This window comes from Streptomyces sp. Inha503 (genome assembly GCF_047215865.1).
Taxonomy (GTDB): Bacteria; Actinomycetota; Actinomycetes; order Streptomycetales; family Streptomycetaceae; genus Streptomyces; species Streptomyces lycopersici.
In genome coordinates, this window is record NZ_CP178360.1 from 5,206,223 (window position 1) to 5,259,576 (window position 53,354).

Consider the following 53,354-nt stretch of genomic DNA (forward strand, 5'->3'; position numbering starts at 1 on the left):
GGGCCGAGGCCACCGAGCCGTTCCAGGCGTACGTCGACGGCAAGCCGGACATCGGCGCCGGCGGCTTCGCCTTCCGGCCGGAGGAGACCAAGCTCCGGGACGCGTTCAACGTGGAGCTGCACAAGATGAAGAAGAGCGGCGAGCTGCTGCGCATCGTGCGGCCCTTCGGCTTCACCAAGGAAGAGATGACCGATCTGACCGCCAAGGAGCTGTGCTCATGACGGCCGGGCTATGGGAAAACTGGCTACTTCCGGGCGTCTGGATCACCATCCAGCTGACCCTGTACAGCGCGGTCTTCGCGGCCGTCGTGGCGTTCGGCATCGGGATCGCGCGCACCTCCCCGCTGTGGATCGTCCGCTTCCTGACCGGCTTCTATGTGGAGGTCTTCCGCGGCACCTCGGCCCTGGTGCTGATGTTCTGGCTGTTCTTCGTGATGCCACTGGCCTTCCAGTTCCAGCTGGTGCCGATGTGGGCCGCGGTACTGGCGCTGGGGCTCACCTACGGGGCGTACGGTTCGGAGATCGTGCGTGGCGCGATCGCCGCGGTGGCCCCGGCGCAGCGTGAGGCGGCCATCGCGCTCAGCTTCACGCCCGCGCAGCGGATGCGCCGGGTGATCCTGCCGCAGGCGATCCCGGAGATGATCCCGCCCTTCAACAATCTGCTGATCGAGCTGTTGAAGGCGACCGCCCTGGTCTCCGCGGTGAGCGTCGCCGACATCACCTTCGCCGCCCAGCTCTCGCGGCTGGCGACCGGTGACAGCCTGGAGATCTACGCGATCATCCTGGTCCTCTACTTCGTGCTGGCCTTCGTCCTCACCCGGCTGATGCGGCTGCTGGAGCGGCGCGCCAAGGCGGGCATCGGCCAGGCCCCCGTGAAGTCCGGCAAGGGCCCGCTGATCACCCGGAAGCTGTCCTCGCGCCAGGAGGCCGAGCAGTCGTCCAACATCATCACGGCGGGAGGTGCCCAGTGAGCTGGAACTGGGATGTGGCGAAGGACTTCCTCCCCGAGCTGGGCAACGGACTGCTGATCACCCTGGAGGCGACCGCCCTGGGCTCGGTCCTGGCGTTCGCGCTCGGCCTGGTGTGGGCGATGGCCTTCCGCTCGCCGACCCGCTTCGTCCGCTGGCCGGTGGCGGCGGTCGTGGAGTTCATCCGCAACACGCCGCTGCTGGTGCAGCTGTTCTTCTTCTACTACGTGCTGCCGACCTGGGACATCAAGTTCTCGGCGCTCACCACCGGAGTGATCGCGCTCGGTCTGCACTACTCGACGTACACCGCCGAGGTCTACCGGGCCGGTATCGACGGTGTGCCCAAGGGCCAGTGGGAGGCGGCGACCGCGCTCAGCCTCTCCCGCGGCCGTACCTGGACCGCGGTGATCCTGCCGCAGGCCATTCGCCGGGTGGTGCCCGCACTGGGCAACTACGTCATCGCGATGCTGAAGGACTCCCCGATGCTCGCGCTGATCGGCGTCGTCGACATGCTTCAGAAGGCACGCGCGGAGGGCGCGTCGTCCTTCCAGTACATCGAGCCCTACACGATGGTCGGCATCGCCTTCATCCTCATCGCCTATCCGGCTTCCCTTCTGATGCGAGCCCTGGAGCGTCGTCTTGGCCACTGAAACCGACCACACGAACCCTGCCGTGGACGGCAGTGAACTGATCCGCTTCGACCAGGTGACCAAGCGCTTCGGCAGCAATACGGTCCTGGACAACCTCGACTTCTCGGTCTCCTCCGGTAAGCACGTCACCCTGATCGGCCCCTCGGGTTCGGGCAAGACCACGATCCTGCGGCTGCTGATGACGCTGATCAAGCCGGACGAGGGCACGATCAAGGTCGACGGCGACTACCTGACCCATGAGGACAAGGGCGGCAAGCTGGTCCCGGCGGGCGAGAAGCACACCAGAGAGGTGCGCAAGAAGATCGGAATGGTCTTCCAGCAGTTCAACCTCTTCCCCAATATGCGGGTGCTGCGGAACATCACCGAGGCCCCGGTGAACGTGCTGGGCCTCGGCAAGGACGAGGCCGAGACCCGCGCCCGGGAACTGCTCGACCTGGTCGGGCTCGGCGACAAGTGCGACGCGTACCCGACGCAGCTGTCCGGCGGGCAGCAGCAGCGGGTGGCGATCGCCCGGGCGCTGGCGATGCGGCCGCAGGTGATGCTGCTGGACGAGGTGACGTCGGCGCTGGACCCGGAGCTGGTGGCCGGGGTACTGGATGTGCTGCGTGACATCGCTCACACAACGGACATCACCATGCTCTGCGTCACCCATGAGATGAACTTCGCGCGGGACATCTCCGACGATGTACTGATGTTCGACTCCGGCCGGGTGATCGAGTCCGGACCGCCGGAGAAGATCTTCACCGAGCCGGAGCACGAGCGGACGAGGGAGTTCCTGAGCGCGGTTCTCTAGTCCTTCGGTGCTGCCCCCGCGACCCTCCCGCGGGGGCACGCCATTGTCATATGCCGAGGACATACGCCCCAGCTGACCGGGGCGGATACGCCTCGGCAATATCCTCAACAGCCGATCCGGATAAGCCCCTTGGCGGTTATCGTGATACAAAGCCACGCCAACCTGCGAGGGGGGAAATCGTGGCGCTCAGGCCCGAGCCGACCGCGCCGTTCCACTCGGTGCAGCACGCCCTCCGCATCCTGGAGGTCGTCGCCAAACACTCGTCCGGCGTCAGCGACATCATGCTCGCCAGGGAGACCCGGCTACCGGCCCACCAGCTCGCCGATCTGCTGCGGATGCTGCGCCGCGAGGGCTATGTGGAGCAGATCGCCGACGGCGCCTACGTGGGTGGCAACGCCCTGACCCTGCTGGGCTCCGCCGCCCCCGACCGCGGCCACGCCGTCCGGGACAAGCTCCAGCAGTCGCTCATCGCCCTGCGCGACTCGGTGGGCGCGGCGGTCTACCTCAGCCGCTATGTGGACGGCGAAATCAAGATCACGCAATACGCGGACGGGCCGCGCGCCCCCAAGGTCAACGAGTGGGTGGACTTCCGCTCCGCCGCCCACGCCATGGCGCTCGGCAAATGCCTGCTCACCCAGCTCGACCACGACAGCCGCCGCGATCACCTCGCCCGCCACAAGACGGTGCGGCTCACCTCCCGGACCACCACCAACGAGAAGGTGCTGTTCCGCAAGCTGGACAGCCAGCCCGCCACTGTGCCCGTCCTTGACCTGCAAGAATACGCGGTCGGCACGGTCTGCGCGGCGGTGCCGATCAGCGCCGGGCGCTCGGTGGGCTGTCTGGCCCTCTCCCTCCCCCTGGCCCATGCCCACCGGCTCCGCCAGGCCGCCGACACCCTCAACCGCGAGGCGGCCCCGATGCTGCTCTCCCTGTCCATCTGAGCCCGGCCGCGCGTGGTCAGAACCACCCCTCCGGACCAGGTAGTATTTATGTCGTCAGCAGGCGCCGCTAGCTCAGTTGGTTAGAGCAGCTGACTCTTAATCAGCGGGTCCGGGGTTCGAGTCCCTGGCGGCGCACAACTGATCAAGCGAATGGCCCGGGTGCTCTCGACAGCCCCGGGCCATTCAGCGTGCCGCCCCGCCGCGCACCTCGAGCGAGTCCAGCAGCTCGGCCGTGGCGGCGGCGATGGCCTCGACGGCCTTGTCGAACGCCTCCGCGTTGTGGGCGGCCGGCTGGCGGAAGCCGGAGATCTTGCGGACGTACTGGAGGGCCGCGGCGCGCGTATCGGCGTCGGTGACGGAGTCGGCGTAGGGCGGGCGGAGTGTCTTGATGGATCTGCACATACTGACGACGGTACGCCGGGGGTACGACAGCCCGTAGGTCGTGGCGTACCTTTCCCCTACCCGCCCCTTCCCGAACCAGGGGCTCCGCCCCTGGACCCCCGGGCCGACGAGCCGACCGTCGGCGCGAACAGCTCGTCGGCGCGAACAGCTCGTCGGCCAGAGCGCCGACCGCGCCACTTGCGACCCGGTGGTCAGCAGCTGACCGGTGAGCAGGGGGCCAGGGCATCCGCGGGACGGGGTGATGCTCGCGGCGAGCGGCGAGGGCCTGAGCCCCTGCACGTGCGAGCTGGTCGCGGTCGGCACGCCAACGCAGCTCCCGGCCGGGGTCTGGGGCGGAGCCCCCACGCGGCGGAGCCGCATATCGATACTGCTGGGAAGGGGCGGGGAGGGGAAGAGCCCGCCGCAGGCGGTGGGGGCCGTGGCTAGGCCGTTTCGGGGCCGTCCAGGACGAAGGCGCGGATCAGGGCGGCCAGTGGGGCCGGCTGGTCCTGGGGGATCAGGGTGTAGCTGTCGGGGATCTCCACCAGGCTGCCCCGGGGCAGCAGGCCGGCCAGGCGCAGGCCGTGCTCGGGCGGCATGACGCGGTCCTCGGACGCCCAGGCCACCAGGGCGGGGCGGTCGAAGGTGCGCAGGGCGTCGGCCCAGTGGAGCAGTTCGTTCACCGGTGGCACGCCGAGGGCGTACTTCCGCAGGTCGCGGCGGATCTCCGGGGAGGTCCACAGCGGCTGGAACCAGGCGTCCATCACCTCGCGGTCCACCGGGCGCTTGGTCATCCAGCCCCAGGTCATCGGCAACCGGCGCAGGGGTGCGAGCTTCAGCAGCTTGAAGGCGGCGTTGAGCCCGCCCGGCAGCTTCGCGGCCAGCCGCAGATTCTTGCCGGGCAGCCCGGGCGGATAGTTCTCGAACGCCTCGCAGGAGGTGATCACCAGTCGGCCGATCCGCTGGTCGCGGCCGTCGGCGATCAGTGCCTGCGCGCCGCCCCAGTCGTTCATGGCCAGCGTGACATCCGTAAGGTCGAGCCGGTCCAGGAACTCGGCGACCAGCCGGGCCACTCCGAGCACCGACAGATCCGCGTCGGGCCGCATCGGGCGGCGGTGCCCGCCCAGGGGGAGGGTGGGGACGACACAGCGGACGTCGGGGGCCAGCGCGGCGACCACCTCGCGCCACAGGGAGCCGTCCATGGCGACTCCGTGCAGCAGGACCGCGACCGGGCCCTCGCCTCCCGTGTCCTCGTACTCGATGGTGCCCGCCGAGAGTTCCACCTCGAGATGCGGCATGGCGCCGACTGTACCCGGGGTGATCACCCCAGAGGCAGACCGGCCAGCGTGACCAGGGGACGCGTCGCGCCGCCGGACCCGGTCTCCTCCCGTACGCCCTCGCCCCGTACGCCCTCGTCCCTTACGGCCATGTCCCGCGCGGCCTCGTCCCTTACGGCGACCGCCGCGTGGTAGCCGGGCGGGGCGTCCAGGTCGGCGAAGGCCCAGCCGCGCGGGCCGGGCGGGGCACCGGCGGGGGCCAGGCCCTCGGCCAGCCCGACGTGGTGGGCGCCGATCCCGCCCGGCAGCCCGGTGCCGATGCCCTTGAGGTACGCCTCCTTACGGACCCAGCAGCCCAGGAACGCCTCCTCCCGCAGCTCCTCCGGAAGCGCCTCGATCGCCGCCCGCTCCTCGGGATGCAGCTGCCCGACCAGCCCCGTCAGCCGGGCCCCGACGCGCCCGGGGTCCCGCTCCTCGACATCGGCGCCGACGGTCACTCCGGCGACGGCGCACAGGGCCGCGTCGCCGGAGTGGGAGAGGGAGAAGTGCAGCGCGTCCTCGCCCGCCAGGGCAGGGCGGCCGTGCGGCTTCTCGCAGTCCGGCATGCCGCAGGTCTCCCGGGTGAACGCGACCTCGGCCGGGTCGATGCCGAGATAGCCGCCGAGCAGCGTCCGCAGCCCCACATGGGAGGTCACATAGCGCTCGCGCGCCACGTCCGACCGCAGCCGCGCCGCGCGCTCACGCTCCCGCCCGTCCAGCATGCCCTCCGCGACGGCGGCGGCAGCGGCGGCGTACGGCGGGATCCGCAGCAGCCATACGGCCACCTCGCCGGGGCCCGGGCGGTCCCCGGGGCCGGGCAGGGCGCGGACCGGGGCCCATCGCCTGGGCTCGGGTGCGGGCTGAACCGGGCTGGTGAAGGACACTGTTCGGTTCCCCCCGTGCTATCGGCCGATGACGCGCTCGCTGTTGGACGTACTGACGGTACAGCGGCGCGCGCGGCGCGCCGTGGGCGCCCCGCCGTCGGAACGCGCCGCCACGGCCGCTTCACACGCCCCCAACACCCTTGCCACAAGGCGGCGTTGCCGATCGCGAACACCCGGTGACTTAGGCCACGTTCGCCTTCCGGCCGACGCGGTCGCCGGTCCGTCCGCACTACGATCGCGCACGTCCGGGCACGATCGGTGGGTGATGGGGGTTTGACGACCATGGCGACGGGATTCCTGGCCAAGGCGGCCTCGGCGGTGACCCTCCCGGTGGCACCGCTGTACGGCGCCTTCCTCTCGTACATGATCTTCCACCCGCCCCGCAGACCGCATCACAAAACCCCCGCCGACCTCGGGCTGACCAGCACGGACGTCAACGTTCCGCTGAACGGGCAGCAGGGCCGCGGGCTGCATGTCTGGCTCATCCCCGGCGACGCCGAGCGGGTCGTGGTGCTCGGACACGGCCTGGGGCTCAGCAAGTCCGCGAGCCTGGCGCACGCGCGGCTGCTCAGCGAGGCGGGCTATACGGTCGCCATGTTCGACCACCGCAACCACGGTAAGAGCGTCGCGGACCGGGCGGGCTGGGGCATGAGTGACCGTCACACCGACGATGTGGTCGCCGTGGTGCGACACATGCGGTCGATGGACGAGTACGCCGCGGCGCGCATCGCGATCTACGGCTTCTCGATCTCGACCTTCCCCTCCTTCTACATGCTCAAGAGGGAGGACTGCCCGGTCGACGCGGTGGTCTTCGACAGCGGCCCCGCGCTTGAGCTGGCCCCGCTGTTCCGGAACTTCGTCGCGGCCGGCGGGGTGCCCATCCCCGGCCCGCTGGGCGCCGGTCCCTCCCGCCCGGTCGTGGAGTCGGTCGCCTCGTCGGCCGCCGTGGCGATGCTGCGGGTGCAGTGGCCGCCGCCGCTCGGGGGCGCGTACGAGCGCACCCCGATGCTCTTCCTGGCCGGTGAGCACGACACCATGATCCCCGCCTCTGGGGTACGGGCGCTGGCCGAGCGCTATCCGCTGGCAGAGGTGCACACCCTGCCCGACACCGAGCACCTTCAGGGCATCAAGACCCAGCCGGAGACGTACGCGGAGACCGTCCTGGGCTTCCTGGAGCGGACACTCAAGGACTGAGCCTTACGGTGGGCCCGGCCAGGCCCGGCCAGACCCGGCCAGGCTCGGCCGAGCCCGGCCCACCGTAAGGACGCCATGGCGACGGATCAGTCCTTCAGTTCGCAGATGACCGCGCCCGCGCTGACCGAGGCGCCGACGTCCGCGTTCAGGTTCTTGACGATGCCACCGCGGTGGGCGTTGAGGGGCTGCTCCATCTTCATGGCCTCCAGGACCACGATGAGATCGCCCTCGGCCACCGTGTCACCCTCGTTGACGGCCACCTTGACGATGGTGCCCTGCATGGGCGAGGCCAGGGCGTCGCCGGAGGCGGTGGAGCCGGACCTCTTGACCGCCTTGCGCTTCGGCTTCTTCGAGCCGCCCGCGGCGCCCGCGGCCTCCCCGGGCGACACCGCCAGGCCGAGGACCGCCGGGAGGGAGATCTCAAGACGCTTGCCGCCGACCTCGACCACGACCGTCTCACGGGCGGTCGGTTCCTCGGTCTCCTCCGTCCCGGTGGGGGTGAACGGGGCGATGGTGTTGTTGAACTCGGTCTCGATCCAGCGGGTGTGGATGGTGAACGGCTCGCTGGTGAACGCGGGGTCCTTGACCACCGCCTGGTGGAACGGGATCGCGGTGGCCATGCCCTCGACCTGGAACTCCGCCAGGGCGCGCGCCGCGCGCTGGAGGGCCTGTGCGCGGGTGGCGCCGGTGACGATGAGCTTGGCCAGCAGGGAGTCCCAGGCGGGGCCGATGACGCTGCCGGACTCCACGCCCGCGTCCAGCCGGACACCCGGCCCGGTCGGCGGGGCGAAGGAGGTCACGGTGCCGGGGGCGGGCAGGAAGTTGCGGCCCGGGTCCTCGCCGTTGATGCGGAACTCGAAGGAGTGGCCGCGCACCTGCGGGTCGCCGTAGCCGATGGCCTCACCGTCGGCGATGCGGAACATCTCGCGGACCAGGTCGATGCCGGTGACCTCCTCGGTGACCGGGTGCTCCACCTGGAGCCGGGTGTTGACCTCCAGGAAGGAGATCGTGCCGTCGTTGCCGACCAGGAACTCCACCGTCCCGGCGCCGACGTATCCGGCCTCTTTGAGGATGGCCTTGGAGGCGGCGTAGAGCTGGGCGTTCTGCTCTTTGGTGAGGAAGGGGGCGGGGGCCTCTTCGACGAGTTTTTGGTGGCGGCGCTGGAGGGAGCAGTCGCGGGTGGAGACCACGACCACGTTGCCGTGGGTGTCGGCCAGGCACTGGGTCTCCACGTGGCGGGGCTTGTCCAGATAGCGCTCGACGAAGCACTCCCCACGCCCGAACGCGGCCACCGCCTCGCGTACCGCCGACTCGTAGAGCTCGGGGACCTCTTCCATCGTGCGGGCGACCTTCAGGCCGCGGCCGCCGCCGCCGAAGGCCGCCTTGATGGCGATCGGCAGGCCGTGCTGCTGGGCGAAGGCCACGACTTCCTCGGCCCCGGAGACGGGGTCGGGGGTCCCGGCGACGAGGGGGGCACCCGCGCGCTGGGCGATGTGGCGGGCGGCGACCTTGTCGCCCAGGTCGCGGATGGCGTGTGGCGGGGGGCCGATCCAGGTCAGGCCCGCATCCAGGACGGCCTGGGCGAAGTCGGCGTTCTCGGAGAGGAATCCGTAGCCGGGGTGGACGGCGTCGGCGCCGGATTCGGCGGCCGCGGCCAGGACCTTGGCCTGGTCGAGATAGCTGGCTGCCGGGGTGTCACCGCCCAGCGCATAGGCCTCGTCGGCCGCGCGCACATGCACAGCGTCCCGGTCCGGATCGGCGTAGACGGCTACGCTCGCGATCCCGGCATCCCGGCAGGCACGGGCAACACGGACAGCGATCTCGCCACGGTTGGCGATGAGCACCTTTTGCATGCTCTCTCTTCCCTCTTCCGAAAAGTTCCGTCCCGTCGGGGACGGTCAAGGTGGCTACCCCAGGGCCCGCTCGAGGAAATCCAGCACCACGCTCGCGTAGCCTTCGGGATCGGTCTCCAGCCCGAGCAGATGCTCGGCTCCCGGCAGGACGTGCGTCTCGGCTTGGGCATAGCGCTCGGCCAGCGCGTCCACCGAGGAGGGCGGCACGATCGCATCGTGCTCGCCCGACATGAACAACAGGGGGATCTTGGCGAACTTGCCCGTCGCGGGCGGCGGCCATTGGGCCCGGAGCATGGCCGGTCCCACCGCGCACAGCGTCCGCGCCACCACCGAACGGGCCGGTTCGCCCTTCAGCACGGCGGGCAGCGGCAGCGCCTCCGCCTCCAGGAACTTGCGCAGCAGCGGCGGAACGTCGTGTCCCGGCCCGCTGTCGCACACCAGCGCGTCAAGTTCGAACCCGTCGTGGGTCAGCGCCCACATGGACGAGAAGCACGAGAACGAGAAGCCGTAGAAGGCTATCCGCGCCGTGCCGTACCCGCGCCGGCCGCGCAGATGGGACACCACGGCGGTGACATCGCTCGCGAACCGGTCGCCGAGCCCGAACAGCGCCCGGTCGTCGCTGCTGGCCCCGTGGTTGCGGTGGTCGAACAGACAGACGGTGTACCCGGCGTCGTGCAGGAACTTGGCGTGGCGCAGGCTGTGGTCCTTCGCCGTCGCCATGCTGTGCCCGAGCACCACCACCTTCTCGGGGGACCCCGGACACAGCCAGGTGTCGAGGTGCTTCCGCGCCGCGAAGGGGACCTTCAGCTCGGTGCAGGGCAGCCCGTGGTCCCGGGGGTGCTCCCGCGGCTCCCGGCGCCGCGGATGGAAGGCCAGATACGCCAGCGAGGCCCCGAACAGCGGGGCGACCGGCAGGGCCGCGGCCGAGAGGACGCGGGCTCCCAGGGAAGGAGGCCGCGCCGACGTCTGGCGTGGCTCGGGCATCTGCGTCCTCCAGGAGGGGGAGTGGCCGTCGGCGGTCAGGGCGTTCTCGTCTCGGTCTGAGCGGGCGGCTGGACGGGCGGGTATACGGGCGCCAACGTGTGAACGAGCGGGCGGGCGAAGAGTCAGCCACAGCCTCCGGCATGGCCCGGATCGGCCGACCGGGCGGCGGCGAAGTCCGCGTCCAACAGCTCGGCGACGTCCGCGCCCGGCGCCCCGGCGAGGGGCGTATCCCGGGACCGGGAGCCGGACCCGGGCCCCGAGCCGGACCCGGACCCCGAGCCGGACCCGGACCCCGAGCGGACCGAGGCGACGAAGGCCGCCAGCCGGTCCACGCCCCAGAACTTGTCGTAGCCGTGGGTGAAGAACGGCACGCCGAACGCCCCGGCGTCGCTGAGCGCGAGCAGGGCCTGGAGCCCCCGGCCGGCACGCAGCTCCTCGTCATCGGCGGCCGCCGCCGCCCGTTCGGCGGGCAGCCCCAGCTCTCCGGCGATGTCCGCGATGGTCGTACGGTCGCAGATGTCGCGGCCCTCCTGCCAGCGCGCTCGGTAGACGCGCTCGATCCAGGCGGGGCCGAGCCCCGCGTCGAGCGCGAGGAAGTACGGCAGATGCGGCACCTCCCAGACCGGGTCGTGATCCACCGGCCAGCTGACCGCGAGTCCGCGGTCGGTCGTCAGCCGGCGCACATCCTGGAGGATATAGAGATGCTTCTCCCGGGACATCGCCGAATAGGGGAAGTGATGGCCGTGTTCGGCCATACGGCGCTCCCCTTCCGCGTCCGGCTCCCACCACAGGTGCCATTCCACCGCCTGTGCGACATCCGGATAGCGGTCCATCAGATCACGGTAGGCGATCCAGCTGTACGGGCTGCGGAAATTGAAATAGAACCGCGGTACTTTGCCGCGCTTGGCTGCCACGTCCGTATCCCCTCGCTCGTCCGTCTCCTGCGTAACGCTCGTTCAGCGAGCGATCACTCGTGCGCACCGCCCGCTCAGCGGTGCGGCGGTGCCCGTCAGAGGACGATGCCGCCGTCCACCTGGAACACCGCACCGGTCACATACTCCGCTCCGACCAGGTACGCGACCATGTCGGCGACCTCCTCGGGACGGCCGAAGCGGCGCAGCGGGATGCTCTGCTCCGCCTCCTTGCGCACCCGGTCGGAGAGCTCGGCCGTCATATCGGTCTCGACGAAGCCTGGTGCCACCACATTGGCTCGGATGCCGTACCGGCCGACCTCCTTGGCGAGCGACTTGGTGAAGCCGATGATCCCCGCTTTGGAGGCCGCGTAATTGCTCTGGGTCGCATTGCCGTGGACACCGGCCACGGACGAGATGTTGATGACGCATCCGGACTTGCGTTTCATCATTCCGAACACCACGGAACGGCACAGGTGATAGGTGCCGTCCAGGTTGACCTCCAGGACGCCGCGCCACTCCTCGTCCGTCATCAGCAGCAGCGGATTGTCCCGGGTGATCCCGGCCGAGGTGACCGCGACCTCGACCGGGCCGAGCGACTCCTCGGTGAAGGCGACCAGCTCGCGCACCGCGCCCGGGTCGCGGACGTCCGTCTGTCTGCCGAGCACCCGCCCGCCGCCGAGCCGCGCCGCCTCCTCCTCCAGTTCACGGGCGGCGTCGGGGCTGGAGCGATGGCAGAACGCCACATCGAAACCGTCCCGGGCCAGCCGGAGCACGGTGGCCCGGCCTATGCCGCGGGAGCCGCCGGAGACCAGCGCGACGCGCGGCGTCGGCTCCTCGTCAGGCGTCGGCTCCTCGTCACCGGATGCGCGGTCCGTGTCGTCGGATATTCGGTCGGACATACGGTGAGGTCCTTCTCCCGGGGGTGGTGTGCGGTCAGAACGGGTCGGGCACGGGCGGATCGGGCAGGGACGGGCCGGGCACATGGGGCTCGGCCACGGGCTGGTCGGGCACGGGCGGATCGGCCAGGTCGGAGGCCGGGCGCATGGTCATCGTCAGCCGCCCTATGGTGAGAGCGGTCTCCTTGCCGACCAGGCTCTCGCCCTCGAAGACATAGGTCTCACCGACCTGGCGGGCCAGCCGCACATGATGCTCCACCACATCGCCGGGCACCACCGGCCGGTGGAACTCGGCGTCCGAGATGCCGCCCAGCAGCATCGCCTTGCCCGAGCGCACATCGGGGTTGGGCCGGTCCCAGGTGACCAGCACCCCGGCCACATGGCACCAGGACTCGATGAGCACCGTCCACGGATAGTGGTAGTCCTCCTCGGTCGCGGTGTCCGGCATCCCCTCGTACCAGGGCTCGTTGCAGGTGACCGCCTTCAGCCCGCTCGCCCGCTCGCCAGGCACCAGTTCGGTGACCCGGTCGACCAGCAGCATGGGGTAGCGGTGCGGCAGCATCCGCTTGATCTCATCGACGGTGATCATCCGGCGTCCGCTCCTCGGTCCTGGTCGCCCCGCTCCCCCGCCCCGGCCGCCGCGCCCGGAGCGTCCCGGTTCTCGAAGCGCAGCCTTATCTGCGCGGCGGGCCCGCGCCCGGTGGCCGCCGAGGCCCGGCAGCGCCAGCCACCGTCCTTCCGCGACCAGACGTATTCGCTGGTCAGCTCGTCACCGGGGTAGACCGGGCTGAGGAAGCGGGAGGACTCGACGGCCGCCAGGACCCAGCGTCCGCCCGGTTCGCGCTCCGGCATGGTGGCGAGGGCGCCGCGCTGGACGTACTCCACGACACACACCCCGGGGAAGATGGCGAACCCCGGGAAGTGCCCGGCGAAGACCCTCTCCGACGCGGCGACCACGGCCACGCACCGGGCGGGCCGCTCACCGGGGAGGCCAGGGTCCACGACCTCCACGGCGCCGTCCACCGGCCCGCACGCCGCCGCCGTCATCTCACTTCCCCATCTTCGAGGCGAGCAGGTCGTGCACCTTCCGGAGCGTGGTGATGTCCTTCATCTCCCGCTCCTCCAGCTTCACCGAGTACTTCTTCTCCAGGACGACCATGACCTCGAGGGCCATCAGGGAGTCCACGCCGAGGGTCTTGACGAAGTCGGCGTCGTCGGTGACGTCCTCCTCGTCCACGTCGAGCACATCCGCGACGAAGGTGCGCAGCTCGTCCATGTCCAGGGCGGCGGTGGCGTCGGCCATGCGGGGTCTCCTTCCGCTCTCAGAGCGTGGGCTCAGCGTTCGGGGGTGGTGAGCTTGGCGAGGGCGGCGGCCGACTCGACCGGGACGGTGAGCGCGCCGTCCGCGATCCGGCGGATCATGCCGGTCAGCTGGCGCCCGGGGCCCAGCTCCACGAACCGGACACAGCCCAGCTCGCCGGCGAGCGTGCGGACGCTCTCCTCCCAGCGCACCGGGCTGGTGAGCTGGGCCAGTTCGAGGTCCCGCCAGTGCTCGCCGCTCGCGTACGACCGGGCGTCCACGTTGGCGACGACCGGGGTGTGCCCGGGGGCGAAGTCCACGGCGGCCAGTGCCTCGCGCAGCTCGTCGGCGGCGGCGGCCATCAGCGGGCTGTGGAAGGCGCCGCCGACGGCGAGCCGGATCACCTTGCCCTCGCTCTCCACGGCCAGTTCGGCGAGCCGGTCCACGGCCTCGGCGGTGCCGGAGAGCACGATGGCGCCGGGCGCGTTCACATTGGCGATCCAGACCTGGCCGCCGTCCTCCTGCACCCGGGCGACCAGCGCCTCCACGGTCTCCGGGCCGAGCCGCACCACGGCGGCCATGGTGCCGGGCGACCGCTCGGCGCACGCGCGCATGGCCCGGCCGCGGGCGGCCACGAGGCGGGCGGTGTCGGCGAGCGGCACGGCCCCGGCGGCGTACAGCGCGGTGTACTCGCCCAGGCTGTGCCCGGCACAGGCCACCGCTCCGCCCAGCAGCCCGGCGGCCTCCGCCTCGCGGTGGGCGATCACCTCGGTGGTGAAGACGGCGATCTGGGCGAGGTCGGTGCGGCGCAGCGTCTCGTCGTCGGCCTTCAGCAGGAGTTCCTCGACGTCGATACCGGTGTACTCGGAGATCTCCGCCACCAGCGCCCAGGACGCGGTGTCCCGCCACGCCTCGCCCATGCCCGCCTTCTGGGCGCCCTGCCCGGGGAAGACCAGCGCCGTACGGGGCACCGCCTCTTCACGGGCTCCGCCCATCGTCTCTCGGTCCGTCATCTCAACCAGCTCCTTCAGTTCAGGGGGCGGCGGCCCGTCACCGGATCCGCAGCAGGGCCGCGCCGACCACGCCGTCCCTGTCCACTGTGGTGACCAGGGCGGTTCCGCCGGAGGGGATCTCCTTGCGCTCGGCCATCGCGAGCACGGCGGCGATCTGGAAGGCCGCCGCGGCGGCGCAGGTGTCCCCGATGGTGTCCGCGGCCGTGATCCGCGGCGGCTCCTTGCCGCCGAGGGCGTCGGCGAGGGCGGCCAGCTCGGCCTCCCCCTCGGCGCCGGGGGCACCGGAGTCGGCGACGGCGCTCAGCTCGCCGGGGGCCACCCCGGTACGGTCCAGCAGCCGGCCGATCGCCTCGGCGAGCACCGGACGGGCGGCCTTCGCGTCCGCGGCGCAGCCGAACTCCAGGCCCACCACCTCGGCCAGCCCCTCGCGGCCGTGCTCGCGCGCCGAGGCGTCCGGCTCCAGCAGCCATACGGCCGCGCCCTCGCCGAGCACGGCGGCGCTGTTCTCGTCCGCGCGGGCGTGCCACTCCAGCCAGGCGCGGGCGGAGGAGAACTCCTCGACCGCCCCGCACAGCACGGCCCTGGCCCGTCCGGCCCGCTGGAGCCGCACCGCGTACCGCAGGGCGAGCAGCCCGGTGGCGCGGCCGCCCGCGATGGTGGTGTTGGGGCCCCTGAGCCCGTGCCAGATGGCGGACTGGCCGGCCGCGCAGTTCATCACGGTGTTGGGGAACCGGGCCGGGTCCACGTAGAAGGGCTTCTCGCCGACCAGCGAGTCCCGGGTGAAGTCCATGATGCTCTGGGCGGAGCCGGTGCTGGTGCCGAGCGCGAGACCGGTCTCCTCGCCCACCCCCGGCAGCCGTTCGCCCTCGCCGTACTCCCGTTCCCCGGTCAGCAGATGGCGTATCGCGGTGACGGCGAGGCCGGTGGCCCGGTCCATGGAGCGGGTGCCCTTGCGGCCGAGGATCTGCCGGATGTGGAAGTCGGGCACGAGACTCGCCTCGCGGAACGGCGCCGACCACTCCTCGGGGTCCAGCGGCCGGGCGGCCGAGCGGCCGGACCGCAGGGCCGCGGTGAAGTCGGCCCCGCGCAGTCCCAGGGGCGATACGGCCGTCCAGGCCGAGATGACCGGGGCTGCCCCGGAGGGGGCGTTGACCATGGGTACGGGTACTCCTTCGGTTGAGGCCAAGGGGCCGTGGGCGGGGCGGGTCACAGGAACCACACCTGTTCGTAGGAGGGCCAGCGGGCCGCGAGGTCGTCGCCCCCGATGACGCGTACGCCGGGCAGCAGCCGCTCGGCGGCGGTACGGCCGAGCGCGGCCAGACCGTCCTCCTCGACCAGCACGGTCACCCCGGCGGCCAGCAGCTTCGCCACGGAGGTGGGCGGATGGGGCAGGGTGTCCAGGGTGCGGCCGCCGAGGCGCAGCGAGGGCCGGGGGCCGGTGTCGAGGGCGTAGCCGGCGGCGGGGCCGCGCAGCGCCAGATCGCAGCCGCCGCTCTGCCGGTGCAGATCGGGCACGCAGTACAGCACGTCGGCGTACTGGGTCTCGATCGAGCCCCGGTACGCCTTCTCCACGATCAGCAGCCAGCGCGCCTGGTCGCCCATGGCTCAGCACACCCCCATGAGCAGGCTCTTGTCCGCCGCGTTCACATGCTCGGCGAAGACGAACGGCGCCCGCGTGCGGACCTGCGGGATCTGGTCCGCGGCGCCGCGCTCCCCGGCGCAGAAGCGGCACACGTACCAGTACAGCCGGTCGGGGTGGTCCTCGATCAGCTCGCGGACGACGCGGGCGGTGGAGGGGTGCTCGCGCCCCAGGTCGGTGTAGTCGCGCGGTTTGGTGTCACCGAGGGCCGCGCCGGTCAGCCGGGTGGCGTCGCCGCAGGTCCAGATCTGCACCCGGGCGCCCCGGGCGAGCAGCGCGGCCGCCAGTCGCAGCGCCGAGGTGACCAGGTCGGTCTGGTGGGGCGCGCCGAAGAGGTTGAGCAGCACATCGGTACGGGGGACGGGCCTGGGCATCAGTGCCACACCGCCCTGAGCCGCGGCTCCAGCAGCTTGGCGGCCACGTCGTCCATCTCCACCAGCCGCGCCCGGGGCGTCAGATCGGCGGCGGGCAGGGCGCGCTGGGCGGCGGAGAAGGTGTCCACCCACAGTTCGCCGCCGTCGCTCAGGAACGTCTCGATGCCCGGTGCGGTGCCGGGGACGGCGGCGGTCACGCCGTTCTCCACGAGGAACAGCACCACCTGGTGGCCGTCCCTGGCCAGCCGCGCGGCATCGCCGAGGAACCGCTCGCAGGCGGGTCCGGTCTGCGGCCCGCCGCTCTCGATCAGCAGATGGGCCGTCATGTCAGCAGCTCACCGCCGTCCACGCCGATCACATTGCCGGTGATCCAGGAGGAGTCGGTGCGCGAGAGCAGCGAGACCGCCTCGGCGACGTCCTCGGGCCGGGTCAGCCGCCGGTGCGGATTGAGGTCCCGGGCGTACGCGGCGAGCCGGTCGCTGCCGGGGATGCGCTCCATGGACGGGGTCGGGGTGACCCCGGCACGCAGCGCGTTGACGGCGATGCCGGAAGGGGCGAGCTCCAGGGCGAGCTGGCGCACATGCGACTCCAGGGCGGCCTTGGCGGCGGAGACCGCGCCGTAGTGGGGCATCACCCTGACGCCCCCGGCGCTGGTCATCGCGTACACCTTGGCGCCCTGGCGCAGCAGCCCCGCGGTGAACAGGTCCTGGGTCCAGTAGACGAGCGAATGCGCCATCACATCGAGCGTCATGTTCATCTGGCGGGCGGTCAGGCTGTCCTCGCCCTCGGCGCCGACGTACGGCAGCAGGGTGCCGAAGGCGAGGGAGTGCACCACGATCCGGATGCCGGTGCCGCCGGTCAGCTCCTCGAACCGGGGCAGCAGCTCCTCTCGGGTGCGGGCGGAGGCGGCGTTGGCGTTGAAGAAGTGGGCCTCGACGCCGTGGCCGCGCATCTTCTCCCGGGCGGCGGCGGCCTTCTCCTGGCCGTCGGTGGTGTCGAAGTGGACGCCGAGGATGTGGACGCCCTCGCGGGCCAGTTCATGGGCGATGGCCAGGCCCATACCGCTGGAGGCGCCCAGGACCAGGCACCAGGAACCTTCGAGTCGGGTGATCATCGGTCGCTCGCCCTCCGTCGTCCGCTCATGGGCTGCTCGCTTCCGGCGCTGGCGTCGGCTCCGGCGGGCGTCTCGGCTCCGGCGGGCGCGTCCGCTATGGCGCTCGCGTCGGCTCCGGCGGGCGCGTTCAGCTGGGCGCTCGCGTCGGTACCTGAAACCGCCTCCAGCTGGGCGCCCGGGGTCACCAGGCAGACGGCGACGTTCCCCTCGGCCGCCGCCGTGACCACGGCGTGGGGGTGGCCCTCCGGCGCGCCGAGGGCGGCGGCCACGCGCGCCACCGGCTCCAGGGCGCCCGCGCCCGCCGGGACCCGCTCGGGCCTCCCCGCCAGGGCCCGCCCGCCCAGCGCCTTCTCGTCCAGCGCCGCCGCCATGGCCGCGCCGACCGGGGAGCCGTCGAGGACGGCGGTGACGGCCAGGGGCCGGTCCGGCCGGTGGCCGAGGGCGTCCAGCGCGTACCGCAGCAGCGCCGCGGCCCGCTCGGCCCCCTCGGCGGAGGCGGCCACCCTCGGCGGCAGGAAGAACGAGCGGACGCCCACCCGGCCCAGCGCCGCCACCCCCCGGCCGCGGGCGGCCGGTTCGGGCTCCAGCACCAGCGCGACGGCCCCGGCCTCCGAGGTGTCCGCCCCCGGTTCGACCTCGGGCAGCGCCTCCTCGGTGGCCCCGGCCAGCAGCCGCCGGGCCCGGCCGGTGGCGAGGGCGCGCTGACCGGTCTGGATCGCCTCCAGGCCCGCGACCCGGGGGCTGGTGAAGGTGAGGTTGAAGCCCTTGAGGTCGTGTTCGGTGGCCAGGCGGCTGCCGAAGAGGTTGATGGAGAAGTAGGGCGCGGTGACCGGGGACAGATCGCCCGCCCCGGTGGCGGTGACCGTACGGTCCATCGTGTGGTGCAGGGCGACGGCCGCGCTGTTGGTGCCCACCGCGGCGCCCCGCTCCTCGGGCCCGACCGCCGCCAGGGCCTCCGGCCCCGCCTGGGCCAGCGCGCGCTTGGCCGCGGCGAGGAAGTACTGGGAGGCGGCGGGCAGGTACTTGTAGCCGTGTCGGCCGAGCGCCGTACGGAAGTCGAAGCCGTCCGCGCCCACGGTGCCGATGCCCGTCACCACGAGGCCGGTGGCCGGTTCGTCGCTCACGCGGCGGCCTCCCCGAAGACGAGCGAGATGTTGTTGCCCCCGAACGCGTAGGCGTTGACCAGCCCGTACGCCCCGGTCATGGGCGCCGAGCCGGACGGCAGCCGCACCGCGCACTCCGGGTCCTGCTCGCCGACCGGCACGTTCGGCGGCAGCGTCCCGTGGTGCAGCACCAAGCTGGCGGCCAGCGCGGCGAACGCGCCCGCCGCGCCGCCGGTGTGCCCGATGAGCGCCTTGACGCTGTAGAGGGGCGTACGGGGGGTCAGCGCGTCCAGTACCCGGCTCTCCACCACGTCGTTGAGCTCGGTGCCGGTGCCGTGCGGGATCACGAACCCCAGCCCGCCGGAGCCGGATTCGGACCCGGCCCCAGATTCGGATTCGGGTCCGGCCCCAGATCCGGATTCGGCCCCCGCCTCCCGGAGCGCCTCGCGCATCGCGCGCTCGATCTGCTCGCCGGAGGGCTCGGGGGCGGTCGCGTGGTAGGCGTCGCAGCTCCAGCCGGCGCCCGCCAGACGGCCGTAGACGGTGCGCGCGCCGCGCGCGCGGGCGTGCGTGGCGGACTCCAGGACGAGCACGGCGGCACCCTCGCCGAAGACGGTCCCCCGCCGTTCGACGGCGAACGGGCGGCAGCGCTCGGGGTCGATGGCGCCCAGCCGGTTGAAGCAGGCGAGGGCGACGCGGGAGTACGCCTCGGCGCCGCCCGCGATGACCACGTCGGCCTCGCCGGAACGGATCAGATCGGCCCCCACCGAAAGCGCGTAACCGCTGGCGGCGCACGCGTTGCTGACGCAGGTGTTGACGCCTTCGGCGCCGAACCACCCGCCAACCACCGAGGCCAGCGGGAAGGGAGGCGCCCAGCGGCCGGACGCGGGGGCCTCGCCGGTCCACCAGCCCTCGTGCAGATCCGTGTCGCCCATACCGGTGCTGAGGGCGACGGCCACCCGGCGCGGATCGAGCCCGCTGCCTGTGCCCTCCAGCCCCGGCACCACGGCCAGCCCCGCGTCCGCGACCGCCTCGCGCGCCGCCGCGAGCGCGAACCGCGAGCCGCGCCCCAGCGGCAGCCCGTCCTGCTCCTCGGGGCCGTCCGGAATGTCGGCCTCCGGCACCAGGTACATCAGTGGATGGTCCATGTGGGCGAGCGGATCGGGGACCCGCGTCGGCGCGGTGTCCGCCTTGTGCATCCCGCGCCAGAAGGCGTCCGTGCCCGCGCCCAGCGGGGACAGCGCGCCGAGGCCGGTGACCAGTACGTCGTCCATCAGGTGCCGCTCTGTTCTCCGCCGAGCGCGTCCAGCACCCGCCGGTCGAAGGGGACCAGCCGCCAGTCGCTGCGGTTGTCGATCAGCGCGTAGCCGTGGGTGATCCGGCCGGTGGCGGTGAGGGTGAGCGCGCCGTCGCGGACCACGAAGCAGTCCATCCGGGCGGTGTAGGTGAGGTCCTTGAAGATCTCCTCGACCGTGTAGACGGTGTAGAGGTCCTCCTCCATCACCGCCTCGTCGAGGACGCGCACCGACGACTGGGGGACGACCGGTATCCATTTGCGTTCGTCCAGCAGGGTCTTGATGGAGATGCCGCGGTCGAGGACGAAGCGGTCCTTGGCCTCCTCCAACAGCCGCAGATAGCCGGACATCTGGAGCCGCTCGGTGAAGTGGCAGTAGGGGTAGGGGATGTTCCACTTCCAGGCGTAGGCGTTGCGGCCCGAGGTCAGGGACGCCAGGACGGCGGCCTCGTCCCCGTCCGGCATCCGCACCCGGATCGGCGCGAGTTCGCCCGCGCGCGCCTCGGCCCCCAGCCGGTCCACCACGAACGGCGCGAATTCGGCGGGGGGTCCGTCCAGCTCCGGCAGATAGGTGTCGGCGCGCAGCGAGACCCGCACCTTGGCGGCCACGGCCTTGAGGACCGAGCCGTCGCGCTCCACGCGGAGGGTCACCCGGAAGCCGAGGGTGCGGTCGTCGTCCTCGGTGTCCGGCACCACCTCGGCCTCGGCCACGTCGTCCATGTGGAAGGCGTGCAGGATGCGGGTCTCCAGGGCGACGACGTCCAGCCCGAGACCGTGCTCCTCGTACAGCCGCCGGGCGGGCGCCCCGGAGTCCGCGAAGTGCACCAGTACGGCTTCCTCGACGAGGTAGTTGACGTGTTTGAAGCCGATCCAGGTGCAGATGTTCGACCCCTCGTAGCGCGGGCGCAGCCGGACGGTGGTGACGTCCGTCAGCAGGGTTTTGGTCGACATCGGCGGGACGACGGCGGTCATCGGGAACACTCCATGGAGATAAGGGGGGCACGTGCGGGGTGCGGGGGGCACCGGTCGGGCGCGGGGCGCAGCAGCAGTCCGGCCACGGCGTCCGCGGTGTCGTCCCCGCTGGTGATCAGCGCCTGACGGGACGCGGGCACCGGGTCCGGCGCGGCCCCGGGACCGGCGGCCTCGATGACGCTCCCGGCTCCCGCTTCCGGACCGGCTCCAACTCCAGCTCCGGCCCCGGCCCCGGCGTCGGCCCCGGCCCCGGCGCGGGCCAGCCAGCCGACGGCCGCCGCGCACTGGAGCACCCCGAGGGCCCCGGAGGCCCGGCCCACCGCACCGGTGACGTCGTAGCGCGGCACCGCCCCCGGCACCGGTACGGCCCCGGCGGGCCCCTCGGCGTAACGCTCGGGGGTGAACCAGACGCCAGGGGCGCCGCCGTCGGGCAGCAGGGCCTCGACGCAGCCGCCGAGCCCGGACCGCCGTTCGTACGGCCCGAGGGCGGCGACGGCTCGTGCCCCCCGGGCCTCGGCCCAGCGCGCGCCCTCGACGACGACGGCTGCCGCGCCGTCCAGCAGTTCACCGGCGGACCGGCCGAGCAGATCCTCCACGACGGCGTTGTGCGTCTCCACGCCGATCACCACCGCGCGCCGTACCCGGCCCGCCGCGACCAGAGTGGCGCCCCAGTGCACGGCGTCCAGGCCGGAGGTCGCCCCGTTGCACAGCATCAGATTGGGGCCGCGCAGCCCGTGGCGGATGGCCACCCAGGAGGCGATCACATTGCTGGAGGCGTTCGGCAGGCTCATGGGGCTGAGGTCCACGGCCGACCGCTCGGCGATGGCGGCGGCGGTGAGACAGGCGGTGTCGAGGTTGCCCAGGTTGGAGCTGGCGACCACGCCGACGGTGTCGCCGGGCACGGTCACCTCCTCGCCATCGGAGGGGATCAGGTCCGCGTTCCGCAGCGCCTCCAGCGCGGCGCACAGCGCCAGCCGGGTGGCCCGGTCCTTGTAGCGGTGGCCCCGGCGGCCGATCCGGGCGGCGGTGTCGAACGGTTCGGGGGCGGGCCCGGCGACGGGGCAGGCGGTACGGCGCAGCAGCGCCTCGGGGGTGGCGACGCCGGGGACGGCCAGGCCGACGCCGGTGACGACGACTTCGCCGCGGCCATGCGTCATCGGCCGGCCCTCTCGACGATGGCGACCGCGTTGACCCCGCCGAAGCCGAACGCGTCGATCTGCGCGACCCGCAGATCCCCGTCCTCCCGCGCCTGCTCCCGGACGAAGCGGAACGCCTCGGCCTCGGGGAGCGGTTCGGCCAGGCCCAGGGTGGGCGGCACCCGGCCGGAGGCCAGGGACTCCAGCGCGACGATGAGGCTGAGCAGCCCCGAGCCGCCCGAGGTGTGGCCGGTCATGCACTTTATGGCGGTCATCAGGGGCCCGCCGACCTCGCGGCCGAAGACCTCGGCGATGGCGCTCGCCTCGGCGGCGTCGTTCAGCTGGGTACCGGTCCCGTGCAGCAGCACCAGGTCGATGTCGCCGGGTTTGACGTTCGCCCGCCACTGCGCCTCGTGCACCGCCCGCGCGATGCCCTGCGGGTCGGGGGCGGTCACATGGTTCGCGTCGCAGTTCATGCTGACGGCGCGCACCCGGCCGAGCGCGCGGGTCTCCGCGCCGGGCTCCTCCCGGCGCAGCACCACGGCGGCCGCGCCGTCGCCCATCAGCACGCCGCGGCGGTCCCGGTCGAACGGCCGGACGCGGTCGGGGGGTTCGCTGTTGACGCGGTCCAGCAGCCCGTACATCGACTCGGTGAGGGTGTCGACACCGGCCACCACGACGGTGTCCTCGGCCCCCGTGGTCAGCAGGTCGGCGGCGAGTGCGAGCGCGTAGAGGGAGGCCGAGCAGGCCCCGGAGAAGGTGTGGGTGCGCACCGCGCCGAAACGCGTCCGCAGCGCGGTGCCGAAGTGCAGCCGGCCGATGTCGAAGGGGGTGCCGTCGCGCCAGGCGAGCTCGGCCGAACGCAGCTCCCGCAGCCCGGTGCCGACGAGGACCGGCACCTCGCTCAGGTCCTCGCCGAGCCCCGCCTGGGCCGCGGCCTCGCCGACCGCGCGCAGCAGCCAGTCGGTGGCGCGGCCCGGGAGGTCGGTGCCGGGCGCGGGGCGGTCGTCGATCTCGTAGGCGTGGCGGGTCCGGTACCGCTCCCGGTCGAAGCCGCGCAGTTCGCCGAGTCCGCTGGTGCCCGCGCACAGGGCCCGGAAGACCTCGTCGACGCCCTCGCCCACGCTCGCCACCGCGCCCGCGCCCGTCACCAGCTGGCTCATGACCAGTCCGCTCGGGCCTTGCCGAAGATGACGACGGCGTTGTTGCCGCCGAACGCGAGCCCGTTGTTCTGGACCACCTTCAGGTCCGCCGCCACGGCCTGGTTGGGCACACAGTCCAGACCGCACTCGGGGTCGGTGTGCTCATGGTTGATGGTCGGCGGGATGAAGCCCTCGGTGAGCGCGAGGGAGCAGGCGATCGAGGCCAAGGCCCCGGCGGCGCCCATGGAATGGCCGATCATCGACTTGATGGAGACCGTGCGCGGCGGGGCGGCGTCCCCGAAGACCTGGCGGATGGCGCGGGCCTCGGTGATGTCGTTGGCCTTGGTGCCGGTGCCGTGCGCCGAGATGAAGTCGACCTCGTCCGGCTTGACGCGGGCGTTCTCCAGGGCGAGGCGCATACAGCGGACCACGCTGTCCTGGTTGGGGGCCACGGGGTGGTCCGCGTCGCAGTTGAGTCCGTAGCCGAGCACCTCGGCGTAGATACGGGCGCCGCGGGCCAGCGCCGACTCCAGGCTCTCCAGCACCAGGATGCCGGCGCCCTCGCCGGTCAGGATGCCCTTGCGGTCCTTGTCGAAGGGCTGACAGCGCTCGGGGGCGATGGTGCCCAGGCGGTAGAAGCCGGTGAAGGTCTTGCGGCAGAGCGCGTCGGCGCCGCCGCACAGCGCCATGTCCACGTCCCCGCCGCGGATGGCGTCGTAGCCGTAGCCGACCGCGTAGTTCCCGGCGGCGCACGCGGTGGGGAGGGTGACCGCCTCGGCGCGGGTGAGGCCGAACTCCTGGGCGATCGCGCTCGACAGCCGCCCCGCGGGCACCCGCCGGGCGACCGTCGGGTCCATCCGCTCGGGCCCCAGGTCCACTTCCTCCTCGACCAGATGGTCCAGGTCCCTGGACTCGCCGTCGGTCGTGCCGACGGAGATCAGACAGGGGATGTCGCGCAGCGCGCTCTCCGGCTCGGGAAATCCGGCGTCGGCCACCGCCATACGGGCCGCCGCGACCGAGAACCGGCTCGCCCGGCCCAGCGTCCGCACATCGAGATTTCGAATCCAGCGGTCCGGCTCGAAATCCTTGACCTCACACGCCGTAGATCGGTCGAAGCCCTCCGTGTCGAACGCGGTGATGGGCCCCGCCGCGCTCTTCCCGGCGCGCAGTCCGGCGAGGAATTCCGCCGCGCCGATGCCGATGCCGGACACCGCCCCGAGGCCGGTGACAACGACCCTACGACCCGGCTCACCACGCATTTCGCCCTGCCTTCCGAGGAGTCCGCCAGGATCCGGCGGTCACCAGCCCGCCGCGTCGGAGACAACCTCATAGACGCCCCGGAGGTTTACCATCCGGCTGAGTTCGGACTGGTCTATGACAATGTTGAAGGATTTCTCCAATGCCGCGAGTATTTCAATGGCACGCAGTGAATCCGCGTCATGCTCTTCTTTGAAGAGACTGGTCTCGGTGACCTCGTCGGGGTCGATCTCAAGAATATCGGTAACGATTTCCTTGATGGTTTCACGACGCTCTTCGACGATGGCGGTCATTACCGCGCACCTCCATTTTCGGGCATGGGCAAAGCGACGAAGCTTCCGCTGACGCTAGGCGCCGGTTCGGGAGGGGACAACCCCAGAGTCCACTAGCTGTCACGCACCCGATGAACACCAGCGTTCGACTAGTCGGCGTGTCATAAAGCTGCACATGGCAGCCGGTTACCCCACGGTCAGAAGATGGAATCGACAGGAAGCTGCCAGGTCGCCGACGGACAGAAGCGTGTCAATGTCGCTCAAACCGCCAACAACCCGGCCGCCGTCCCGGTGCGATGGCCCACCCCTACTCGGGGTCGGACCCCATCAGCCCGGCGCGCACGGCGCGCACTCCGGCCTGGAACCGCGATTCGACCTGGAGGTCCCGCATGATGTCGGCCACATAGCGACGGTACGTACGCACCGAAAGGCCCAGTTTGCGCGCCGCGGCGTCGTCCTTGTAGCCCTCCGCCATCAGCGTCAGCACCTCGCGCAGCACCCGGCCGCGCGCACCGCCCTCGAACGACAGCGGCCGCATCGGGCGCTGGGCCGTGTCCCACATGCCGCACAGCAGTTGGTGCAGCATATCGGCCACGGTCGAGTTCTGGATCATCGAGGCGCGGGAGCCGCCGGGCTCGCCCGGCGAGGCGTCGGGCGCGATGACCGCCGCGCCGTCCACGACCACCAACTCCTGCCGCACCCCTTCGAAGACGCGCACCTCCAGGCGCGCCACGGTGCCCACCGAGCGCTGCCACGCCACGCCCCGGATGACCGCCGGCGGGCACAGCATCCGGGTCCTGACCCCCTTGCCCGCCAGCTGGGCGAGCGTCTGTCCGACGAGCCGGGCGTGGTCCTCGCCCATGACCTCCGGCAGACTCCAGATCACATCCCGCTCGGCGCGCAGCACCAGCCGCGCCACCCACCCGGCCACGGCCTCCCCGGCCACCGGCAGTTCGGCGGACGCCGAGGCCAGCGCGGAGCGACGGTGGTGGTGTACGGCGGACTCCAGGAGGCGTAACGCCTGGCCCAGAGTCTCCTCCAGGTTGTCCGACCCCATGTCCGGCTCCGTTCGAACCGCGGCCCCCGTGCCCACCTCCCCGTCAAATCCATCAATAGGCACTCGCCCATTTGGTTGAATTCCGAAATGGCTCAAAGGACACCCCCGTTCCCTTTCCGGGAACAGTAACGAGCCCCCTGGCACACGGCAAGGAAGATCGCTCCTTATGGGACACTTCCCGCCGGGAAATACCCTCGCGTTCCGGCCACCACACCTCCCCGTGTCGGCAAGGGGCTGCGCCTCCGCTCGGCGGATTGGTAACTTCCTCTAGAGCCAGCACGCCATCCCTTGCCATACGACGCGGACCCCCCACCATGCCTTGGGTCCCGAAAGGCGCCGCCCCCATGGCTGCACAGAACACCGCGACCACCGATGCCACCCAGGCCGGTCCTTCACACTCCCCCACCGGTCGCCAATGGCTCGCCCTTTCGGTGCTCGTCCTGTCCCAACTCGCGGTGTGGCTGGACAACACCGTGCTGAACGTGGCCCTCAAGACCCTGGCCGACCCCTCAGAGGGGCTCGGCGCCAGCCCCAATCAGCTCCAGTGGAGCATCAGCTCCTACACCCTGGTCTTCGCGGTGCTGCTGTTCACCGGCGGAGTGCTCGCCGACCGCTACGGCCACCGCCGCTTACTGCTGACCGGCATGGTGGTCTTCGGCGCGGCCTCCGCCTGGGCCGCCTACTCCGGCTCGGCCACCGAACTGATCGTGGCGCGCGGCGCGATGGGCATCGGCAGCGCCCTGATCATGCCCGCGACCCTCGCCCTGATCGCCCAGGTCTTCGACGAGCGGCACCGGGCCACCGCCATCGCCATCTGGTCGGGTTCCAGTGGAATCGCGATCGCCACCGGGCCGATGCTCAGCGGAGCGCTGCTCGACCACTTCTGGTGGGGTTCGGTCTTCCTGGTGAACGTGCCGATCGTGCTGCTGTGCGTGGCCGGATCGTTCGTGTTCCTGCCCGGTGTGGTCACCCGGGTGCGGCAGAAGTTCGACCCGCTGGGCGTGGTGCTCTCCACCGCCGGGCTCTTCGCCATCGTCTGGGGCGTCATCGAGGGCGGCCACCGCAACGACTGGACCGACCCGGCCATCGTGGGCTCGCTGGCCGGGGGCGTGCTGCTGGTCATGGTCTTCGTCCTCGTCGAACTGCGCGTCGCCAACCCCAGCTTCGACGTACGGCTCTTCCGCGACATCCGCTTCACCGGCGCCAGCGTCGCCGTCATGCTCACGTTCTTCGGGCTCAACGGCTCGATGTACTACACCAGCTTCTATCTCCAGGGCGTCCACGGCCAGACCCCGCTGGAGTGCGGTCTCTCCATCGCCCCCGTCGCCCTCGGCGTGCTGCTGGGCGCCCCGCTCTCGGCCAAGCTGGTACGGGCCTACGGGGTGCGCCCGGTCGTCACCGCGGCCATGCTGATCGCCACCACCGGCTTCGTCGCCTACGTGTTCCTCGACGAACACAGCGGACTGCCGCTGTTCTGGGTCTTCCTCATCCTCCAGGGCCTGGGCATGGGCGCCGCCGTCGCCCCCACCACCGAGGCCATCATGGCGATCCTCCCCGCCGACCGGACCGGCGCGGGCTCCGCCGTCAACAACTCGCTGCGGCAGATCGGCGGCGTCCTCGGGGTGGCGGTCCTCGGCTCGGTCCTGGTCAGCGTCTACCGCGACCGGGTCACCCCGCGCCTGAGCGGACTGCCCTCCCGTGCCGCCGACGGCGCCGCGGAGTCGCCCGAGGCCACCCGGCTGCTCGGCGCGAAGATGCGGCTGCCCAGGCTCTCGGACATCGCCGACGAGGGGTTCGTCCACGCCATGCACGTGGCCTCCGTCGTCGGCGCGGCCGCCGCCGCGGCCGGAGCCCTGATCATCTGGTGGGGCTTCCGCAGGACATCTTCCGGAGCGCGATCCAGCATGTGATCGTTCTTCCTTGCCACCCCCGTCGCCCCGCAATAGCCTCCCGGCACAACATCCGTAACGGGGAAGGCAGTTCATATGCGTACAGCTGTCATCACGGCGGCGGGCCAGGTGGAGACCAGAGAGATACCCGTCCCCGACATCGGTGACTCCGAGGTGCTGGTACGCATCGCGGCCTGCGGCATCTGCACCATGGAGGCCAATCTCTACGCGGGGCGGATGACGGTCTACCCCGCCGCCGCCGGACATGAGATATCCGGCTGGGTCGAGCGGATCGGCGCCAAGGCCGCCGCGCTGGAGGACATGCCCGCCGTCGGCTCCCTCGTCGCCCTCGACGGACTGCCGCGCTGCGGCGCCTGCCGCAGCTGCCGGCGCGGCCAGACCGCCATCTGCGTCGCGCTCCAGGGGCACAAGCGGGAGGACGGCGCGATCACCATGGGCGCGGGGCTCGCCGAGTACATCGCCCTGCCCGCCTCCCGGGTGTGGTCGGTCGGCGACGCCGACCCCGCCGTGGCCGCCATGGGCGAGCCGCTGGCCTGCGTGGTCCACTCGCTGCGCCGCGGCGGCTTCCGCGCCGGGGACCGGGTCACCGTCATCGGCGCCGGCTACATGGGCCATCTCCACCTCGCCGTCGCCGCGCATCTCCAGGCCCGTGGCGTCGCGGTGGTCGAACGGGACGAGCAGCGGCTGGCCGCCATCGCGGCGGCGGGCGCCGACGCGGCCGTCACGCCCGAGGACATCGGACAACTGCCCCCGGCGGACGTGGTCTTCGTGACCATCGCGTCCAAGGAGGCCATCGCCTCGGCGCTCGCCGCGGTCGCCGACGGCGGCACCATCGTCCTCTACGGCGGCGGCCCCGGCGGCCCGCCCGCCGAGCTCCCCGGCTATGAGGTGCACCGCCGCCAGCTGACCGTCACCGGCTCCTTCAGCCATGAGCCGGACGACTGGCGGGCCGCCGCCGAACTGCTGCGCGGCGGGCGGCTGTCCGGACGGCTGGAGACGCTGGTCACGGCGCGCTACTCGCTGGACGAGGTGGAGAAGGCGCTCAAGCAGGCCGCGGAGACGCCCGTCTACCGCGTGGTCGTCACGCCGTAGCCATGACCCGAACCGCCGAGAGAATCGCCAAGAGAAAGGATTCCCCTCCGTGTCCCTGCGCGTAGGCGTCCAACTCCACCCCCAGCACACCGGAATCGCCGAGCTGCGCACCGCGTGGCGGGAGGCCGACGCCATCGGGGTCGACTCGCTGTGGACCTGGGACCACTTCCTGCCGCACACCGGCGACCCCGCCGGGCGCCACTACGAATGCTGGTCGCTGCTGTCCGCCATGGCGGTCGAGACCCGGCGGGCCACCATCGGGCCGCTGGTGAGCTGCACCGCGTTCCGCAATCCGCATCTGCTGGCGGACATGGCCCGCACCGTCGACCAGCTCAGCGGCGGGCGGCTGGTGCTGGGCCTGGGCGCGGGCTGGTTCGAGGCCGAGCACACCGAGTACGGGCTGCCCTTCCCCGGACCGGCCGGGCGCATGGACGCCTTCGCCGCGTCCGTCACCGCCGTCAAGGAACGGCTGGCCAAGCTCAACCCCGGCCCGGCGGGCCCGCTTCCGCTGCTGATCGGCGGCGCCGGGCGGCGGCGCACCCTGGAGCTTGTGGCCCGCGAGGCCGACTGGTGGAACTGGTACGGCTGGGCCTCCGAGGACCCGGTCGCCGACTTCCGCGAGCTGAGCGGCGTGCTGGACGCGTGGTGCGAACGGGTCGGCCGGGACCCGGGCGAGGTGGCCCGTACGGTCATGGTCAACCCCGATCAGCTGCCGCTGGTCGAGGGGTTCGCCGAGGCCGGGGCGGTCCATGTGGTGCTCTCCCTCCCGGCCCCGTACGACCTGCGCAGGGTCGAGGAGCTGCTCAAGGTGCGCGCCGCGCTCACCTCGTGACGGCCATACGCGCCACGGCGCCCCGTACGCCCCTGGGGCGCCGCTTCGGCCTGCTCATGGGCGCGCTGCTGCTCTCCAGCCTGGGCAACGGGCTGTGCTTCCCGTTCACCTCGATCTACATCAGCCAGTTGCTGGGGCTCGGCGGCCGGGCGGCGGGCGGCTACTTCATCGCGATGGCCGCGGCCAGCTTCGCCGCCGCCCTGGCCGGCGGGCCACTGGCCGACCGGGGCAGCCCGCACCGGGTGGGCGCGCTGGGCGGAGCGGCGCTCGCGGTCGGGTACGCCCTGCTGGCACCCGCCGGTTCGGTGGCGCTGGTGCTGGCCTCGGGGGTGTGCGTGGGGGCGGGCTTCGGGCTCTTCTACGCCTCGATCGTGGGCATCGTGGACACCGCCGTCCCCGAGAGCGGCCGCCGCTCGGCCTTCGCCATCCGGCACATCGTCAACAACGCCGGGATCGGCCTGGGTTCGGTCGCGGCCGGGCTGGCACTGCACGGCGCGGCCACGCCGGTGGGGGCGCTGCGCTGGCTGTACCTGGCCAACGGGCTGGCGGCGCTGCCGCTGATCGCGGTGATCCTGGGCGTACGGCCCCGGGTCCGGCCCGGCCCGGAGAAGCGGGCCGAGCGGGGGACCCGGCCCGAGCCCACTGCTGGGTGTCCGGCGGATGCTTCCCCCTCCCCGCCCCTTCCCGAAACTGGGGCTTCGCCCCAGGCCCCGGGGTCCAGGGGCGAAGCCCCCCACGCGGCGGAGCCGCATATCGATACTGCCGGGAAGGGGCGGGGAGGGGAGAAGCCCGGGGCCGGGCCGACCTATCGGACCCTGCTGCGGGCCCGACCGATGGCGCTGCTGATCCTGGCCCAGGCGCTCTTCGCGATCGTCGGCTTCACCCAGATCGAGGCGACCGTACCGCTGCTGATGCACGACCGTATGGCGGTCACGCTGGGCTGGGTCAGCGCCGTCGTGGCGGCCAACTCCTTCGCCCTGATCGCCCTTCAGCCGCTGCTGCGCCGTCGGCTGGAACGGCTGCCGGAGACCGTGAGCCTGGCCGCCGGACCGGTGCTGTGGACCGGGGCGTTCGGCTGCGGTCTGGGCGCGGCGCTGGCCGGGGAGACGGCCCCGGCCGCCGTGCGGTACGGACTCCTGCTCGCCTTCGCGGTGATCTTCGCGGCGGGCGAGCTGATGTACTCCTCCGCCTTCTATCCGCTGCTGCTGCGCTGGTCGGGCGAGGAGGCGGTGGGCCGGGCGAGCGCCCTGGCGTCGCTGGCCTGGAACCTGGGCACCGCCTCCGGCCCGCCGATCGGGCTGTTCGTCGTGGCCAACGCCTCGGCCACGGGCAGCTGGCTGGCCCTCGCGCTGGGCGCGGCGGCCGCCTTCACGGTGGCCGCCGCGCTGCACAGCCGGACGACGGTCTGACCGCCGTCCAGCACCGCTACGACTTGGGCAGATACGACGTGTCGTAGGCGTCCTCAGGCGTGACGCTCTTCTCCAGGAGCCCCTGGTCGTACATGAAGTCGGCCATCCGGGTCCAGGTCTGCGGGTCGATCGCGCCCAGCTCGCCCTGGTCGTTCTTCATCAGCGGCGCCGTGGCCTTGAGCACCGCGCGGGCGTTGTTCCGCTGCTTCTCGCCGCGCAGCCCCGGTACGTACTTCTCGCTGAGCTTGATGGCCTCGTCCTGGTGGTCGATCGCATAGCGCAATCCGCGCAAAGACGCGTCGACGAACTTCTTGATGTCGTCGCCGCGCTTGTCGAGCGTCTTCTTCTTGGCGCCGAGACCCACGCCGACCAGCTGATCCCCCGCCGAGCCCGAGTTGAGGGTTATCGACCGGACGGCCTTGCCCGCCTCCTTGAACGAGACGGCGTCATTGTTCAGATAGCCCATCACCCCCTCGACCTTGTTTCCGGTGAGGGCCGCCTGCTGGGTGAAGCCGATGTTCTGTACCTTGGCGTCCTTGGTGGAAAGGCCGCCCTCCTTCAGGAGCGCCAGCAAACCGAAATAGGTCTCGCCGAAGGCGCCGGGGGTGCCGATCTTCCGGCCCTTGAGGTCGGCGGGGGTCCGGATGTCGGATTCCTTGGGCACGATCAGCCCCACCGGGTATTTCTGGTAAAAGGTGGCGATGTCCACGACGGGCACATTCTTGGCGCGCGCCTGAAGCATCTCGTCACCGCCCGCGTAGATCACATCTTCCTTGCCCGATGTGAGGGCCCCGAAAAGATCCTCGGCCGCGCCGTGGTGGCGCAGTGTCACATTGAGTCCGGCGTCCTTGTAGTAGCCCTTTTCCGCGGCCACATAGAAGGGCGAGAACTGGATGTTGGGGGTGTAGGTCAGCCCCACGGTGATGCTTGCGCCGCCCTTGGCCCCCGCGTTCTTCGGCTCCTCGGCGCATGAGGTCAAAGTGGCCAGCGCCACCACCGAGGCGAGGGCGGCCGTGCCCGTGACCCGATGTCTTTGGGCACGCCTCATGGACGTCTGCACGAAACGCACGTACTTCTCCTCTTGGGTGAAAGTTGTCAGTCGCGCTGAACGAGCCGCTCGACCAGGCGGACCACTCCGTACGAGACGGCGGCGAGAAGGCCGAGCATGACGAGCGTGGAGAACAGTCCGATGGTGTCGGCCTCCTGGCGCTGCACCGACAGCAGCTGCCCGAGTCCGTCGCCGCCCATCACGAATTCGCCGACGACCGCGCCGGTGATGGAGAGCGTGAGTCCGTTGCGCACCCCCGCGAGGACGCTGGGCAGGGCGAGCGGAAGCTCGATGTACCAGAGCATCCCCCACCACCCCACCCCGTCCACCCGCGCGGCCCCCATCACATCGGGGTCCAGCGAACGCAGCCCCAGTACGGTGTTGACGAGGATGGGAAAGAAGACCAGCAGCGCGCAGAGGACCGCGATGGGCAGCAGTCCGTACCCGATCCACAGGGCCAGCAGGGGGGCCAGCGCCACCGCGGGCATGGCCTGCGAGGCGGCCACATACGGCTGGAGGGCCGCCGCGGCGATCTCGCTGCGGGCGATCAGATAGCCGAGCGGCAGCGCCACTCCGATGCCGATACCGCTGCCCGCCAGCGCCTCCCACACCGTCTCCTTGGTGTAGTCGACGAGATCACCGTGGAAGACGTCATCGAGGAATTGCCGCGCGAGGTCCAGCGGAGCCGGAAGATAGAACTCCGCAACGGCGCCGGTCCGGGTCACGATGTCCCAGACGACAAGCAGCGACAGCCCGAATACCAGGGGCGGCAGCACAGTCCGGAACAGCGTTCCGCGCCGGTCGGCGAGAGCCGTTCCGGATGCCGTTCCCGATGCCGCTCCGGTCATTTTCCGGCCGACCCCGGACCGCGACTTCTCACCATTTCCCCCGCCGTCGCCGGTCTTTCGCGCATGTCCCGGTCGGGGTGAATGCGGCTCGTCCGCAGCCGACTCGCCGTCCGCGCCCGCCGTGGCGGTCGCGCCCCTTCCGTGCCCTTCGGTCATCCCCAAATCCCCTTGCATTACCGGCTGTTACCAGATCTCGGCACGCCCGCAGGCAACCTATCGCCAGCACGCTCCGGATCACAATGTCGATGGGGAAAACGAAATTATCATGTGGACGTATTTCCAAGGATGCCGAGCTCAGTGGCGCGCACCCCGGCCTGGAAACGGGAGTTGGCCTCCAGCAGCTCCAGGATCCCGGTGACATAGCGGCGGTACGTACGCACCGAGATCGCCAGATCGCGGGCGGCGGCCTCGTCGGTGACCCCGTCGCGCAGCCGGGCCAGCACCCGGCGGACCATTTCGGTGCGGGCACGGTTGCCGAAGTCGAGCGGGCGGGCGGCGGGCACGGCGCCGCCCCAGATGGAGCGGAACATGCCGTACAGGGTGGCCACCACCACCGGGTCCTCGATGACCGAGGTCTGCCGCCCCTCCTCGGCCTCGGTGCACACCAGGGCGGTCCGGCCGTCGGCGATCACCGCCGTGGGCAGCGGCACCGACGCGATCCGCACCTGGGCGGGGGGCGCGGCCGGGGCGGGGCCGGACGCTTCGGCGGGTGGCGCGGGCCCGGGGATGGGCCGCGGTACGGGCCCCGACGGCGCCGTTCCGGCAGCGGGCCCCGAGGGCGCCGCCCCGGCGACGGACCCGGAGGCAGCCGTTCCCGCGGCGGACCCGGAGACGGACCCGGTGGACCCGGACCCAGGTGCGGATCGGCCGCGCAGCACCCGCACCCCGACCGGCTCGCCGAGGTCCGTGAGCAGCGCGCCGAGCGCGGCCTGCACCGGCGCCATCCGGGACGAGCACTCGGGGAAGACGGCGTCCACGCTCCGCCCGGCCTGGCCGATCACCTCCTCGGCGGCGGCGAGGAACGCGGCGTCCTCCACCCCCACCTCGGTGAACCGCGCGTCCCGGGTCCGCCGGGCGCGGTGCTGGACCACCGTGGCCTCAATGAGGTCCCGTACCTCCCGTAGCGTCCCCTCCAGGGTGTCCCCCGCGAGCGCGGCCTCCGGTCCGGGATCGCGTCCGCGCTCCATCATGTCGATATTCCCGCACTTTCCGCCTCGTGACGTGGTCAAGGTCTCGAGCGCCGTTCAGTGACGGCTGGGCAGCAGCCCCATTTCCACCGCCCGCACCCCCGCCTGGAAGCGGGAGTTGGCCCCCAGTTCGCGCATGATCTCCGCCACGTACCGACGGTAGGTACGCAGCGAGACCTGCATCTGGCGCGCCGCCACCTCATCGGTGTGGCCGGTGCGCAGACACTCCAGGATCCGTCGTACGGAGTCCGGGCACAACCGCCCGCCGAGCCGCGGATAGTCCGTGAGCGCCACGGCGTTCCCCCAGGTCCCGGCGAACATCATCTCCAGGGCCCGCACCGTGGCGGGGTCCTCGACGAGCGACGCCTGCCCCGGGCCCCGCCCCGGCTCCGACGGCCCCCTCCTGAGGTAGACCACCTCGGCGTCGATGAGCAGCGCCTCGGGCAGTGCCGGCAGCCCGCCGTCGCAGATCCGGATCTCGCACCGCGGATCGGTGCGCGCGAGCGCCCGTACGGCCCCCGAGGCCAGCACCGGCTCCTCGCACAACAGCCGTATGACGACGGCGCGCTGGGCTCCCCTGGCCGGGCGGGCGAGCGCGGCGCAGACGGCCCGGGTCTGCTCCTCGTTCCCCGAGAGCACCACGCCGACGCTCCGCTCGGCGCAGTCGACCAGGGTGTCGACGACCTCGGCGAGCGGCACCTTCCCCAGAGCCGTCCCCGCCCAGGAGTCCTGGGCCAGCTCCCTTCGGTGCCTGGTGACCGTGGACTCGATCAGATCACGGGCGGCCAGCAGCGCGTGCTCGACATAGTCGATGGCGCCTGACGAGGGAGTCTCCGTGCTCTCCGTGCTCATGGGAGAAGGCTCGGACACCCTCACAAGACCAACCATGACTTCCCCTGCCGGGTGACAGTGACCTGGTTATGCGAATACCGGCCTGATTCTCGTCAATTTCCCTGCCCCGAAATGCGCGGGCAGCATTGTGCGAAATCCACGACGACACTAATTCGCGCACAGCAACCGCGTCAACGCGGGGCGTGAGGTAAAGAGTTGTCAAAACGGCGTGTGGCGGCGCGCGTCATGCTGTCGTGCCGTCGATGCGCCGGGGCACGTGTCCACAAGTTACCGGCGAGTGCACCTTCCGGACCCGGAGGTACTACGGACCGCAGCGATTCGACGCCGTTCGGTGACGCGGAGTGGGGGCCAGTGTCCGGTTACTGCCAACTCGGCACCGAAGATCGGTATCAGCCGAAGCTGATCGGCCCCTGGAAGTCCCGTCCCTGGATGACCGGGCCGGTGATACGGGCGTTGCCCCCGATGCGGTTGTGCACGGCCCCGGCCTCCCCGGCCGGCTCGCCGTGCTCACGCATCCAGGCCGCCAGATCACGGCCGAACTCCGGGTCCTGACGGGCCCGTTCGACCAGCAGATCGGCCAACTGGCGCAGCCGGGCGCCATCGTCGTACGGAATCGCCACCGGATCCGGCCCACCCGGCTCCGGCTCACCGGCCGGTTCGCCCTCGCCGCGCCGCAGCACCCTGCGGACCAGCGTGCCGAAGGACTCCAGGGCCCGCCGCCCGGCCTCGCCGCCGGCGCCCGAGACCGCCGCGTTGACCGCCGCGACCAGCGCGCCCGCCGTCACCGGGTCCACGGCCCACCCCCTGCCCTCGTCCGGGGCCCTACGCTACCGGCGCCGCTGGTCACGGTTCCACCGCTTCCGCGCGGAGGGTGAACCAGACCGTCTTGCCGGTCGGGGTGAGATCCGTGCCCCAGTCATGGGCGGTCTTGCTCAGCAGGAACATCCCCCGGCCGCTCTCGGAGAGGAAGTCCGGCTCCTTGACCACGGGCAGCCCGGACTCGGTGTCGCTGACGGCCGCGTGGATCCCGTACGGAAGGTTCTCCAGGGTGAGGACGCATTCGGGAGAGGCCGCGTGCTTGTGGACGTTGGACAACAGCTCGGTGACGCACATCCCCGCCGCGCTGATCAGTTCCTCACGCCCCCACAGCCGCAGTCGCGCCCCCACGGCGCGGCGTATGTCGGCGAGTATCCGCGGATGGGCACGGAGACGCAGTTCGTATCGCTGCGAGATGTTCTCAGCCATATGCTCCGGGGCCCCTCCAAAGCACGACGCGCTGCCGTGTCCCCTAGCGATCCTGGCCTATGCAACGTCCCACTCGCAATGTTTCGACCCACTCGCACAAGACTGGCATATGCCTGGCTGGTAGGCGTAGTTGGCAATACGACAGACTGGCGACATGTCCTACCAGCCAGTGCCCACCGTTCGGCGCAGGCGCCTGGGCTCCACGCTACGGAAACTGCGCACCGAAGCGGGGATGACACTGGACGCGGCGGCCGACGCACTCAACGCGGCCGCGAACGGGTCGTCCGACGCCCGCCGCTGGACGGCGCCGAAGCTCTCCCGGATCGAGAACGCCAACGCCACGATCCGCACCACCGAGGTCGAAACCCTGCTCAGGGCCTACGCCGTCACCGACCCGGGCACCCGCACGGCCCTGGAGGGACTGGCCAAGGACGCGGGCAAACGCGGCTGGTGGCAGACCTATCGCGGCGTCGTGGGCCCCGCATACGCCGACTACATCTCACTGGAGAGCGACGCGGAGAGCGTCCGCGACTACGCCTCACTGGTCGTCCCCGGTCTGCTCCAGACTGCCGACTACGCGCGCGAGACCATCGCGGCGAACGCCGTGGCCCGCACCGCCTCCGAGGTCGACGCACTCGCCGAGGTGCGCCTGGCCCGCCAGGCCGTCCTCACCCGCTCCCACCACCCGCTGCGGCTGTGGGCCGTCATCCACGAGGCGGCGCTGCGCCGCAGGTTCACCGGTCGGCCCGGCATCATGCCAGCTCAGCTGAAGCGGCTGCTGGACGTGGCGGACTGGCCCACGGTCACCCTCCAGGTGATGCCGATCGACGCGGCCCCCAACCCCGGGGACGCGGGGGCGTTCACACTCGTGGCCTTCCCGGGGCCCATGCCGGATGTCGTCACCCAGGAGAACCTGCGCGGCCCCACATACGTCGAAGGAGTCGACGACGTCAACGTCTTCGCCGACGCCTTCGGCCATATCGTGGACCGCGCACTGTCCACGGATGCGACGAAGGCCCTCATCGCTGGTCTGGTATGAGAAAGAGGGCCCCACATATGAACACCTCTGCAATGACCGCGCATCGCCACCCCCACTGGCGCAAGTCCTCGTACTCCGTGGGCGAGGGACAGTGTGTCGAGGTCACCGCCGCCGGCGGCCACGTCCGGCTGCGGGAGAGCGACGACCCCGGCACCGTACTGACCGTCGTGCCGACGGTGCTCGCCGCGTTCGTCCGGAGCGCGAAGGCGGGCGCGTTCGACGCCTGATCGTGTGACGCGGTGTGACGCGTGTGACTCGTATGACGACGGTGTGGTGCCGCCCCGGGACGGCACCACACCAGCGACGTCAGAACTGGACGTCCGAGCAGGCATAGAAGGCGTTCGAGGTGTCCGCGATCGTCCACACGGCGAGGATCACGTGTCTGCCGGTCTTACCGCTCGGGATCGTCCCCGAGTGGGAGAACGTGGACGGCGGACGCTGACCGTTGTACGGAACGGTCAGGAAGGGCTGGGACTCCAGGCTCGCACGGGTCAGCTTCTGGCTGGGGTTCCAGCCGTTCTTGGTGATGTAGTACTTGAAGTCCGTGGTCGCGTGGGAGACCGTGAACCGCCAGTTGAAGGTGTAGCTCCGGCCGGCGGTCAGCTTGGTCGCGGGCCAGTTGCCGCCCCGCGGGTCGTCGAGCTGCGAGAACCGGCTGTTGCCGCCCGCGCAGATCGAACCGTCCGCGGGACCGCCCGACGGGAAGCCCTTCGGGCCCTCGACGCTCTGGGGCTCGTACTGGATGTCGCCGCAGCCCGTCACCGTGCCGTTGGCGCACAGCTTCTGGCGGCTGATGGGCGAGTCGGTGTAGCCGTGGCTGGAGGCGCTGCCGCCGGTCGCGAGGACGGAGATCGCCGCGAGACCGATGCCGATGACGGCGGCGCTGATCTTCTTGCGCATGCTTCGCTCCTGAAGACGTGGGGAGTGCTTCGACGAGCCGTGCACGGCGGTCTAGACCAAGTTTGAGAGTATCCAGGGGGCAATAGTCATGTCCATACCAATGGCGTCGACCTGAGCACCCTGCCGGGTCGGGTAGGATTCCCACGTCAGCGGGCGCCGCTAGCTCAGTTGGTTAGAGCAGCTGACTCTTAATCAGCGGGTCCGGGGTTCGAGTCCCTGGCGGCGCACCTTGGCTTACGCCACCGATCTGGGGCTTCTCGGTTCTCCGAGAAGCCCCAGTCGCTTTTCGGCGGAGCTTCGGCGCTCTTCGCGATCACTCCCCGCCGTCCTCACCCTGACCGCACCCCAGGCCTCCGCCGCCGAGCGCCCCGCGGCGACCGACGTCAAGGTGTCCCCGCGGGCCTCGGCCGAGACCAAGGCGTTCGCCAAGGCCCACCCCCGGGCCGACCGCGGCCGCCGCGACCGTGTGCGGCACCGGCTACACGCTGGACAGGGCCATTCCGCTGCCCGAGGGCACCGACCCGAGCATGCGCCTGGCCACCCTGTTCAGCTACACCAACGGCAGCGGCAAGGGCTGCGCGATCCTGGAACTTCGGCCCCGGCACCCAGTCCGGGCTGAAACAGCACACCGTCGCCTCGGGCGAGACCAGCACCTGGGTACGGCTGTTCTCCGCGGCGATGATCCTGAACCAGCGGCCCAATGTGCCGTTCAGCGCCTCGTTCGGATCGGCGCTGCAATCCGCGGTGAACGGCTTCCAGGACTTCGCCAAGCTCCCGGTCACCGGGAAGGGCGACTACTCCACCCGGGCGTCGCTCCTGGTCTCCTAGTCGGAGATCTACGAGGTGCTGCGGCGCTACCAGGGGCCGAAGGAGCCCGCCTTCACCGACGCCAAGAAGCGCATGCCGCTCTACTACATCTTCGAGAAGTACAACAGGATGATGCGGTGAACGAAGCACCTCCATCGCCGACGGCCGATTCGGCGGGCGAACTCGACTCGATCCTGTTGCTGTTCATCTGCCTGATCGGGGTCATCGTCATCTTCACCCTGATCGGCGTGCTCGGATCAGGCATCGCCCGACGCACCGGCCGCCGGAAGACCCGGGCCGAATGGCTCGGGGGCATCGCCCTGCTGTCCGTCTGCGTGACCGTCGCCCTGTACATCTGGGGCGCGCTCCATGTGATGTTCATGGAGAGCTACAACAAGAGCGAGGCGTGCGCCAAGGCGGGCGGGGCGGCGAAGGCGGCCCAGGTCGACCGCTACTCGGCGAGCTACTTCCCGCTGCGCTTCACCTGCCGGATCGACGAGGGCGGAAGTTACGACGCCGCGGTCCCGGGATACGTCAACCCGGCCATGGGCATCGCCTTCGTCCTGGCCATCGCCACGGGCGCGGTGTCCGTGGTGGCCCGCGACCAGAACCGGCCCACCAGCCCCACCATCACGAGGGGACGATGAATGAGCGTGTTCGACCCATCCCGTAGGCAGCTGCTCGCCCGCTCCGGTGCGCTGTTCGGCGCGGCCGCGCTGGCCTCCCTCCCCGGTTCCGCGCTGCTGGCGACGCCCGCGTACGCCGCGTCCTCGCACTCCAAGTCAAGGGCGGCTTCTTCCCCCAGCAGGAGGTCGTGATCCGCGACATCCTCGCCGAGCTCGACGGCGTGGTCCGCTGGGGCGGGGACGACCGGAAGCCGGCCCCCGGCGCGTGGGGGCGCCGAGGGCTCCCTTTCGGGATCAGCGGCGATCAGCGGCGATCAGTCGCGATCAGTCGCAGGAGGGGCAGGGCGTGCAGGCGCTGACCCTGACGTCGTCGATGACCGGCCCGTAGGCACTGTCGTTCGTGCTGGCGAACGCCAGCGTCGTGGAGGTTCCGCGCGCCACGAAGGTCACCTCCCGGGTCACATAGCCCATGTCCGCGAACGTCTTGCCCGTGACGTCGAAGCTGAAGTCCTGGAAGTTCTGCCCGTCCACCAGCACCTTCCCGCTCCTCACGGTCGGGCCTCCCGCCAGATTTCCGGCCAAGGAGTACGTCACCGAGTACCGCTTCCCCGGGACCGTGGTGAAGGTCTGCTCCACCGTCCCGGCGCCGGTACCGTTGAGGTCCACGGACTGGCCCCCCTCGGCCGCCTGCCAGAAGCCGTCCCCGATGTGGTCCACGTTTCCGGCCGTGACCTTCCACGGCCCGATGGACGCGCCCGTCCCCAGGTTCACGAACGTGTTGGCCGCCACCGTGGGCGTCTCGAAGCGGCTGGTGCGCCGGTCGATCACGCCGAACCACCCCTCGGGGAGGGGGTGTTGGGTTGCGCGGCTCGGTCGGGTGCGGCGCCGTCTCGCGCCTTCGGCGCATTTGAGCAGCGGGGCAGGGGGTGGGGGGCGCGGACGCGTCGCCGGGCGCCGGGCGGCCGGGTGTGGCCGCCGGTGGCGGCAACGGTCTTCCGGGGCGGAGGCCGTTGCCGGACCGCCTGCCGGGGGGTGGGGTACCCCTCTCGAAACTGTTTGATAAATTAGTTGCTTCAGATCAAGCGTTTTTTAGAGGGGTACCCGGAGGGGCCGCCCTGGGTCCTCGAGCCGCATCCCGGCTCGGCCCCGGCCCTCGGGTACGGAAGCCGCCACGGCACCGGCCCCCACCGGCCGCGGCCGGCGGCGAGGCCCCGGCCCCCCACCCCCGCCCCCATGCTCAAAGTCACCTCGCCTCGGTGATCCGCGCCCATACGGTCTTGCCCGGCCCCCTTCGCTCCCTGATGCCCCAGCGATCCGCCACCGCCTCGACCAGCATCAGCCCCCTCCCCTCCTCGTCGTCCGACGTGGGCGCCTTCGGCACGGGGCACTTCTCATGGGTGTCGCTCACCTCGATCTCCAGGACGCCGCCCCGCTCGTCGTACGCCAGCCGCACCGCGAAGTCCCGCCCCGGTACGCGCCCATGGAGCGCCGCGTTGGCCGAGAGCTCGGCCACGACCAGGATCGCCGCGTCATAGCCGCCCACCCCCGGGGTGAACCCCCACGCGGTGAGCTGGTGCACGGCCAGCAGCCGGGCGAGCCGGGCACCGCGCCGGGTGGCGGAGAATCGCTGCGCGAACGTACGTACGGTGACGGGGACTTGGCCCTGTGGTGCGGTCATGGCGGAAGCGTCCCGGCCCGACGGCGGCCTCTGCCAGGCACGACACCCACCCAGTTTCGCTTGTACCAGTTCACCGACTGGACCGGGGCGGTCACCGCCCGTGACGATATGAGGATGACAAAAGACAGCGAACCGGAAACGTCGGAGAGCCTCAAGACCTTTGGCGCGGTACTGAAGGCCCTACGGGACGAGGCGGGGTTGACGCAGGAGCAGTTCGCCCCACGGGTCCGGTACTCGGCGACGTACGTCGCGAAGATGGAGCAGGGCAGGCGCTTCCCGCCCAAGGAACTCATCCCGCGCACGGAGGAGGTCCTGGGCGCCCCGGCCGCCCGCGTACTGGGCGCGGCGTACCGCAGTCTGACGCGGAGGGTCGGACTCGCGTCGTGGGTCCTGCACTGGGCGGGGATCGAGGAGGAAGCCGTCTCACTCCTCGCGTACGACTGCGCGGTGGTGCCGGGGTTACTTCAACCCGAGTCGTACATCCGCGCCGTCTTCGACCGCTACATCCCGCACACCCCTACGGAGGAGTGCGAGCAGCAGGTGATCGCACGCCTAGCGAGGCAGCAGCTGTTCACAGACCTGCCGAGCACCTCGTTCTGCTTCATCATCGAACAGGCCCTCCTGGACAGGCACTTCGGCGGCTCAGGGATCACCAGGATCCTGCTCGACCACCTCCTTGAGCAGCAGCAGCGCCGCAACGTAGAGATCCAGATCATGCCCCTCCGGCAGGAGGATCACTCTGGTGCCGATGGATCGATGCGCCTCGCCGAAACGATGGAACACCGTTGGCTCGGCTACATCGAAGGGCACGGCAGCAGCATCCTGATCACCGATCCGAAAGCCGTCAGTGCCATGCACCAGCGCTATGGCAAACTGCGCTCACAGGCTCTGAGCCCTCAGGACTCCACGAGCCTGCTGGAGCAGATGCGAGGAGCGCTATGAGCAGCAGCACTACCGAACTCGACTGGTTCAAGAGCAGCTACAGCGGCGGCGGAGGCGGCGAGTGCGTCGAGGTCGCGATACGCCCCGAAGCCATCCACATCCGCGACTCCAAAACCCCCCAGGGGGATCGGCTCACCGTCTCCCCCGAAGCCTGGGCCGCCTTCATCGCACACATCTGACCTGCTCGTGCCGCCGCCGCTAAGCTGTCCGGATCGGAGGTGGCGGTGGCGGCGCACATACAGGAACGCATCAAGCGGCTGATCATCGACCAGCGGCTTCCCTCGGGCGCCCCGCTGCCCACCGAGACCGAGCTGATGGAGCTGCTGGGCGTCAGCCGTAACTCCGTACGCGAGGCGCTCAAGGCGCTCCAGGCGATGGGGATCGTGGAGATCCGGCACGGCTTCGGGACGTACGTCGGGCCGATGTCGATGGCGCCGATGATCGAGGGGCTGATCTTCCGTACCGTCGCCGGGCACTACCGGGGCGAGGACAGCCTCCTCGAACTCCTCGAGCTGCGCGAGGCCGTGGAAACGGGGCTGATCGCGCGGCTGGCAGGCCGCATCCCGGAGGCGGATCTCGCCGAGCTGGACGCGGTCGTCCAGCGGATGGAGGCGGAGGCGGCGGAGGGCTCGGTGCGGGCCGAGACGGACCGGGCGTTTCACGCCGCGCTCTACGGGAGCCTGGACAACACGCTGCTGAGCGAGGTGCTGGAGGCGTTCTGGGACGCCTTCCACCGGGTGCGGACCGACCTCGTGGACGTGCCCACGGACCCCCGGGTCACCTGCAAGCAGCACCGGGAGATCCTGGAGTCGGTGCGCTCGGGTGACGCCCTGCGAGCCGAAGAGGCGATCCGCGACCACTTCGGGAACATCCGCATCCGACTGCGTTCGGCGCATCGCGAGTAACCCGGGCCCGAGGCTGGTCGCGGCCACCTTCGGCGGGTCGCTGGCCTCTTCGTTCCACTTCGGCCACAGTCATCCGACGATGACCGTTTTGTGCCCGAACTTGGGGGACGATAAGAAGTGAAGTACCGACCGAGTCGCCGCACCCGCCGCTTCGGGATCGGTGCGGCGGCCGTCTTCGTGCTGGCCGGGATGAACGGCCCGGCCCTCTACCGTTTCAGCTCGGACAAGTACCACGCGTACAAAATCCACCAACCGGAGTACAAGGCGGAGAACGGCCACTGGGATGTGGTCGATGTCCCCGAGGAATACCGGATCAATACGATCCACGCCGCCCTGCTGCACACCGGCAAGGTGCTGCTGGTGGCCGGCTCCGGGAACAACGCCAAGAACTTCGCCGCCAAATCCTTCCGCAGCGTCCTGTGGGACCCGGAGAAGAACACCTTCACCAACATTCCCACCCCCAAGGACCTCTTCTGCTCCGGGCACAGCCAGCTCCCGGATGGAAAGCTGCTGGTGGCGGGCGGCACTCAGCGCTATGAGAAGCTCAGGGGCGATGTCGAGAAGGCGGGCGGACTGATGTTCGTCCACAACGAGAGCCCCGACAAGCCGAAGACCCTCCCCGCCGGTACCCGCTTCACGGGGAAGGAGAACGGCAAGACCTTCGAGTCCAAGGACCCGATTCTCGTTCCGCGCGCGAAGAAGAGCAAGAATCGCAAGGGGAAGGTCACCGTCACCGCGAGTACGGCGCGGGTCTATGTGGAGGCGCTACGCAAGGGCAAGAAGTACCAGACCGGCACCGAGGACAATTACCGGATCTCCGGGCTGAGGGGAAAGGACAAGCGGAACTTCTACGGGATCGCGCAGAAGCTGTCGTTCGACAAGAAGGACTTCCAGGGCATCAAGCAGGCATATGAGTTCGACCCGGAGGCCGAGCGATATGTCCCGGTCGATCCGATGAACGAGGCCCGCTGGTACCCGACGCTGACCACCCTCCAGGACGGCAAGGTGCTCGCGGTCTCCGGGCTGGACGAGATCGGCCAGGTGGTGCCGGGGAAGAACGAGATCTACGACCCCAAGACCAAGAAGTGGAAGTACCTGCCCAAGAAGCGCTTCTTCCCGACCTACCCCGCGCTGTTCCTGACCGACAAGGGCCGGATCTTCTACACCGGCTCGAACGCCGGATACGGCCCGGACGACAAGGGCCGCACGCCCGGCATCTGGGATCTGAAGACCAATCGGTTCGATGTGGTCCCGGGGATCAGCGACTCCGACGCCCTGGAGACGTCGATGTCCGTACTGCTGCCGCCCGCGCAGGACCAGCGGTACATGGTGCAGGGCGGGGGCGGGGTCGGCGAGGACCCCAAATCCACGGCGAAGACCCGGATCGTCGATCTGCACGCCGATAAGCCGCGGTTCCGCGATGGCCCGGAACTGTATGCGAAGGTGCGCTATCCGAGCAGTGTGATCCTGCCCGATGACACCGTCCTGACCACGAACGGCTCGGGCGACTACCGGGGGCGCGGCGCCACCAATGTGCTGAAGGCCGAGCTCTACGACCCGAAGAGCGACACCGCGCGCGCGGTGGCCGATCCGCTGGTGGGCCGCAACTACCACTCGGGTGCGCTGCTCCTGCCGGACGGCCGGGTCATGACCTTCGGCTCGGACTCGCTCTTCGCCGACAAGGCCAACACCACACCGGGTGAGTTCCAGCAGCAGATCGACCTCTACACCCCGCCGTATCTCTTCCGCGACTCCCGCCCGAAGCTCGCCGACACCGCGCCCAGGACGGTCAAGCTCGGCGGGAAGACCACCTACCGGACCGCACACCCATCGTCGATCGCCAAGATGCGGCTGATCCGGCCCGGCTCCTTCACCCATGTGACCAATGTCGAGCAGCGGTCGATCGCGCTGGACTTCACCCGGGCGAAGGACGGGGTGACGGTGACCCTGCCGAAGGACTCGTCCTTGGTGCCGCCGGGGTGGTACATGCTCAACGCGGTGGACGACCGGGGGACGCCGTCGAAGGCGGCGTGGGTGAAGGTGCCCGCCCCGAAGAAGAAGTGACGGCTAACTACTTCTACGGTCGGCGTTACGGGCGAGATCGAGCGCGTACCGGGGCCACCACCGACCCGCGGTGGGACCGCCCTTGCAGGTGCCGTCCGACTCGCCCGGACGCTTGATCCACAGATAGGCGTCGATCCGCTCGTCCCCGGTCTCGACGGTCGGCCGCTCGCCCAGCGCCCGGCCCTTCGGATTGCACCACGCCTGCGGGTCGTTCTTACCCGGGGCCGGGCCATTGCCGTTACGGCTGGTGTCGATCACGAAGGGCTTGCCGCCGACCAGCGCGGACAACCGCTTGCCGTACGCCCGGTTCTCCTGGGTCGTCTGGTAGTTCGAGGTGTTCAGCGCGAAGCCGTCGGCCTTACGGATACCGGCCCGCTTCAGCGGCTCGACCATCCGGCGCGGGTCCTTGATCCAGTGGGGGTTTCCGGCGTCCAGATAGACCTTGGTGCGCGGCAGCCCCTTGAGCTTGTCCACAGCGCCGGTCAGTAAGTCGTACCGCTCCTCGTGGAACTTCCTGGGCGTACAGCCGTCCACCACGTGCGGCAGCGCGTCGGGCTCCAGGATGACCGTCGCCCGGCGGTCGCCGATCCCCCGGACCGTCCTGTCCAGCCAGGTGCGATAGGCGTCGCCATCGGCCGCGCCGCCCTTGGAGTACTGTCCGCAGTCGCGGTGCGGGATGTTGTAGAAGACCAGCAGCGCATCCCGGTTCACCTGATCCGCGGCCGCGGTGAACCCCCGCGCCCGCCCCTCCGGGTCGTCCACCCCCAGCCACTCCGCGACGGGCTGCTCCGCGATCTTCTCGATCAGCCTGGCCTCGCCGTCCTCGCCCTTCTTCCGGTACGCCGCGGCCTGGCGCGCCGCGCTGCCATCCGGATTCACCCAATAGGGGATCGTGGCCTTGGGCCGCTGCTTCGGCTGCCGCCCGACGAGCGAGGCATGGTCACTATCCCCTTCCGAGGGCCCGAAACACCCGGAGACCACGACGCACGCCAAGAGCGCCCCGGCGACGGAGACCACGCGCGTACGGCTGCGAGTGCCGGGTATGCGGCTCCGCCACATGGTCGGGGCTCCGCCCCTGGACCCCGTGGTCTGGGGCAGAGCGGATTTCTCCCCTCCCCGCCCCTTCCCGTTACCAGGGGCTCCGCCCCTGGACCCCGTGGTCGAGGGCGCAGCCCCGGGTGGGGTCCAGGGCACAGCCCCAAGCAGGAGCCGGGGCACAGCCCCGGGTGGGGTCCAGGGCACAGCCCCAAGCAGGAGCCGGGGCACAGCCCCGGGTGGGGTCCAGGGCACAGCCCCAAGCGGAAGCCGGGGCACAGCCCCGGGTGGGGTCCAGGGCACAGCCCCAAGCGGAAGCCGGGGCACAGCCCCGGGTGGGGTCCAGGGCACAGCCCCAAGCAGGAGCCGGGGCACAGCCCCGGGTGGGGTCCAGGGCACAGCCCCAAGCAGGAGCCGGGGCACAGCCCCGGGTGGGGTCCAGAGCGCAGCCCCGGGTGGGGTCCAGAGCGCAGCCCCGGGTGGGGTCCGGGGCACAGCCCCAAGCGGGAGCCGGGGCACAGCCCCGGGTGGGGTCCGGGGCGCAGCCCCGGGTGGGGTGCAGGGGGCGGAGCCCCCTGGTTTCGGGAAGGGGCGGGGTGGGGGCTTCGCCCGCCGCAGGCGCCCACCCTCGCACCGACTAGTGCGGCGCATTGCGGCTGCCCGCCGACACATTGCCCGCAGAGCCCGTCGTGCCGGTCAGGTAGGCCGAGACGACGACGTTCGCCGAGTACGTCCGCGTCGAGCGATCGTACGTGCCCCCGCACGTGATCAGCCGCAGCTCCGCGCGGTCATGCGACCGCGACCCGTACACCCGCCGCGCGTCAAAGTGCTTCTCCGGCACCACCTCGACGTCCTCGACCGTGAACTCCGCCGTCGTCCCGTCCGATCGCGCGACCCGCACCCGCTCCCCCCGCTTGAGGCGGCTCAGCTCATGGAAGACCGCCGGTTTGCTCTTCGTGTCCAGGTGGCCGACCAGCAGCGCGGCGCCCGGGGAGCCGGGCTCGGGGCCGGCGCGGTACCAGCCGACCGTGCCGGGGCGGCTGAAGGGCGGCGGCTTCACGGCCCCGTCGCGGTCCAGGCCGCTGGCGACGATCGGGGCGCGGACCCCCGCCGCCTCGATCACGACCCGCTTGGGCCGGGCGGAGCCCAGCGGCGCGTGCGCCGGGGGCAGCGGATGGGCGGACGGCCGCCCGACCGCGGCCACGTCCCCGGTCATGGGCGCCGGACCACCCGTACCCTCCGTCGTGTCCCGGCCCCACATCCACAGGCCCAGCAGCAGCGCCGCCCAGGCGAGTCCGATGGCCAGCCGCCCGAGGCCGGAGAAGCGATTCCCGATGCCGTCCATGTTTCCGTCCATCTCGGTATCCAGATCCATGGGGATCAGCTCGCGGCGCGGGAGGGGTGGCGGCGGCGGTGGACCGCGAGGCCGCCGACGGCCACGGCCGTACCGCCGGAGAGCACCAGGCCGTACGCCTCCGCGGCGCCGATGTCGTCGCGTGGTCGCGCCTCGTCCGGCGCGGTGCCGCCCCCGCCGGCGCGGACGGGGGCGACGGGCGAGGGCGGGCGCTCCACGGCGAGGGCGACCCGGTCCGCGCCGTCCTGCGCTTCCCCGCCCGCGCCGCCCGTGCCGCCGGCGCCGCCCCCGCCCGCGCCCGTTCCGTCCTCGCGTACGAGGCCGCCGTCCGCGCAGTCCAGGGTGACCCGGTGCGCCCCCTTGGCCGCCGTCGAGCGGATCGTCGCCTCGCTGAAGAGCGCGTCCCCCTCGGGCGTCAGCTCCGCGTCGTCCACGAACACCGGTGAGGAGGCGGTGGCCACCCGGTCCGGGCAGCCGAAGGCCCAGACCTCGACCTCGGCGCCGGGGGCGAGGGCCCGCGGACTGATCCGGATCGTGGTGGTGGCGGAGTGGCGCTGCTCGGCGAGGACCGGAGCAGCGGCCGTCATCGCCGCGACGGCGGCGCACGCTGCGCTACAGAGAGTGAGTGCGACAATGCGCATGGTGAAACCTCCCGATACCAAGAGGCTCACGCGCCCGGCAGGGCCCCGCATCCGCTGCGGGCACCTACTGCGCCATCCGGGGGACAGGGCTGGGGCACAGGGCTCACCAGCGGGTCATACCGGGCTCACCGGCGGGCTCACCGGCGGGCCATACCGGTACTCACCGGCGGATCATGCGATGCGTTCCACGAGGTCCGCGATGGACTCGACGACCGTGGACGGGCGGTACGGGTACCGGTCCACCTCTCCCGCCTTGGTCACCCCGGTGAGCACCAGGAAGGTCTCCATACCGGCCTCGAGCCCGGCCCGCACATCCGTGTCCATCCGGTCGCCGATCATCGCGCTGGACTCGGAGTGGGCGCCGATCGCGTTCAGCCCGGACCGCATCATCAGCGGGTTGGGCTTGCCGACGAAGTACGGCTCCTGGCCGGTGGCCTTGGTGATCAGCGCGGCCACGGAGCCGGTGGCGGGCAGCGCGCCCTCGGCCGAGGGGCCGATCTCATCGGGGTTGGTGGCGATGAACCGCGCACCGTCGTTGATCAGCCGGATGGCCTTGGTGAGCGCCTCGAAGCTGTACGTACGGGTCTCGCCGAGCACCACGTAGTCCGGCTCGACATCCGTAAGGACGTAGCCGATGTCGTGCAGCGCGGTGGTCAGCCCCGCCTCGCCGATGACATACGCGGTGCCGCCGGGGCGCTGCTCGTCCAGGAACTGGGCGCTCGCGAGCGCCGACGTCCAGATGTTGGCCACCGGCACGTCCAGCCCGATACGGGACAGCCGGGCGTGGAGGTCGCGCGGGGTGTAGATGGAGTTGTTGGTGAGCACCAGGAAGGGCGTGTCGGACTCGCGCAGCCGCTTGATGAAGGCGTCGGCACCGGGCACCGGTATGCCCTCGTGCATCAGTACACCGTCCATGTCGGTGAGCCATGACTCGATCGGCTTGCGCTCTGCCACTGGTTGCTCTCCGCTCGGATCGGCCTCTGCGACGACCTCAGCCTAACCGGGGAAAGCGCTGGGGAGACCGCCCTGTGTTCCGGAGCACGATCCGTTCGCCGTCCGTTTCGCCATCCGTTTCGCCATCCATCTCTCCGCCCGCTTCGCCGTCCGTCCGCGCTCCGTCCCAGCGCGACAGATCCGCACAGGTGTCTGATGCTGGGGAAGGGGCGGAATCCGCCCCTCCGTGGAACGAGCCGGACCGTGAGGCCGGACCGTAAGGAGGCCGCGATGGGCATGATGGACAAGCTCAAGGGCGCGATCAGCAAGAACCCGGACAAGGCTCGGAAGGGCGCTCGTAAGGGGGCCGAGACCGCGGACAAGAAGACCGGCGGCAAGTACTCGGAGCAGATCCAGTCCGGTTCGGACAAGGTCGACGACGAACTGCGCCGCCGGGGCGAGGGGCCCCGGGGCCAGTAGTTCGTACATGCGCCCCCGAACGTGAGGGCGTCCGGGCGCCGGGGCTTCAGACCCCCGAGCGCCGGGACTTCACCACGAGGACGGTTCCGCAGGTCACGAGCGCGGCGCTGATGACGCCGAGCCCCGCGAGCAGGGCGGTGTGACGGCCCGTCGCGGCGAGCTCGGGCATCCGCTCGTGCTCGCGCTCGTGGCCGCCGTCCTCCTCGCGACGGCCGCCACCGCCGGTGCCGGTACCGGTGCTGGGCTCGGCCTGGGGCTCACGGCCGGGGTCGGTTTCGGCGCCGGGGTCGTCGGTCTCCGTGCCCAGCCCGGTGTCGGTGCCGAGGTCGGTACCGACGTCGGTGCCGGGGTCGGTCTCCGTACCGAGGTCGGTGTCAGTGCCGGTGTCAGTACCCGTCTCGGTGTCGGTGCCCGCATCGGCGTCCGCGCTTGAGTCCGAGCCCGGGTCCGTGTCCGTGTCCGTACCCGTCTCGGTGTCCGCCCCGAGGTCGGCGTCCGTGTCCGTATCGACATCCGCGCCCAACTCGGAATCCGTATCGGCATCGGCATCGGCATCGGCATCGGGGTCCTCTCCGGTCCCCGCGTCCTCTTCGGCGCTGGGATCGGAGTCGATGTCGGCCTCCGCGCCGACGTCGGCGTCCGTCTCCGTGTCGGCATCAGCGTCGCTGTCGGCACGGGGCGGCACCGCGGCCGGGGACGTTCGGCTCGGCGTGGCCGTGGGGCGCTTGGATCGGGTGGTCGGTTCCGGAGCGGGCTTCGTCTCGGTTCCCCCTTCGGTGGCGGTTCCGGCGCCGACACCGGTATCCGGTTCGGTCTCCGTAAGCCCGCCGGAGCGCGTGGCCGCCCTCGTACGCGTTCCGGCGTCCGGACCCGTGGTTCCGGTACCGGTGTCCGCAGTACTGGCACCCGTCCCCGCACCCGTACGCGTACTCGCACCCGTACTCGTCGCCGTCCCGCCGATGCGGAAGACGTAGTCGTTCGACTGCCCCGCCCAGTCGCCGTCGTCCGCGCGCCGCTGTACGGCGATCGCGTTGGCCGTCACCGGCCCCTCGGGCGCGTCCGCGGCGAAGCGCGTGCGCACCTGGACGTCGACGGTCTTGTGCGCGGGCACGGTGAAGCCCTTGAAGTGGTCGTCGAAGACCCCGATGTTCTCGTCCTCGTCCGTGGTCTGGAAGGAGACGGTCCGCCAGGTGGCGCCGCCGTCCGCGGCGGGGTCCAGGAACTCGAAGCCGATATGGCGGGGCCGCAGTTGACGGGCCTGGTCGACCAGGACGGCGATGGGGTGGATGGCGCGGCAGCCGGTGTCCGTGGCGTTGCGCAGTTCGAGGTGCCAGCCGCGCCAGCCGCCGCCCAGGGCGTACTGGTCCGGCCCGCCGCGCAGATGGGCTTCGATCGGGAAGTCGGAGGCGTTCCGGTCCCCGCAGGCGGCGGGCTCGGCCTCGGCGGCGTACGCCGGGACCCCGTAGAGGGCCGGGGCGAACGCTAGCGCGGCCGCCGGAAGGACAGCTCGTAGGGACAGTGCGGTGGGCAAGCGCATGAGTGACCTCTGCTGTGCTGCGGTTTTCCCCGAGCACTCCGCTACATTCCGCGTCCGCACGCCGACACACCGCACCAGGCCCGGATTGCCCCCGACTGGCGGTCAGGATCCCCCTCGATCAGCCCAGTGCGAACAGCGGTGCGAGCACCAGCCGGGCGGCGCCCTCGACGACGGCCCGCTCGCCCCGCTCCACGACGTCCACGGAGACCGGGGGGCGGCTGGCGCGGGCGGAGTCCTCGGCGATCATCGTGGCCACGCCGCGAACGTACGGCTCGGGGTCGGCCAGCACCATCCGGCCGCCCAGGAGCACCCGGTCGATGTCGAGGAGCCGTACGAGGTTGGTCGCGCCGATGCCGAGCAGCCGCGCCGCGTCCGTACGGTCGCCACGCGCGACGGCGGCGAGGCACAGCGCCTCCAGGCAGCCGTTGTTGCCGCATTCGCAGGGCGGCCCGTCGAGCTGTATGACCTGGTGCCCGAACTCCCCCGCGTCGGTCCGCGCCCCCCGGTACACATCCCCGCCGAGCACCAGACCGGCGCCCAGGCCGGTGCCCAGGTGGAGATAGGCGGCCGACTCGGCGGTCCCGGCGGTCCCGGCGGTCACCAGCCCGAGCGCCGCGGCGTTGGTGTCCTTGTCGAGGACGACGGGGAGGGCGAGCCGCTCGGCGAGCGCGTCGCGCAGCGGGTAGCCGTCCCACTGGGGGAAGCCGGTGACGCGGTGCAGCACGCCGGAGCCGTGGTCGAGCGGTCCGGGCGCGGCGACACCGACACCGAGCAGCCCGCCGCCCGTCACCCCGCTCGCCGCCGCGTCCGCGAGGAGCGCACTGACCTCGGCCGTGGCCGCCGCGAGCGCCTCATCCGCGGGCGCGCCGAAGTCGAAGGGGGCCGAGCGGGCCGCGACCGAGGTGCCCGCGAGGTCGACCAGGACCGCCGTCACCTCGTCGCGGTCGAGCTGGAGCCCGATCGCATGGCGGGCGTCCGGGACCAGGCGGAGCGCGGTGGGCGGTTTGCCGCCGGTCGAGGCGCGCTGACCGGCCTCCACCAGCAGCCCCTCCGCCCTCAGCCGGGCCGTGATCTTGCTGACGGCCTGGGGGGTGAGGCCGGTGCGCCCGGCCAGCTCCGGCCGGCTGATGCCGTCCTCGCCCGCGTCCCGCAGCAGTCGCAGGACGAGTGCGGCATTGTGGCTGCGCAGGGCGGTCAGATTGGCTCCGGGCCCGGACGCTCCGGACATCGTGCTGTTCACCCCTCCATTGTGGCCACTGCTTGCACTTTGACAACACTGTTGCCAAAGTGGCATCCATGGATGCCACCGATGACAGCAGCACCACCCGAGTGGGACTGATCGGCTACGGCCTGGCCGGATCCGTCTTCCACGCCCCCTTGATCGCGGCCGCCGAGGGGCTGGTCCTCGACACCATCGTCACCTCCAGCCCGGAGCGGCAGCGGCAGGCGCGCGCCGAGTTCCCCGACGTCCGTCTCGTGGACTCCGCCGATGAGCTGTGGGCCCGGGCGGATGAGCTGGACCTGATCGTCATCGCCTCCCCGAACCGCACCCATGTCCCGCTCGCCCGCACCGCCCTCGAGGCCGGGCTGCCGACCGTCGTGGACAAGCCGCTGGCCGCGACCGCCGCCGAGGCCGAGGAGCTGGCCGCGCTCGCCGAGGCCCGCGGGCTGCTGCTGACCGTCTTCCAGAACCGCCGCTGGGACAACGACTTCCGCACCCTCCGCAAGCTGCTCGCCGAGGGCGCGCTGGGCGAGGTGCGGCGCTTCGAGTCCCGCTTCGAGCGGTGGCGGCCGCAGCTCAAGGGCGGCTGGCGGGAGTCCGGCGACCCGGCCGAGGTCGGCGGGCTGCTGTACGACCTGGGCAGCCATCTGGTCGACCAGGCACTCACCCTCTTCGGCCCGGTCGAGTCCGTCTACGCCGAGGTCGATGTGCGCCGCCCCGGGGCGCGGACCGACGACGACACCTTCATCGCCCTCACCCACACCGGCGGGGTCCGCTCCCATCTGTGGATGAGCGCGACCACCCCCCAGCTCGGCCCGCGGTTCCGGGTGCTGGGCAGCGAGTCGGGCTATGTGAAGTACGGCCTCGACCCGCAGGAGGCCGCCCTGCGCGAGGGGCTGCGCCCCGGCGACCCGTCCGTCGAATGGGGCGCCGAACCGGAGGGCGACTGGGGCCGGCTGGGCGCGGGAGAGTCCCCGACGACCGGCGGCGGCGTCCCGGTGGAGACCCTACGGGGCGACTACCCCGCGTACTACGCCGCCGTCGCCGCCGCCCTCCGCGACGGCACCCCGCCGCCGGTCACCGCCGCCGAGGCCGCGGCCACCCTGCATGTGCTGGAGGCGGCCCGGGTGGCGGCCGCTGAGCGCCGTACCGTCCGGATCGAGGTCCCCGCATGAGCGAGCACACCGACGCGATATCCCAGGTGGCGGAGTTGGAGGAGCAGGAGCGCCGGCTGCGGCTGCCCCGCTTCGACAACGACGACGCCTGGCGGCTGGGCTGCCTCATCGCCGACCTGGCCGAGGAGCGCGGCGCCGCCGTGACGA

General features: G+C 71.4%; 61 protein-coding genes, 2 tRNA genes and 1 pseudogene (2 of these 64 running past the window's edge). 25 read left to right on the forward strand and 39 right to left on the reverse strand.

What is annotated here, in order from left to right; translation table 11 throughout:
- From ehuB to ACJX2R_RS21275, 6 genes are all read left to right on the forward strand, one after another.
- Window positions 1-221 carry the 3' end of an ectoine/hydroxyectoine ABC transporter substrate-binding protein EhuB gene (gene ehuB / locus ACJX2R_RS21250; protein ID WP_371105991.1) on the forward strand. Its footprint begins 703 nt before the window's first position, so 221 of the gene's 924 nt are visible here — the last part of the coding sequence; the start codon falls outside the window, past its left edge; it ends in the stop codon at window positions 219-221.
- Window positions 218-970 carry an ectoine/hydroxyectoine ABC transporter permease subunit EhuC gene (ehuC, locus tag ACJX2R_RS21255; protein WP_262699766.1) on the forward strand — a complete coding sequence of 251 codons (753 nt, stop codon included), beginning with the start codon at window positions 218-220 and terminating at the stop codon, window positions 968-970. The genes ehuB and ehuC overlap by 4 nt, the downstream gene beginning before the upstream one ends.
- Window positions 967-1,617, forward strand: a complete 651-nt coding sequence (ehuD, locus tag ACJX2R_RS21260; protein ID WP_020871050.1) for an ectoine/hydroxyectoine ABC transporter permease subunit EhuD — start codon at window positions 967-969, stop codon at window positions 1,615-1,617. Before ehuC ends, ehuD begins: the two co-directional genes overlap by 4 nt.
- Before the next feature lie 22 nt (window positions 1,618-1,639).
- Window positions 1,640-2,410, forward strand: a complete 771-nt coding sequence (gene ehuA / locus ACJX2R_RS21265; protein WP_198276360.1) for an ectoine/hydroxyectoine ABC transporter ATP-binding protein EhuA — start codon at window positions 1,640-1,642, stop codon at window positions 2,408-2,410.
- 179 nt (window positions 2,411-2,589) lie between these two features.
- Window positions 2,590-3,351: an IclR family transcriptional regulator gene (locus ACJX2R_RS21270; RefSeq protein ID WP_020871048.1), complete on the forward strand. Its 762-nt coding sequence runs from the start codon at window positions 2,590-2,592 to the stop codon at window positions 3,349-3,351.
- Between the two features lie 61 nt (window positions 3,352-3,412).
- Window positions 3,413-3,486 (forward strand) — tRNA-Lys (locus ACJX2R_RS21275).
- Window positions 3,487-3,534: 48 nt separating this feature from the next.
- Here the strand turns inward: ACJX2R_RS21275 and ACJX2R_RS21280 are convergent.
- From ACJX2R_RS21280 to ACJX2R_RS21290, 3 genes are all read right to left on the reverse strand, one after another.
- Window positions 3,535-3,753, reverse strand: coding sequence for a DUF2277 domain-containing protein (locus ACJX2R_RS21280; protein WP_413101428.1), 219 nt, complete (start codon window positions 3,751-3,753; stop codon window positions 3,535-3,537).
- Window positions 3,754-4,175: 422 nt separating this feature from the next.
- Window positions 4,176-5,030, reverse strand: coding sequence for an alpha/beta fold hydrolase (locus ACJX2R_RS21285; RefSeq protein WP_413101429.1), 855 nt, complete (start codon window positions 5,028-5,030; stop codon window positions 4,176-4,178).
- A gap of 23 nt (window positions 5,031-5,053) precedes the next feature.
- A complete protein-coding gene (locus ACJX2R_RS21290; protein WP_413101430.1) occupies window positions 5,054-5,932 on the reverse strand; it encodes a 4'-phosphopantetheinyl transferase family protein in 879 nt (292 codons plus the stop codon).
- 282 nt (window positions 5,933-6,214) lie between these two features.
- Here ACJX2R_RS21290 and ACJX2R_RS21295 point away from each other — a divergent pair, with 282 nt between their 5' ends.
- Window positions 6,215-7,126 carry an alpha/beta hydrolase gene (locus ACJX2R_RS21295; protein WP_413101431.1) on the forward strand — a complete coding sequence of 304 codons (912 nt, stop codon included), beginning with the start codon at window positions 6,215-6,217 and terminating at the stop codon, window positions 7,124-7,126.
- Between the two features lie 86 nt (window positions 7,127-7,212).
- Here the strand turns inward: ACJX2R_RS21295 and ACJX2R_RS21300 are convergent, their stop codons facing one another.
- From ACJX2R_RS21300 to ACJX2R_RS21400, 21 genes are all read right to left on the reverse strand, one after another.
- Window positions 7,213-8,979, reverse strand: coding sequence for an acetyl/propionyl/methylcrotonyl-CoA carboxylase subunit alpha (locus tag ACJX2R_RS21300; RefSeq protein WP_413101432.1), 1,767 nt, complete (start codon window positions 8,977-8,979; stop codon window positions 7,213-7,215).
- A gap of 54 nt (window positions 8,980-9,033) precedes the next feature.
- Entirely contained in the window at window positions 9,034-9,963 is a 930-nt protein-coding gene (locus ACJX2R_RS21305) for an alpha/beta hydrolase (protein ID WP_413101433.1), read from the reverse strand.
- Window positions 9,964-10,085: 122 nt separating this feature from the next.
- The gene (locus ACJX2R_RS21310; RefSeq protein WP_413101434.1) at window positions 10,086-10,877 is read right to left on the reverse strand and encodes a DsbA family protein; all 792 of its coding nucleotides are present in this window, start codon (window positions 10,875-10,877) and stop codon (window positions 10,086-10,088) included.
- 95 nt (window positions 10,878-10,972) lie between these two features.
- Window positions 10,973-11,776 (reverse strand): 3-oxoacyl-ACP reductase FabG, encoded by an 804-nt coding sequence (gene fabG, locus ACJX2R_RS21315; protein WP_413101435.1) that lies wholly within the window; start codon window positions 11,774-11,776, stop codon window positions 10,973-10,975.
- A gap of 34 nt (window positions 11,777-11,810) precedes the next feature.
- Window positions 11,811-12,362 (reverse strand): 3-hydroxyacyl-ACP dehydratase FabZ family protein, encoded by a 552-nt coding sequence (locus ACJX2R_RS21320; protein ID WP_413101436.1) that lies wholly within the window; start codon window positions 12,360-12,362, stop codon window positions 11,811-11,813.
- Window positions 12,359-12,820, reverse strand: a complete 462-nt coding sequence (locus ACJX2R_RS21325) for a 3-hydroxyacyl-ACP dehydratase FabZ family protein (RefSeq protein WP_413101437.1) — start codon at window positions 12,818-12,820, stop codon at window positions 12,359-12,361. Before ACJX2R_RS21325 ends, ACJX2R_RS21320 begins: the two co-directional genes overlap by 4 nt.
- Before the next feature lies 1 nt (window position 12,821).
- Complete coding sequence (locus ACJX2R_RS21330) at window positions 12,822-13,076, reverse strand: acyl carrier protein (RefSeq protein WP_020871038.1); 255 nt, start codon at window positions 13,074-13,076, stop codon at window positions 12,822-12,824.
- A gap of 32 nt (window positions 13,077-13,108) precedes the next feature.
- Complete coding sequence (locus ACJX2R_RS21335) at window positions 13,109-14,086, reverse strand: ACP S-malonyltransferase (protein WP_413101438.1); 978 nt, start codon at window positions 14,084-14,086, stop codon at window positions 13,109-13,111.
- A 37-nt stretch (window positions 14,087-14,123) separates the two neighbouring features.
- A complete protein-coding gene (locus ACJX2R_RS21340; protein WP_413101439.1) occupies window positions 14,124-15,242 on the reverse strand; it encodes a beta-ketoacyl synthase N-terminal-like domain-containing protein in 1,119 nt (372 codons plus the stop codon).
- Window positions 15,243-15,292: 50 nt separating this feature from the next.
- On the reverse strand, window positions 15,293-15,688 hold the full coding sequence (locus ACJX2R_RS21345; RefSeq protein ID WP_020871035.1) for a hypothetical protein: 396 nt from the start codon (window positions 15,686-15,688) through the stop codon (window positions 15,293-15,295).
- A 3-nt stretch (window positions 15,689-15,691) separates the two neighbouring features.
- Entirely contained in the window at window positions 15,692-16,099 is a 408-nt protein-coding gene (locus ACJX2R_RS21350) for a hypothetical protein (RefSeq protein ID WP_413101440.1), read from the reverse strand.
- Window positions 16,099-16,425, reverse strand: a complete 327-nt coding sequence (locus tag ACJX2R_RS21355) for a DsrE family protein (RefSeq protein ID WP_262699779.1) — start codon at window positions 16,423-16,425, stop codon at window positions 16,099-16,101. The genes ACJX2R_RS21350 and ACJX2R_RS21355 overlap by 1 nt, the downstream gene beginning before the upstream one ends.
- Entirely contained in the window at window positions 16,422-17,213 is a 792-nt protein-coding gene (locus ACJX2R_RS21360) for an SDR family oxidoreductase (protein WP_413101441.1), read from the reverse strand. Before ACJX2R_RS21360 ends, ACJX2R_RS21355 begins: the two co-directional genes overlap by 4 nt.
- Window positions 17,210-18,337 carry a beta-ketoacyl synthase N-terminal-like domain-containing protein gene (locus tag ACJX2R_RS21365; protein ID WP_413101442.1) on the reverse strand — a complete coding sequence of 376 codons (1,128 nt, stop codon included), beginning with the start codon at window positions 18,335-18,337 and terminating at the stop codon, window positions 17,210-17,212. The genes ACJX2R_RS21360 and ACJX2R_RS21365 overlap by 4 nt, the downstream gene beginning before the upstream one ends.
- Entirely contained in the window at window positions 18,334-19,590 is a 1,257-nt protein-coding gene (locus tag ACJX2R_RS21370; protein WP_413101443.1) for a beta-ketoacyl synthase N-terminal-like domain-containing protein, read from the reverse strand. The genes ACJX2R_RS21365 and ACJX2R_RS21370 overlap by 4 nt, the downstream gene beginning before the upstream one ends.
- Complete coding sequence (locus tag ACJX2R_RS21375; RefSeq protein ID WP_413101444.1) at window positions 19,590-20,582, reverse strand: hypothetical protein; 993 nt, start codon at window positions 20,580-20,582, stop codon at window positions 19,590-19,592. Before ACJX2R_RS21375 ends, ACJX2R_RS21370 begins: the two co-directional genes overlap by 1 nt.
- Window positions 20,579-21,739: a beta-ketoacyl synthase N-terminal-like domain-containing protein gene (locus ACJX2R_RS21380; RefSeq protein ID WP_413101445.1), complete on the reverse strand. Its 1,161-nt coding sequence runs from the start codon at window positions 21,737-21,739 to the stop codon at window positions 20,579-20,581. Before ACJX2R_RS21380 ends, ACJX2R_RS21375 begins: the two co-directional genes overlap by 4 nt.
- Entirely contained in the window at window positions 21,736-22,881 is a 1,146-nt protein-coding gene (locus ACJX2R_RS21385; protein ID WP_413101446.1) for a beta-ketoacyl-[acyl-carrier-protein] synthase family protein, read from the reverse strand. The genes ACJX2R_RS21380 and ACJX2R_RS21385 overlap by 4 nt, the downstream gene beginning before the upstream one ends.
- A complete protein-coding gene (locus tag ACJX2R_RS21390) occupies window positions 22,878-24,119 on the reverse strand; it encodes a beta-ketoacyl-[acyl-carrier-protein] synthase family protein (RefSeq protein WP_413101447.1) in 1,242 nt (413 codons plus the stop codon). The genes ACJX2R_RS21385 and ACJX2R_RS21390 overlap by 4 nt, the downstream gene beginning before the upstream one ends.
- A gap of 39 nt (window positions 24,120-24,158) precedes the next feature.
- Complete coding sequence (locus tag ACJX2R_RS21395) at window positions 24,159-24,410, reverse strand: acyl carrier protein (protein WP_413101448.1); 252 nt, start codon at window positions 24,408-24,410, stop codon at window positions 24,159-24,161.
- Between the two features lie 286 nt (window positions 24,411-24,696).
- Window positions 24,697-25,446, reverse strand: a complete 750-nt coding sequence (locus tag ACJX2R_RS21400) for a LuxR C-terminal-related transcriptional regulator (RefSeq protein ID WP_413101449.1) — start codon at window positions 25,444-25,446, stop codon at window positions 24,697-24,699.
- Between the two features lie 344 nt (window positions 25,447-25,790).
- Between ACJX2R_RS21400 and ACJX2R_RS21405 the strand changes: the two genes are divergently transcribed.
- The 4 genes from ACJX2R_RS21405 (at window position 25,791) to ACJX2R_RS21420 (ending at window position 30,689) form a co-directional block, all read left to right on the forward strand.
- Window positions 25,791-27,356, forward strand: coding sequence for an MFS transporter (locus ACJX2R_RS21405; RefSeq protein WP_413101450.1), 1,566 nt, complete (start codon window positions 25,791-25,793; stop codon window positions 27,354-27,356).
- A 75-nt stretch (window positions 27,357-27,431) separates the two neighbouring features.
- Window positions 27,432-28,448 (forward strand): zinc-dependent alcohol dehydrogenase, encoded by a 1,017-nt coding sequence (locus ACJX2R_RS21410; protein ID WP_262699789.1) that lies wholly within the window; start codon window positions 27,432-27,434, stop codon window positions 28,446-28,448.
- Window positions 28,449-28,497: 49 nt separating this feature from the next.
- Window positions 28,498-29,280, forward strand: coding sequence for an LLM class F420-dependent oxidoreductase (locus ACJX2R_RS21415; protein ID WP_413101451.1), 783 nt, complete (start codon window positions 28,498-28,500; stop codon window positions 29,278-29,280).
- Complete coding sequence (locus ACJX2R_RS21420) at window positions 29,277-30,689, forward strand: MFS transporter (protein WP_413101452.1); 1,413 nt, start codon at window positions 29,277-29,279, stop codon at window positions 30,687-30,689. The genes ACJX2R_RS21415 and ACJX2R_RS21420 overlap by 4 nt, the downstream gene beginning before the upstream one ends.
- 16 nt (window positions 30,690-30,705) lie before the next feature.
- Here ACJX2R_RS21420 and ACJX2R_RS21425 read toward each other — a convergent pair whose 3' ends face one another.
- The 6 genes from ACJX2R_RS21425 to ACJX2R_RS21450 all read right to left on the reverse strand — a co-directional run bounded on the left by ACJX2R_RS21425 (window position 30,706) and on the right by ACJX2R_RS21450 (window position 35,869).
- Window positions 30,706-31,758, reverse strand: coding sequence for an ABC transporter substrate-binding protein (locus tag ACJX2R_RS21425; protein ID WP_413101453.1), 1,053 nt, complete (start codon window positions 31,756-31,758; stop codon window positions 30,706-30,708).
- Window positions 31,759-31,784: 26 nt separating this feature from the next.
- The gene (locus ACJX2R_RS21430) at window positions 31,785-32,348 is read right to left on the reverse strand and encodes an ABC transporter permease (protein ID WP_240813168.1); all 564 of its coding nucleotides are present in this window, start codon (window positions 32,346-32,348) and stop codon (window positions 31,785-31,787) included.
- A gap of 500 nt (window positions 32,349-32,848) precedes the next feature.
- The gene (locus tag ACJX2R_RS21435) at window positions 32,849-33,775 is read right to left on the reverse strand and encodes a helix-turn-helix transcriptional regulator (protein WP_413101454.1); all 927 of its coding nucleotides are present in this window, start codon (window positions 33,773-33,775) and stop codon (window positions 32,849-32,851) included.
- A 54-nt stretch (window positions 33,776-33,829) separates the two neighbouring features.
- A complete protein-coding gene (locus ACJX2R_RS21440) occupies window positions 33,830-34,624 on the reverse strand; it encodes a response regulator transcription factor (RefSeq protein WP_413101455.1) in 795 nt (264 codons plus the stop codon).
- A gap of 389 nt (window positions 34,625-35,013) precedes the next feature.
- Window positions 35,014-35,418: a hypothetical protein gene (locus ACJX2R_RS21445; protein ID WP_262699795.1), complete on the reverse strand. Its 405-nt coding sequence runs from the start codon at window positions 35,416-35,418 to the stop codon at window positions 35,014-35,016.
- A gap of 49 nt (window positions 35,419-35,467) precedes the next feature.
- On the reverse strand, window positions 35,468-35,869 hold the full coding sequence (locus tag ACJX2R_RS21450; RefSeq protein ID WP_138915455.1) for an ATP-binding protein: 402 nt from the start codon (window positions 35,867-35,869) through the stop codon (window positions 35,468-35,470).
- A gap of 154 nt (window positions 35,870-36,023) precedes the next feature.
- Between ACJX2R_RS21450 and ACJX2R_RS21455 the strand changes: the two genes are divergently transcribed.
- Together ACJX2R_RS21455 and ACJX2R_RS21460 are read left to right on the forward strand one after the other, a co-directional pair.
- Window positions 36,024-36,908: a DUF5753 domain-containing protein gene (locus tag ACJX2R_RS21455; RefSeq protein ID WP_413101456.1), complete on the forward strand. Its 885-nt coding sequence runs from the start codon at window positions 36,024-36,026 to the stop codon at window positions 36,906-36,908.
- Window positions 36,909-36,925: 17 nt separating this feature from the next.
- Entirely contained in the window at window positions 36,926-37,135 is a 210-nt protein-coding gene (locus ACJX2R_RS21460) for a DUF397 domain-containing protein (RefSeq protein WP_262699797.1), read from the forward strand.
- Between the two features lie 79 nt (window positions 37,136-37,214).
- On the opposite strand, the gene ACJX2R_RS21465 is transcribed toward ACJX2R_RS21460, so the two are convergent.
- Window positions 37,215-37,808, reverse strand: coding sequence for a lytic polysaccharide monooxygenase (locus ACJX2R_RS21465; RefSeq protein WP_413101457.1), 594 nt, complete (start codon window positions 37,806-37,808; stop codon window positions 37,215-37,217).
- Between the two features lie 153 nt (window positions 37,809-37,961).
- Between ACJX2R_RS21465 and ACJX2R_RS21470 the strand changes: the two genes are divergently transcribed.
- The 5 genes and pseudogenes from ACJX2R_RS21470 to ACJX2R_RS21490 all read left to right on the forward strand — a co-directional run.
- A tRNA-Lys gene (locus tag ACJX2R_RS21470) sits at window positions 37,962-38,035 on the forward strand.
- 451 nt (window positions 38,036-38,486) lie between these two features.
- The gene (locus tag ACJX2R_RS21475) at window positions 38,487-38,636 is read left to right on the forward strand and encodes a peptidoglycan-binding domain-containing protein (RefSeq protein WP_413101458.1); all 150 of its coding nucleotides are present in this window, start codon (window positions 38,487-38,489) and stop codon (window positions 38,634-38,636) included.
- 116 nt (window positions 38,637-38,752) lie between these two features.
- Window positions 38,753-39,262: a hypothetical protein gene (locus tag ACJX2R_RS21480; RefSeq protein WP_413101459.1), complete on the forward strand. Its 510-nt coding sequence runs from the start codon at window positions 38,753-38,755 to the stop codon at window positions 39,260-39,262.
- Window positions 39,263-39,433, forward strand: coding sequence for a hypothetical protein (locus ACJX2R_RS21485; RefSeq protein WP_413101460.1), 171 nt, complete (start codon window positions 39,263-39,265; stop codon window positions 39,431-39,433).
- Window positions 39,397-39,600 (forward strand): annotated as a pseudogene (locus ACJX2R_RS21490) (hypothetical protein); the annotation flags it as partial. The gene ACJX2R_RS21485 and the pseudogene ACJX2R_RS21490, both read left to right, overlap by 37 nt.
- On the opposite strand, the gene ACJX2R_RS21495 reads toward ACJX2R_RS21490, so the two are convergent.
- Together ACJX2R_RS21495 and ACJX2R_RS21500 are read right to left on the reverse strand one after the other, a co-directional pair.
- Window positions 39,566-40,069, reverse strand: coding sequence for a choice-of-anchor C family protein (locus tag ACJX2R_RS21495; RefSeq protein ID WP_413101461.1), 504 nt, complete (start codon window positions 40,067-40,069; stop codon window positions 39,566-39,568). The pseudogene ACJX2R_RS21490 and the gene ACJX2R_RS21495 overlap by 35 nt on opposite strands.
- A gap of 415 nt (window positions 40,070-40,484) precedes the next feature.
- A complete protein-coding gene (locus tag ACJX2R_RS21500; protein WP_413101462.1) occupies window positions 40,485-40,919 on the reverse strand; it encodes an ATP-binding protein in 435 nt (144 codons plus the stop codon).
- Window positions 40,920-41,033: 114 nt separating this feature from the next.
- Between ACJX2R_RS21500 and ACJX2R_RS21505 the strand changes: the two genes are divergently transcribed.
- The 4 genes from ACJX2R_RS21505 (at window position 41,034) to ACJX2R_RS21520 (ending at window position 44,830) form a co-directional block, all read left to right on the forward strand.
- Window positions 41,034-41,861 (forward strand): helix-turn-helix domain-containing protein, encoded by an 828-nt coding sequence (locus tag ACJX2R_RS21505; protein WP_413101463.1) that lies wholly within the window; start codon window positions 41,034-41,036, stop codon window positions 41,859-41,861.
- Window positions 41,858-42,040, forward strand: coding sequence for a DUF397 domain-containing protein (locus tag ACJX2R_RS21510; RefSeq protein WP_413101464.1), 183 nt, complete (start codon window positions 41,858-41,860; stop codon window positions 42,038-42,040). Before ACJX2R_RS21505 ends, ACJX2R_RS21510 begins: the two co-directional genes overlap by 4 nt.
- 45 nt (window positions 42,041-42,085) lie before the next feature.
- Complete coding sequence (locus ACJX2R_RS21515) at window positions 42,086-42,766, forward strand: FadR/GntR family transcriptional regulator (RefSeq protein ID WP_360075489.1); 681 nt, start codon at window positions 42,086-42,088, stop codon at window positions 42,764-42,766.
- Between the two features lie 117 nt (window positions 42,767-42,883).
- Complete coding sequence (locus ACJX2R_RS21520; RefSeq protein WP_413101465.1) at window positions 42,884-44,830, forward strand: galactose oxidase-like domain-containing protein; 1,947 nt, start codon at window positions 42,884-42,886, stop codon at window positions 44,828-44,830.
- A gap of 3 nt (window positions 44,831-44,833) precedes the next feature.
- Here ACJX2R_RS21520 and ACJX2R_RS21525 read toward each other — a convergent pair whose 3' ends face one another.
- The 4 genes from ACJX2R_RS21525 to ACJX2R_RS21540 all read right to left on the reverse strand — a co-directional run bounded on the left by ACJX2R_RS21525 (window position 44,834) and on the right by ACJX2R_RS21540 (window position 48,814).
- Window positions 44,834-45,889: a glycoside hydrolase family 6 protein gene (locus ACJX2R_RS21525; RefSeq protein WP_413101466.1), complete on the reverse strand. Its 1,056-nt coding sequence runs from the start codon at window positions 45,887-45,889 to the stop codon at window positions 44,834-44,836.
- 613 nt (window positions 45,890-46,502) lie between these two features.
- A complete protein-coding gene (locus ACJX2R_RS21530) occupies window positions 46,503-47,240 on the reverse strand; it encodes a class F sortase (RefSeq protein WP_413101467.1) in 738 nt (245 codons plus the stop codon).
- Between the two features lie 5 nt (window positions 47,241-47,245).
- The gene (locus ACJX2R_RS21535) at window positions 47,246-47,860 is read right to left on the reverse strand and encodes a hypothetical protein (protein ID WP_413101468.1); all 615 of its coding nucleotides are present in this window, start codon (window positions 47,858-47,860) and stop codon (window positions 47,246-47,248) included.
- A gap of 171 nt (window positions 47,861-48,031) precedes the next feature.
- On the reverse strand, window positions 48,032-48,814 hold the full coding sequence (locus tag ACJX2R_RS21540) for an HAD-IIA family hydrolase (protein WP_210950394.1): 783 nt from the start codon (window positions 48,812-48,814) through the stop codon (window positions 48,032-48,034).
- A gap of 270 nt (window positions 48,815-49,084) precedes the next feature.
- On the opposite strand from ACJX2R_RS21540, the gene ACJX2R_RS21545 reads away from it, so the two are divergent.
- Window positions 49,085-49,273 carry an antitoxin gene (locus ACJX2R_RS21545; protein ID WP_020870990.1) on the forward strand — a complete coding sequence of 63 codons (189 nt, stop codon included), beginning with the start codon at window positions 49,085-49,087 and terminating at the stop codon, window positions 49,271-49,273.
- Window positions 49,274-49,319: 46 nt separating this feature from the next.
- On the opposite strand, the gene ACJX2R_RS21550 is transcribed toward ACJX2R_RS21545, so the two are convergent.
- Both ACJX2R_RS21550 and ACJX2R_RS21555 read right to left on the reverse strand, forming a co-directional pair.
- Window positions 49,320-50,810 (reverse strand): hypothetical protein, encoded by a 1,491-nt coding sequence (locus ACJX2R_RS21550; RefSeq protein ID WP_413101469.1) that lies wholly within the window; start codon window positions 50,808-50,810, stop codon window positions 49,320-49,322.
- 118 nt (window positions 50,811-50,928) lie between these two features.
- Window positions 50,929-52,038: an ROK family transcriptional regulator gene (locus ACJX2R_RS21555; RefSeq protein ID WP_413105922.1), complete on the reverse strand. Its 1,110-nt coding sequence runs from the start codon at window positions 52,036-52,038 to the stop codon at window positions 50,929-50,931.
- Between the two features lie 68 nt (window positions 52,039-52,106).
- Between ACJX2R_RS21555 and ACJX2R_RS21560 the strand changes: the two genes are divergently transcribed.
- Together ACJX2R_RS21560 and ACJX2R_RS21565 are read left to right on the forward strand one after the other, a co-directional pair.
- Window positions 52,107-53,207: a Gfo/Idh/MocA family oxidoreductase gene (locus ACJX2R_RS21560; protein ID WP_413101470.1), complete on the forward strand. Its 1,101-nt coding sequence runs from the start codon at window positions 52,107-52,109 to the stop codon at window positions 53,205-53,207.
- Window positions 53,204-53,354, forward strand: partial view of a heme-degrading domain-containing protein gene (locus ACJX2R_RS21565; RefSeq protein ID WP_413101471.1) — the 5' portion only. 335 nt of this gene lie beyond the right edge of the window; only the first 151 of its 486 coding nucleotides appear in the window; its start codon is at window positions 53,204-53,206; its stop codon lies beyond the right edge, outside the window. The genes ACJX2R_RS21560 and ACJX2R_RS21565 overlap by 4 nt, the downstream gene beginning before the upstream one ends.

Excerpts from the sequence above, each read along its gene's own strand:
- ACJX2R_RS21350 (WP_413101440.1), bottom strand. The coding sequence starts at position 16,099 with ATGCCCAGGCCCGTCCCCCGTACCGATGTGCTGCTCAACCTCTTCGGC.
- ACJX2R_RS21535 (WP_413101468.1), bottom strand. The coding sequence starts at position 47,860 with ATGCGCATTGTCGCACTCACTCTCTGTAGCGCAGCGTGCGCCGCCGTC.
- ACJX2R_RS21345 (WP_020871035.1), bottom strand. The coding sequence starts at position 15,688 with ATGGGCGACCAGGCGCGCTGGCTGCTGATCGTGGAGAAGGCGTACCGG.
- ACJX2R_RS21435 (WP_413101454.1), bottom strand. The coding sequence starts at position 33,775 with ATGATGGAGCGCGGACGCGATCCCGGACCGGAGGCCGCGCTCGCGGGG.
- ACJX2R_RS21530 (WP_413101467.1), bottom strand. The coding sequence starts at position 47,240 with ATGGATCTGGATACCGAGATGGACGGAAACATGGACGGCATCGGGAAT.
- ACJX2R_RS21455 (WP_413101456.1), top strand. The coding sequence starts at position 36,024 with ATGTCCTACCAGCCAGTGCCCACCGTTCGGCGCAGGCGCCTGGGCTCC.
- ACJX2R_RS21355 (WP_262699779.1), bottom strand. The coding sequence starts at position 16,425 with ATGACGGCCCATCTGCTGATCGAGAGCGGCGGGCCGCAGACCGGACCC.
- ACJX2R_RS21295 (WP_413101431.1), top strand. The coding sequence starts at position 6,215 with ATGGCGACGGGATTCCTGGCCAAGGCGGCCTCGGCGGTGACCCTCCCG.
- ACJX2R_RS21325 (WP_413101437.1), bottom strand. The coding sequence starts at position 12,820 with ATGACGGCGGCGGCGTGCGGGCCGGTGGACGGCGCCGTGGAGGTCGTG.
- ACJX2R_RS21525 (WP_413101466.1), bottom strand. The coding sequence starts at position 45,889 with ATGTGGCGGAGCCGCATACCCGGCACTCGCAGCCGTACGCGCGTGGTC.
- ACJX2R_RS21400 (WP_413101449.1), bottom strand. The coding sequence starts at position 25,446 with ATGGGGTCGGACAACCTGGAGGAGACTCTGGGCCAGGCGTTACGCCTC.
- ACJX2R_RS21505 (WP_413101463.1), top strand. The coding sequence starts at position 41,034 with ATGACAAAAGACAGCGAACCGGAAACGTCGGAGAGCCTCAAGACCTTT.
- ACJX2R_RS21280 (WP_413101428.1), bottom strand. The coding sequence starts at position 3,753 with ATGTGCAGATCCATCAAGACACTCCGCCCGCCCTACGCCGACTCCGTC.
- ACJX2R_RS21320 (WP_413101436.1), bottom strand. The coding sequence starts at position 12,362 with ATGATCACCGTCGATGAGATCAAGCGGATGCTGCCGCACCGCTACCCC.
- ACJX2R_RS21545 (WP_020870990.1), top strand. The coding sequence starts at position 49,085 with ATGGGCATGATGGACAAGCTCAAGGGCGCGATCAGCAAGAACCCGGAC.
- ACJX2R_RS21475 (WP_413101458.1), top strand. The coding sequence starts at position 38,487 with ATGATCCTGAACCAGCGGCCCAATGTGCCGTTCAGCGCCTCGTTCGGA.
- ehuC (WP_262699766.1), top strand. The coding sequence starts at position 218 with ATGACGGCCGGGCTATGGGAAAACTGGCTACTTCCGGGCGTCTGGATC.
- ACJX2R_RS21340 (WP_413101439.1), bottom strand. The coding sequence starts at position 15,242 with ATGGTCAACGCCCCCTCCGGGGCAGCCCCGGTCATCTCGGCCTGGACG.
- ACJX2R_RS21405 (WP_413101450.1), top strand. The coding sequence starts at position 25,791 with ATGGCTGCACAGAACACCGCGACCACCGATGCCACCCAGGCCGGTCCT.
- ACJX2R_RS21360 (WP_413101441.1), bottom strand. The coding sequence starts at position 17,213 with ATGATCACCCGACTCGAAGGTTCCTGGTGCCTGGTCCTGGGCGCCTCC.
- ACJX2R_RS21305 (WP_413101433.1), bottom strand. The coding sequence starts at position 9,963 with ATGCCCGAGCCACGCCAGACGTCGGCGCGGCCTCCTTCCCTGGGAGCC.
- ACJX2R_RS21375 (WP_413101444.1), bottom strand. The coding sequence starts at position 20,582 with ATGACCGCCGTCGTCCCGCCGATGTCGACCAAAACCCTGCTGACGGAC.
- ACJX2R_RS21465 (WP_413101457.1), bottom strand. The coding sequence starts at position 37,808 with ATGCGCAAGAAGATCAGCGCCGCCGTCATCGGCATCGGTCTCGCGGCG.
- ACJX2R_RS21410 (WP_262699789.1), top strand. The coding sequence starts at position 27,432 with ATGCGTACAGCTGTCATCACGGCGGCGGGCCAGGTGGAGACCAGAGAG.
- ACJX2R_RS21395 (WP_413101448.1), bottom strand. The coding sequence starts at position 24,410 with ATGACCGCCATCGTCGAAGAGCGTCGTGAAACCATCAAGGAAATCGTT.
- ACJX2R_RS21550 (WP_413101469.1), bottom strand. The coding sequence starts at position 50,810 with ATGCGCTTGCCCACCGCACTGTCCCTACGAGCTGTCCTTCCGGCGGCC.
- ACJX2R_RS21390 (WP_413101447.1), bottom strand. The coding sequence starts at position 24,119 with ATGCGTGGTGAGCCGGGTCGTAGGGTCGTTGTCACCGGCCTCGGGGCG.
- ACJX2R_RS21500 (WP_413101462.1), bottom strand. The coding sequence starts at position 40,919 with ATGACCGCACCACAGGGCCAAGTCCCCGTCACCGTACGTACGTTCGCG.
- ACJX2R_RS21485 (WP_413101460.1), top strand. The coding sequence starts at position 39,263 with ATGAGCGTGTTCGACCCATCCCGTAGGCAGCTGCTCGCCCGCTCCGGT.
- ACJX2R_RS21330 (WP_020871038.1), bottom strand. The coding sequence starts at position 13,076 with ATGGCCGACGCCACCGCCGCCCTGGACATGGACGAGCTGCGCACCTTC.
- ACJX2R_RS21440 (WP_413101455.1), bottom strand. The coding sequence starts at position 34,624 with ATGAGCACGGAGAGCACGGAGACTCCCTCGTCAGGCGCCATCGACTAT.
- ACJX2R_RS21385 (WP_413101446.1), bottom strand. The coding sequence starts at position 22,881 with ATGAGCCAGCTGGTGACGGGCGCGGGCGCGGTGGCGAGCGTGGGCGAG.
- ACJX2R_RS21450 (WP_138915455.1), bottom strand. The coding sequence starts at position 35,869 with ATGGCTGAGAACATCTCGCAGCGATACGAACTGCGTCTCCGTGCCCAT.
- ACJX2R_RS21380 (WP_413101445.1), bottom strand. The coding sequence starts at position 21,739 with ATGACGCATGGCCGCGGCGAAGTCGTCGTCACCGGCGTCGGCCTGGCC.
- ACJX2R_RS21300 (WP_413101432.1), bottom strand. The coding sequence starts at position 8,979 with ATGCAAAAGGTGCTCATCGCCAACCGTGGCGAGATCGCTGTCCGTGTT.
- ACJX2R_RS21285 (WP_413101429.1), bottom strand. The coding sequence starts at position 5,030 with ATGCCGCATCTCGAGGTGGAACTCTCGGCGGGCACCATCGAGTACGAG.
- ACJX2R_RS21460 (WP_262699797.1), top strand. The coding sequence starts at position 36,926 with ATGAACACCTCTGCAATGACCGCGCATCGCCACCCCCACTGGCGCAAG.
- fabG (WP_413101435.1), bottom strand. The coding sequence starts at position 11,776 with ATGTCCGACCGAATATCCGACGACACGGACCGCGCATCCGGTGACGAG.
- ACJX2R_RS21510 (WP_413101464.1), top strand. The coding sequence starts at position 41,858 with ATGAGCAGCAGCACTACCGAACTCGACTGGTTCAAGAGCAGCTACAGC.
- ACJX2R_RS21555 (WP_413105922.1), bottom strand. The coding sequence starts at position 52,038 with ATGTCCGGAGCGTCCGGGCCCGGAGCCAATCTGACCGCCCTGCGCAGC.
- ACJX2R_RS21560 (WP_413101470.1), top strand. The coding sequence starts at position 52,107 with ATGGATGCCACCGATGACAGCAGCACCACCCGAGTGGGACTGATCGGC.
- ACJX2R_RS21335 (WP_413101438.1), bottom strand. The coding sequence starts at position 14,086 with ATGACGGACCGAGAGACGATGGGCGGAGCCCGTGAAGAGGCGGTGCCC.
- ACJX2R_RS21370 (WP_413101443.1), bottom strand. The coding sequence starts at position 19,590 with ATGGACGACGTACTGGTCACCGGCCTCGGCGCGCTGTCCCCGCTGGGC.